Here is a 57,671-nt window from a genome sequence, read left to right on the forward strand (position 1 = left end):
GGTTGGCTTTGACAGCGGCTAGCACCGCATCTTTGTCGGCTACTTTATCCAGCAAGGGTTTACGTCCCCGTCCTGGTTTGGTTTGTAGTCCTGCGAGTCCATCGGTTTTAAAGCGTTTCAGCCAGCTATTAACACTCACATGGCACATGCCCACAATCTGGGCAACATCTTTCGATTTACGGCCAGCCGCTTTGAGTAGGATGGCTTGGCAACGCATCCGAAAGCTATGGCTATCATTGGTTTTTAATTCACGTTCTAAATCGGCACGTTGGATATCGGTTAGAACCGGAGTATTTACTCGTCCCATGAGGGCAAGTTAGAAAATAATGCAAACTATTTCTCACGGACTACTTATTTTACTAACTTACGGTCGACTGTAGACTAATAACTGACGACTAATTCTATGTACGTTGACTTCGATAAACTGCCCGATACAGCCCGCGTTTGGGTCTATCAGGCGAACCGTCCACTAACGGACGGCGATGTGAAAACTATTCAGGAGACCCTACAACCAGCACTAAGTCAATGGGCTGCGCACGGGCAGCCGTTGCTGGCATCGGCACAGGTAATTAAAAATCGATTTGTTGTAGTTGGTGTCGACGAAGGATATGCCCTACCCAGCGGTTGCTCAATTGATGCATCCGTGCGGATATTACAGGATATTGGTCGTCAGATAGGCCGAAGCGACGGACCGATTGATTTTTTCGACCGCTCAGTGGCTGTTTTGGTAACTGACGGTTCTGTACAGTCATTTGCGTTACCGATGATTAGAGAAGCGGCTACCAATGGTTCGTTAACACCCGACACCACAGTATTCAATACGTTAGTTAAAACAAAAGCTGAGTTTCTGGCAAATTGGCAAATTCGAGCGGGCGACTCCTGGGTAAAGCGGTATTTTAAGTCAATAACGGCTTAGACAGGTTCTTAATTAAAGGAAGCCGGCCCGTCACTAACTAAACTTTGGTTAGTGACGGGCCGGCTTTAACGTTGTCAAATATGGAAACGTTCCCTGCCAAATAGTCATAAAATGATGATTTTAAGCGCTTATTTGAACAAAGGATTAATTTTTGCAGTCGTTCCTTAAAACAACTCGACGAATAGGTTGCGTGTAATTATCGAATTCGTTGAGGATTGCCGACAGTAAACGGCAATTAACTCTTACTTTTATGGCGACCATACACGAAGTTATGTCAGATACGCCAACTCGCGACGAAGACCAATTGCTACCCGACGGAGAGCCCATCGAACAGCCCTCGGCCGACACACCCGCTCGTGGTTATACCGATGAGCAGAAGTATCGAATTTTTAACAAGGAGTTTATGCCACACATCGACTCCATGTACAATTTTGCTTTTCGGCTAACGACCGATGAGGACGACGCCAACGACCTTGTACAGGATACCTATTTGAAGGCATTCCGGTTTATTTCGTCCTTTGAGCAAGGAACTAACGCCAAAGCATGGCTGTTTCGGATACTGAAGAACAGCTTCATTAACGATTATCGGAAAAAAAGTAAAGAACCGGCTAAGGTAGATTATCAGGACGTTGAAACGACTTATAATTCTGAAGACGCCGAATCTGAACACACAGTTGACCTACGGGCCGAATCTGTTTCTGATTTAATTGGCGATGAAGTCGCAACGGCCTTAAACTCGTTGCCGGTGGATTTTCGGACAGTTATTATCTTGTGCGACATCGAAGGATTTACGTATGAGGAAATGGCAAAAATTCTGGATATTCCTATTGGTACTGTTCGGTCTCGATTGCACCGCGCCCGCAACCTGTTGAAAGAAAAATTGCGTGATTACGCATCTTCAATGGGATACAAAGAAGAAAATGAAGAATAAACCGAACTTTTTCTAAGTATAAATTGGTTCTGCTCATAACTTAATGGTATTATTATTCTTGGAATAAATAAAATTTTTCCAATGCAAACCTCGTTGTCATCATCATCTTCATCCGATACAAAGCCCGAGATGAAAGAACATTGCGATCACCGGGCCGATTGTTTGAAGATGATTCAGTTGATTCTGGATGGAGAAGCCACCGAACAACAACTCGCCGGAGTGAAAGCGAATCTGGAATCTTGCAAACCTTGTATTGAGATGTATCATCTTGAACAGGAAGTGAAGGAATTATTGACGAAACGGATAGAAAAAAGATGCTGCCCTGAGCAGTTAGTGGCAACGATTAAATCCCGTATTCTAACTTTCAGTTAATAGCTACTGAAGCAATTGGGGTAATTAAGGAATGCTGTGTAAGCACCCTTGATTACCCCAATTAACTTATTATCCATTCAACACCTTTTTCCTACGTGGACGGTAAACTAATTATCTTTTCAGCCCCCTCTGGTTCGGGCAAAACAACCATTGTTAAACATTTGCTGGCCGAGAACGAAAATCTCGGCTTTTCTATTTCAGCCTGCACGCGTGACCGCCGGGGCCGATCAGAAGAGAATGGCAAAGACTATTATTTTTTGACGCCCGAAGTATTCAAGGAAAAAATTGATAATAACGAGTTTGTCGAATGGGAAGAGGTTTATATCGGTGCTTTCTATGGTACCTTGAAATCAGAGATTCAACGTGTTTGGGACAGTGGCAAACATGTATTGTTTGATGTAGATGTTCAGGGGGGCTTAAAGTTGAAAGAGTATTACGGAGAGAAAGCACTGGCCGTTTTTGTGAAGGTTCCAGATGAAGAAACGCTACGTCAACGCCTGATTGGCCGTGGTTCTGAAACCGAAGAAAGTTTGTCAAAACGGTTGTTTAAAGTGCACTTTGAAATGAGCTTTCAAAACCGATTTGATGTCGCTTTGGTAAATGATGATCTTGAAACATCTCTCAAAAAAGCGCAGAAGTTGGTTGATGATTTCGTGAATGAAAATAAAGTACCTGCAAAAGGAACGGTAATATAAGTGAATCGTCGTCAGTCGATGGTAGCCACTATCGACTGATGACGATTCACCATTGATTCATTATGAAAATTGGCTTGTTTTTCGGCTCGTTCAACCCCATCCATATTGGCCACCTGATTATTGCCAATACGATGGCTACTACCACAGATTTAGAGCAGGTATGGTTTGTCGTGTCACCGCAGAATCCGTTTAAAAAGACTAAAAGCCTTTTGCATGAGTTTGATCGGATCGATATGGTCGAACGCGCTATTGCCGACAATAGCCGCCTGAAAGCTACAAATATCGAGTTTTCCATGCCTAAGCCCAGTTATACGATTGATACGTTGGCTCGGATTAGCGAAAAATATCCGCAGCATACATTTCGCCTTATTATGGGCGAAGACAATCTGGAGCAATTCGCTAACTGGAAAAATTACGATAAGATATTGGAATACTATGGGCTGTACGTATATCCACGTCCGCGTTCAGCTGAAAGCCAGCTTAAAATTCATCCCAATGTTCGACTAGTGGAAGCGCCTTTGCTCGATATTTCAGCAACTTTTATCCGGGAAAGTCTCCGTGCAAACAGGTCGATTCGCTACATGGTACCCGACGTAGTGGAGGAAATGATTGGACGAAAAAAGTTTTACGTATGACTATCACGAGTGGAAACCCGCTATATAAGTACCAACAGACTACGACTTTCTAGCCGCGTTACTCAGGGAATCCCATTTTGAAATGTAATCTCGGTGGCTAAGCCGATGGCACTCATTCGAATGGCAACCGAGCGACTCATTGATTTACCACCTGGTTGATCGCAATGAATACCTTTTTCCAGGAAATATATGTAGAATTTCTGATTCCGGTCGGCAATCTGATTGACGTCTGGTCGACCTAGCAACTCACCAATAGTGTTGGCTGTTTTCCCTTTCAGATTCTGAACTTCAGCTTTAAAACCCGGTACTAACGTAGCACGGACACCTTTGCATCCGCCCCGATCGCTCCGCCATTTTTTTAGGTCAAGCTTACCAAACTGGTCAGGTGCAGAACTACAACCCGACATACTTGCCATGAGCAACGATACCAGAAAAAGCCGTTGCATTACATCCTGTACATTACTCATTGTTCATTATAAAGCACTTGCAAAAGTGTTTGACCGACGGCCTTAAGCGTTCCCCGGTCAATATTGCTCATGTTGTCTTCCGCCGTGTGCCAGGCTGGAAAGAAACCGCCCGATCCAATGTTTGTATGAATAATGTCAATCATTGGAATCTTTGCAATCGTGTTCGGTGCCACATGGTCGTCTGTAATTTGACCACCGGGTGTATCGACAAAATATTGACTATAGCCCACTCGACTGGCTGTTTGCCAAACGTTATTGACAACCGAAGGCGCAAACTGCATTGAAAGGCCTTCCTTAGCAAACGTAGCACCTTTGGCACCAACCATATCTAGCAGAATACCATAATAAGCAGAGTATCCTGGCTTGTGCAAATGCTTAGCCCAGTAGCGCGAACCAAGACAGAAACCGATGTAATCATACTGATTACCACTTTCTTTCTCGAAATCATTCGAGGCTTTCTCGCCATTGCCCCAATCTTCGGCATCGAAGAAAATAAGGTCAATGCCGACGGTTGGTTTCTTATTACTTTGCTGAATGCTACGTGCCAGTTCGAGCAAAACACCTACACCGCTCGCTCCATCATTAGCCGCAGTGACGGCTTTGTTCTGATCGGCTTTATCTGGGTCCTGATCGGCGTGTGGACGTGAATCCCAGTGCGATGCCAGCACGACACGTTTGGCGGCTTTAGGATTAATGCTCCCAATAATATTGCGAGCATTCAGTTTCTTTCCATCCCAGGTGGTTGCCACAAATGACTGTTCCGTAACCTCACAACCAAACTGTTTTAGCTTGGCCGCGAGGTAATTGCCGGTCTGAACGTGGGCAGGGGTGTTAGGAACGCGCGGTCCAAACTTAACCTGGCGGTCAATGTATGTATAGGCCGAATCAGCATTGAAAAGCGGAGCCGATACCAAGGGCACCTGTTGTTCGGTGGTTTGCGTGGTATCACTCTGATTCTGCTTAGTTTTACAGGCACTGACGCTTAGCAGAAAAGCCAGTGCGAAAAGCATGATAGATCTAGTCATTCAAATGTGTCTGGGCCAACCCAGGGATTGACATGCAATAGTTAAATAGTCAGTCAGTTATAAATAGTAACCGACGTATTGGTGAAATTACTATTCTTCATACGCCCAGTCGATCTGGTGTTTCATGTCTTTGATTGCCAATCCCTGCGCCTTGAAATAGGAACGAATCTGATCTACCTTGTCGTATTGGCGCTGGTCCTTATACTCCCGATACAGCGTTAGTAAGCCTTCCAGAATGGGCTGGTTATCAGTGCCTTCCTCTTTCAGCCCGAGCACGTCCTGCATGAACGTAATAAACGACTCTTTGAGTAAATTGAAAACCTCTTCGCCGAGAACCGATGCCTGAAGCTGGTTCAGGTAAAGCATATTGATGTACTTCAACAGCGTGAACAATTGGGCAATGCCAACGGCCGTGTTGAGATCGTCGTTCATCGCTTCGTAAAACTGTTGAATAGCCTGCCGAATATCCTGTTGCTTCGTTTCGTCTTCATTGCCTTCACCTGCTTTATAGCTCATGCTCTTGATGACCCGTAAGCCATTAGCCAATCGGCGGTAGCCTTTCTGAGCAGCTTTAAGCGCATCGTTCGAAAAATCGAGCGTACTACGGTAATGGGACTGAAGCATAAAAAACCGCACAGTCATGGGGCTGTAAGCTTGTTCAAGCAAATAGTGCGAACCCGCAAATAATTCAGATGGCAGGAACGAATTACCCAGTGATTTCGACATTTTCTGACCGTTAACAGTCAGCATGTTCGAGTGCATCCAGTACCGGACAGGATCATGACCCGTCAACCCATCTCCCTGGGCAATTTCGCATTCGTGGTGAGGAAACTTTAAATCCATTCCACCGCCGTGAATATCGAATTGCTTACCCAAATATTTGGTACTCATGCAGGTGCACTCTAAATGCCAGCCAGGAAACCCTTCGCCCCAAGGGGAGTTCCAGCGCATAATGTGTTCCGGAGCGGCCCGTTTCCAGATGGCAAAATCAAGTGGGTTACGCTTCTCCGACTGACCGTCCAGTTCGCGGGTGTCGTTCAGCAAATCTTCCAGAATCCGTCCAGAAAGCTTTCCGTAATTTCCACCCCGCTGGTTGTACGTTTCAATATCAAAATAAACGGACCCGTTCGATTCGTAGGCGAGTTCTTTTGACAACAAAGCCTGTACCGCTTCAATCTGCTCCACCATATGGCCCGTTGCCGTTGGTTCGATGCTCGGCGGGAATGTATTGAACTGCGCCATCACAGTATGAAAATCATTCGTGAAGCGCTGAACAATCTCCATCGGCTCTACCTTTTCCAGCTTGGCCATTCGCCCGATTTTGTCTTCGCCTTCATCTCCATCGCCAACCAGGTGGCCTACATCCGTCAGGTTACGAACGTAGCGAACTTTGTAGCCGATAAATGTCAGGTAGCGATAGAGCGTATCGAAGGTTAGAAACGTACGAACATTGCCAAGGTGAACATAATTATAGACCGTTGGGCCGCAAACATACATGCCTACATAGGGCGCATTGAGCGGTTCAAACAGTTCTTTTTTGCGGGAAAGCGTATTGTATAAATGAAGCGGTTGCATTGCTTGATTGACTGTTTCGAGAATACTGATATAGGAATTAACTTGCCTGATTGGCATTTGCGAGCGAGCGTAAACGTTCTGCGACAACAGCGGGCCGCCGACGCATAAAATTCCTTTGTCAGCATAGCAGAAATGATCCTGTTCATGAGGGCGAAGTTACGGATTGTTCGGCGGAAAACGGTAGCCCGCCTACGCGGCCCGGTGGGTTTTGGTTATATTCGCGTTTTGTTTTGAGAATTGACCCACTCAAGTTCCATAATGCACGTAGTGGAAGTAGGCGCAAACGCCCGGTATCAGAAAGAATTTATTCAGTTTCCCGTACGACTCTATCGGAACGATACGTGTTGGATTCGACCATTAGATACCGACGTTGAGGAGGTGTTCGATCCGGCTCGCAACAAACGTTTCGAACATGGTGAGTGCGTTCGGTATCTGTTGTTAAACGAAAAACAGGAAACAATCGGGCGTATTGCGGTTTTCGTTGACCACGAAATTGCCAACCTCGACAATGACCAACCCACGGGTGGGTGCGGCTTTTTTGAATGCATCAACGATCAGTCGGCAGCGTTTATGTTGTTTGATGCAGCTAAAAAATGGCTCCTGAGCAAAGGTATGGAAGCGATGGACGGCCCCATTAATTTTGGCGACCGCGACCGTTGGTGGGGCTTACTGGTAGATGGATTCGACCGGGAGCCAAATTACTGTATGCCCTACACCAAGACCTATTACATTCCTTTTTTCGAGAACTACGGCTTTAAAGACTATTTCAAACAGTTTACGTTCGGTATTCCAACGACCTGGGCTAAACTGGTCGATATGTCGCAGGCAGTGAAGGAACGGGCTCAACGTATTTACCAAAACCCTGACTACAGTTTCCGGACGATTGATAAAAATCAGCTTCCGCAGGCGGCCGAACAATTTCGGCATATTTACAACGCAGCCTGGGGGGGGCATAGTGGCGTCAAGGAAATGTCGGCCGAACAGGCACAGGTTTTAATGCAGAAATTGAAGCCGGTTATTGACGAAAAAATTATCTACTTCGCTTATTATCAGGATGAACCGGTTGCCTTTTTTGTTTGCCTTCCCGAATTGAATCAGATATTTAAGCACATTAACGGGAAACTCAATCTGATCGGTAAGTTGAAATTTCTGTGGCATGTGCTTCTGAAAACAAACCATAAAGCATTTGGTGTGGTATTTGGCGTAGCACCGGAACATCAGGGAAAAGGCGTTGAGGCCGCAATTGCGCTGCGGATGCCCCACGAAGCGGATCACAATCCTAATTTTCAATATACTGAACTGGAAATGAACTGGGTTGGTGATTTCAATCCAATTATGGTACGTTTCGTCAGTCAATTAGGGTCGAAAATTGTGAAGACCCATGTAACGTATCGGTATTTATTTGACCAAACCAAACTCTTTAAACGATGCCCCGTAATTGGGCGGAGAAAGTAAGTATTTGTTTTCTGCTAGCTGATAGTAGCCGGCAGAAAACAGTAAACCGTAAACAGAAAACTTCTTACAATGAGTCTACTAACCGTTGGTTCCGTGGCGTTTGACGCGCTGGAAACCCCGTTCGGCAAAACCGACAAGATTATCGGTGGAGCTGCCACCTACATTACGCTCTCGGCATCGTATTTCACGAAAGAGAATAACTTAGTTGCCGTTGTGGGTGACGATTTTCCACAAACCATGATTGATGATCTCAATCAGCATGGTGTCAATACCGAGGGACTGCAAATTCGGGTAGGAGAGAAGACATTTTTCTGGTCGGGTAAGTACCACAACGACATGAACACCCGTGATACGGTGGAGGTGCAGTTGAACGTAATGGAAGATTTCGATCCGGTCGTTCCTGAATCGTATCAGGATTGTGATTATCTGATGCTGGGAAATACCGCTCCGTCTATTCAACAGATGGTGATTGAGCGGCTTCACAAACGCCCGAAACTCATTGTGCTCGACACCATGAACCTCTGGATCGAAATCGCTAACCCCGATTTGATGAGTTTGCTTAAACTGGTGGACGTATTGGTGGTAAATGACGAAGAAGCCCGACAATTAACCCATGAATATTCACTGGTGCGGGCCGCGGCTAAAATTCGGACAATGGGCCCTAAAACGGTCATTATCAAGAAAGGAGAGCACGGTGCTCTGCTGTTCAGCGAAGATCAAGTCTTCTTTGCCCCAGCGTTGCCGCTCGAAGAAGTATTTGATCCAACGGGTGCGGGCGATACGTTTGCGGGAGGTTTCATTGGCCATTTGGCTAAAACAGATGATATTTCATTCGAGAACATGAAACGAGCTATTATTTACGGTTCGGCAATGGCCTCGTTCTGTGTAGAAAAATTCGGCGCTGAACGGATAATGAACCTGACGGAGCAGGAAATTCAGACGCGAGTTAGCGAATTTGTGACCCTATCGGCTTTCGGACTGGAGTAAACCAATTTCAGTCAGACATATAGACCTGTTTTTGTTATCTTGGATGGCAAAAACAGGTTTTGTATTTTAGGCAGTATTAAGTCCTTTTTTATGGCGGATTTCACTAACCAGGTTGCCTTCGTTACCGGTGCTGGTTCGGGTATTGGTCGGGCAACGGCTGTTGCGTTTGCCAACGCTGGAGCGCGGGTCGTTGTCGCTGACATAAATGACGCAAGTGGGCGCGACACTGTTGAACAAATTCAGAAATCGGGTGGTGATGCCTTATTCATAGCCTGCAACGTAGCAGAATCCGCACAGATTAATGCCGCTGTTCATCAGACAGTTGCTACGTATGGACGTTTGGATATTGGTATTAATAATGCGGGCATCGGTGGCAAGTTTGGACGATTACTAGATCAAACGCCAGAAGATTTTAATCAGATGATGGCGGTGAATATTGGGGGCGTATTTTATGGAATGCAGGCCCAGATTCGCCAGATGTTAACCCAAAAAGAAAACGGTCATCAATCTGAAAATAATGTAGGCAAGGTCCGTCCTGCCGGTGGTCGTATTGTGAACGTATCCAGCATTGCGGGTGTCCGGGGAATGCCGATGGGAGCGCCCTACAGCGCGTCAAAACATGCTGTAATTGGGTTAACCAAGACTGCCGCGCTGGAATACGTTCGGCAAAATATACGTATCAATGCCGTTTGCCCGGTGTATACGCACTCCACCATGGTCGACGAACTGATCAGCACCGCACCAGGCATGGAAGAAAGGATGCGTAAGATGATCCCAATGGGTCGGTTTGGGCAGCCAGACGAAATTGCCCAGGCTATTTTATGGCTCTGTTCCGACGGAAATGCTTTTTTTACGGGCCAGGCCATTCAACTAGATGGTGGAATGACGGCGGGTTAATTACAAAAGGCTGGCCATCCACTCTTCCTCTTTTGCTCGCATTTGCGCGGCTTCTTCATCGGTTTTGTCGCCATAGCCGCAGAGATGAAGCATACCGTGGGCTAATACCCGGCGCATTTCCTGTTCAGCTGAAATGCCTAACTGTTGAGCGTTGTCGGCAACGCGGTCAACGCTGATGAAAATATCTCCTTCGAGTTTTTCTTCCTCTTCGCTCTGGTCGAACGTAATGATATCCGTATAATAATCGTGTTGCAGGTAGTCGCGGTTGACTTGCAGGACGTAGTCGTCGGAGCAGAAAATATAATTTAAGTCCCCCACCGTATAGCCTTCGGCCTCAGCCTGCTGTTTAAGCCACTGGCGAGTTGCCTGTTTTCGGGTGAGTTTATACGGTACGTCCTCGTTGAAAAACCGAATCATAATTGGTTACTTAACTTTTGGTAGTGTCTCTCCCTATTATTCAAATCAATTTCAGTACGTCAGGCCATACGTAGCGGTAACTAGGATAAAACCCGCCGTCCGGACATTTCTGCGAAACCAACTCGGCATTCGTCGCGCCTAGATTTTCGTAAAATGTTCGGGCATTGCTGTTTTGTGGTAATACCCATAAATAAAAACCTGACTTAGGATTTTTGTGGTATGTCCAGCGAGCTGCCGATTTGATTAGAAAGGTGCCAATACCTTTTCCTTTCTGCTTTGCATGAACGTGCAGATTGTCGAGTAATGTTCCCCAAATAGGATCTTTATCAACGTGGATACAGGCAAAACCATAAATTGTCCCTTCGGACTCGGCTACGATAATATACTGATTTGGTGTTGGTTGCATTAGGCGTTCCTGCCAAACGTGCTGTCTATTTTCAGGTACAGGACCATTCAGAAATTCATCTCTCCAAATACCTCTGTAGTTTTGTTGCCAGCTGAGGCTGTGCAGCCGGGCAATCTGCTCCGCATCGTTAGAAGTTGCCTCTCTGTACGTTATCATGGTTTGGCAGACGTTAGTCAGACAAATGTAAAAATCAGTCGTTTCGATACAAATTCATCACATTCGTAAAAACTCATCCATGAAAGCCATCCTTCTTACCGAAAAACACCAACCTGTTCAACTCGTTGATGCGCCAACACCCACTGCGGGACCGGGTAACGTGCTCATAAAACTCAAAGCTGCAGCCCTGAATCACCGCGATATTTTCATTCAGCAGGGTTTATATCCAGGTATAAAATTGCCAGTCATTCTGGGTTCCGACGGAGCGGGCATTGTGGCCGAAGTTGGCGAAGGCGTTGATCCGGTCTGGCGTGGGCATGAGGTTGTTATCAATCCATCTATGCACTGGGGCAGTAATCCGAGTTTCTACGGTCCTGATTACCGCATGTTGGGTATGCCTGATAACGGTACGTTTGCTGAATATGTGGTTGTTGGTCTGAATTATATTTGTCCTAAGCCCGTCCATTTGTCATTTGAACAGGCGGCTGCGCTTCCGTTAGTGGGCTTAACCGTCTGGCGGGCACTTATGACGCGTGCCGGGTTGCATCAATCGGGTACGTCTGTTCCCGAAAAAGTGCTTGTTACCGGCATCGGTGGTGGTGCCGCCTTGTTTGCCTTGCAGTTTGCTGTAGCGGCCGGGGCAGAAGTCTGGGTAACCTCTGGGTCTGAAGAAAAATTGATGAAGGCAAAAGCGTTGGGAGCAACGGGTGGGGTCAATTATCACGACCCAGATTGGCACAAAACATTGATGACACAAACGGGTGGGGGACGTAACGGCAATCCAGCCCGGGGTTACTTTGACGTTATCATCGACAGTGCAGGCGGACCAAGCTTCGCCAAGCTTATCGATGTAGCCTCACCGGGTGGGCGGATTGCCTTTTTTGGTGGCACAACGGGCAACATTACTGACATTGTTCCGGCGCGCGTATTTTTCAAACAACTGTCTATTTTCGGTTCGACAATGGGTACTGAGCGGGAGTTCGCCGACATGCTTGATTTCGTAAATGAAAAACAAATTGTGCCCATTATCGACGAAATTTTTTCTCTCGATAAAGTCGAATTAGCCTTTCAGAAAATGGAAGCCGGAAAGCAGTTTGGTAAAATTGTCCTCGAAATCAACAGGTGACTACCTATTTTTTAATGTATTTAACTATTTTGTGTAGAGACATTTCCCCGTTTTAAGTTCAAGTTCTACTTTATAGACAGTTATCCACAGAGTGATTGTGGATAACCCTATACTTACACACATTTTAACATTATCCACAGGCAATGATCAATTATCCTGCTAAGTCGTTCTATTTTTGTTCTCATGCCCATTGTTACTCGTTTAGTTGATCATCTTTTGTCAGAGCGTTTAGATACGTATCGACAGAACGGTTTACTGCGCCAACTCCGAACGTCAGACGGACTTATCGATTTTTGCTCCAACGATTACCTTGGTTTTGCGCGTTCATCGGCGCTTAAAGCCGCCATTCAACAGGCCGATGTCGAACATGCGAACGCTCGTAGTGGGGCGACTGGCTCCCGATTATTGGCTGGTCAAACAACTCTAGCCGATGAAGTTGAGAAGGAATTGGCAGCATTTTATCAAACCGATGCCGCACTCGTTTTTAATTCTGGTTATGACGCCAATCTTGGCCTACTGGCTTGTTTGCCTAAAGCGGGTGATACGTTACTGACAGACGAACTGATTCATGCCAGCATGATTGATGGGGCACGGCTTAGCTACGCTACCCGTCGACGTTTTCGGCATAATGATTTGACTGATCTGGAAACTCAACTTCAACAGGTGACCGGACAGGTTTTTGTCGCCGTTGAATCGGTCTATTCGATGGATGGTGACCTGGCTCCTTTACTCGATCTGGCTGATCTCTGCGATCGTTACGGAGCTGCTTTATTGGTCGATGAGGCCCATGCCACAGGTGTTTATGGCGAACATGGAGAAGGATTGGTGGTTGCATTGGGTTTGCAGAAACGTGTTCTGGCTAGAGTTCATACGTTCGGAAAGGGCTTGGGCGTTCACGGAGCCGTTGTTGTTGGTCCGGCTGTGCTACGTGATTATCTTATCAATTTTGCGCGCCCGTTTATCTACACGACGGCTTTACCACCCCACAGCTTTCTAGCCATTCGCTGTGCGCATCAACTGGTAACAGCGCAGTCTAAAAGCCGGCCGCAACTGCACGACCGACTAAATTATTTCCGTCAAAAAGCAGGAGAATTATTGCCTGGTGCTTCGTGGACGGACAGCCAATCGCCCATTCAATGTTTGATTACACCGGGCAATGAGCAGGCTCGGTACGTGGCTAACCAGGCACAACGAATTGGTCTGGACGTTCGGGCCATTTTAAGTCCAACTGTTCCGGCTGGGCAGGAGCGGTTGCGTTTATGCATTCATGCGTTTAACTCAACTGCCGAAATAGATCAGTTACTGGCTGTTTTGCAACAAGCCTTGTTCAATGAAATCAGTTTACGAGAATAGATGTCAAAGCCTCTTCAATTAATTGTTGCCGGAATTGGCACCGAAATCGGTAAAACAGTTGCGTCCGCTGTGTTAGTCGAAGCTCTTCAAGCCGACTATTGGAAACCGATCCAATCTGGGGCTTTAGATGATTCAGATACGAATACAGTACGTCAATTGGTGAGCAATTCGGTGTCGGTTTTCCATCCGGAAGCGTATCGGTTAACACAGCCATTGTCGCCCCACGCGGCCGCAGCGCTAGATGGCGTTACGATTGATATGAGCAAAATTATCGTACCCGATACGGATAATTCACTGATCATCGAACTGGCGGGTGGGCTGATGGTGCCTCTCAACAATCATGACCTGAATATTGATCTGGTTCAACGCTTGGGCTTACCTGTTGTCCTTGTATCCAGAAATTACCTGGGTAGTATAAACCACACCTTACTGTCGGTTGAAGCCTGTCGTAGTCGCGCTATTCCGCTTTTAGGCATCCTTTTCAACGGCCCAAACGTTCCGGCGTCAGAAGGCTTCATCTTAAAGTATACGGGTTTACCCTGTATCGGCCGGATAGGGCAGGAGGACGTAGTGACGAAAGACGTGATTAAAAAGTATGCAAGTTTATTACCAGGTCTTCACCAGTTCATTAAACTGCTCTAACAGAAATTTTGATTTCGGACCAACGTGTCCGTTGCCAATGGTTAAATCGCCAATTTGGGTGATAGGTAGTACTTTTTTGGTTGAACTTGTTGTGAATGCTTCGTCGGCGTCATAAAGTTCGGAGAGTAGAACGGGGCGTTCTTCAACCTGGAAATCGCTTTGAGCTAATTGCAGAATCGTTCGGCGTGTGATTCCGTGCAGGATATGTCGACTGGGTGTGATGAGCCGATCCCCTTTGACAATAAAGAAATTACTACGGCTCAACTCACTAATTTCTCCCCCTTTCTGGTAGAGCAAGTCCGATGCGCCAGCCGATTTAATGGCCTGCGCCATCAGGATAACACGTTTATAATCAGTGCTTTTTACTTCAGCCATCTCCCGAACATATTCGTCCAGAATTACCTTGATACCCTGTTCATATTGGATAAGGGGGGTAGGATGAATCGACTCCGCCAGAATGAGCAGATTGGGTCGTTCGATGCTGATGCTGTCGGCCGAATAACCGCCTGTCAATATAAACCGAAAGGCTACGTCCGCTCCACCGCTACGTTCGATCAAATTCATGACAACGGCATAGGTTTCATCTTTGCCAAGTGGCAGTGGCAAATGCATCCGTGAGGCCGAGTTCTGAAAACGTTCCCAGTACCAATCCCACTGAAATGGGCGGCTATTGTAGGTCAGAAAGTAATCGAACAGGCCATAGCCACGAAGTAAGCTAAGGTCTGTAATACCCACAGCAAGCTGCTCTGTAGGGGCAATGGTGCCGTTGAAATAGCCGTAATGCATAGAAATGCGGTGTTTTTCTCCGCTCAAAGATACGTCAAATGAATGTAACGTCTCGGCTGAGTTGAAGAACGGAATAGCTATTAGCCCAAGTCCTTGACAACCAGCTGCACCGTGTACCGGCTTTTCTGCTCCAGTAACAGCTTCTTATTGACCAGTACGCGGTCTATTGTACTTTGATCGTAGTAACGTATTGTAATCAGTTCCAGGCGTTCGTTATAACTGACCCGAAAATCCTGTTTAAGCTGGGCTAACAGCGCTGGTACCCGGTCTGGATTATTGTCCACTACCACCGAGAAACTGATGGCGGTATTTTGCATGAGGTTTATCTTCACACCCGCTTGTGCAAACCGCCCGAAAATCCGGCTCAAATTATCTTCTGCAATAAACGAGAAGTCGTTCGGGTGAAGTGAAATCAGCACCTGATTCACCTTGAAAATAAAGGAAGGAACCAGCAGATGCCGTTCATAATTGCCAATGGCGGTTCCGGGTGCGGCAGGTTTTAGAAATGACTTGACGTAAAGAGGTATAGCCTTGTTTTGCAGAGGTTTAATCGTTTTTGGATGTATAACGGTTGCCCCATAATAAGCCAATTCAATGGCGTCCTGATACGTTATTTTGTCTAAAAGCACGGTGTCATCAAACCATTTAGGGTCAGCGTTCAATACACCCGGTACATCTTTCCAGATAGTAACGCTTTCAGCGTTCAGACAATAAGCAAAAATAGCAGCCGTGTAATCAGACCCTTCTCTGCCAAGCGTAGTCGTTCGCTTATCAGGTGTTTGACCAATGAATCCCTGGGTTATCTTAACCCCTTTTTTCGTGACGCTCTTGTTAATACGTCGCTGGGTCTCCTGCCAGTCAACCCGGCCCTCACGGAACGTTGCATCGGTACGGATCAATTCCCGGGCATCGAGCCAGCGGGCCGGTATGCCGGTTTGTATCAAATGGGCCGTAACAACTTGTGTGGAAAGTACTTCACCCAGGGATACGAGCTGATCATAAACTTCATCGTAGGAAGCAGCGGGAGGATGAGATAGGTAAGCTTCAAGGTGAGCGAATGTCTGATGAACATCGGAAAAATTACCTTCAAGCTCATCCATTATGTCTGTATGATACGTTCGGAGAGCTTCCAACTGGCTTTGGAGTTTTTTCGCCTGCATGTAGCTTCGAACGATTTCTTCCAGGGCATTGGTTGTTTTACCCATTGCCGATATGATCACCACAACGTTCTGACCTTGTGTTCGTATGATCTCGGCCAGGTTCCGGACGCCATCAGCATCTTTTACAGACGCTCCGCCAAATTTGAAAACTTTCATAATCCTCTAAAAAACAGACAGGATTACAAGATTACTAGGATTCTGCTGTATCCTGTATAATCCTGTAATCCTGTTAAAAAACTTCCCCGTTAAACCGTTACTGCCCGACCCGTAAATAGCAATTCGCGAACAGCTGAAGCAATACCCTCTGGATCAAAACCACACTCGTGATGTAGTTCAATCTGCTCTCCGTGCTCAATAACCGCATCGGGAATACCTAAGCGTTTGACGCGGGCCATGTAGCCATGATTGGCCATGAATTCCAGAACCGCGCTGCCGAAACCACCCATTACGCAACCGTCTTCAACCGTTAAAACACGATCAAATCGGCTAAAAATCTGATGTAGTAGCTCTTCGTCCAATGGCTTCACATACCGCATATCAAAGTGAGCGGGTCGAATACCCTCTTTAATCAGCATCTGTGTAGCCTGAACAGCATAATTACCTATATGACCAATCGTCAGAATTGCCACGTTCTCACCATCCGCAATCATACGGCCTTTACCAACAATTTGTTTTTCGAGTGGCGTCCGCCAATTGGGCATTACGCCTTCTCCACGTGGATAACGTATTGTGAAGGCATTTTTCCCTTGTTGAACTTCGTCGGACTGGGCCGTGAACATCATATTCCGCAGCTCCTGTTCATTCATCGGCGCGGCTACGATCATATTCGGAATGCAGCGCATGTAGGCCAGATCATAGGCTCCGTGATGCGTTGGTCCATCAGAACCTGCAAACCCGGCCCGATCAAGGCAGAAAATAACCGGCAACTCCTGAATACATACGTCATGAATAACCTGATCGTAAGCCCGTTGCATGAACGTCGAATAGATATTACAAAAGACAACTTCGCCCTGTGTAGCCATTCCTGCCGAGAACGTGACAGCATGTTGTTCAGCAATACCTACGTCGAAAGCCCGCTTAGGCATGGCTTTCATCATAATGTTCATTGACGACCCCGATGGCATAGCAGGAGTTACACCCACAATACGGAGGTTTTGCTCGGCCAGTTCAACCAACGTATTCCCGAATACGTCCTGATATTTGGGTGGTTGGGGCGTATCATAGATTTTCTTCTGGATAACGCCCGTTACCTTGTCGAACAAACCGGGTGCATGCCACTTGGTCTGATCTTTTTCAGCAGGCCCATAGCCCTTGCCTTTTACGGTCAGGACGTGCAGTAATTTTGGACCCGGAATATTTTTAAGATCGTCGAGAACGCTTACTAAATGGTCAATATCATGGCCATCAATCGGCCCAAAATACCGTAGGTGCAGCGACTCAAATAGATTGCTTTGTTCGAGCAGTGAACTTTTAATTCCTGACTGTACCTGAGAAACCAGTTCCTGAGCGGTCTTGCCAAGTTTGTCCATCTTCCCCAACAAATTCCAGACCTCGTCCTTCACCTTATTGTAGGTTTGCGACGTAGTGATATCGGTCAGGTATTCACGCAGAGCCCCCACATTTGGGTCGATGCTCATGCAGTTGTCGTTCAACACGATGAGCAGATTGCTGTCTGTAGCACCCGCGTGGTTCATGCCTTCGAAGGCTTCACCGGCGGTCATGGCTCCGTCACCAATAACAGCAATATGATTTCGTTTTGGATGGCCTTGTAGCTGCGACGCTACAGCCATACCTAATGCTGCCGAAATAGAGGTAGACGAGTGTCCAACACCAAATGAATCGTATGGGCTCTCTTTCCGTTTCGGGAAACCTGAAAGACCTTTGTAAAAGCGATTTGTGTGAAACTGATCACGGCGCCCGGTGAGAATTTTGTGCCCATAAGCCTGATGGCCCACATCCCATACTAATTGATCGTCGGGCGTATTGAACACGTAGTGGAGAGCAACCGTTAGTTCAACTACACCGAGGCTGGCCCCGAAGTGGCCGCCATAGACCGATACGTCGTCAATAATGAACTGCCGAAGCTCATCGGCGACCTGAGGCAAGCGGGATTTATCGAGTTTACGAAGATCGTCGGGAGTATTAATTGTGGCCAAAAGGCCACCCGGGGTAATCAGCATGATGGTAGCAGATAAACGTCTGTCTTACAACAACACACGTACAAAATACAATGTTTCATTTGGCAAATCGCCCGCTGCATTGAAATGGCGAAACTACTATATTTTTTCGACAATTATAAAGAATCTAAGCCCTTAGGCGCCTGTAGATATACGTAGACGCCTAAGGGCTTAGATTTTTAGTAGAATGAAATTAATTCCGCTGACTGGCCCGGAAGAGCTTTTGCTTTTCTTCACGAGTCAGGCTTTCATAGCCAGAACGTGAAATTTTATCCAGAATCATATCAACTTCATCCTGATCGGGAGTTGAAATGGTTGATGATGGACTACCTGATGTTGCATAAGCGCTGGTTTGAGCGCTTGTGCTGCTACGTTGGCGATAGGACACTTTCACCGCTGGTTTAGGGCGAAATAAATTATTCCAGCCATCGGCTAACCAATAAATAGGACGGCCTAAATCAGTGCCGTTCTGCAATAACTTAACATACGTGAAGCCCATCAAAGCACCACCCAAATGAGCTAAATTTCCTCCTGCATTAGCACCCGCCGACTGTGCAATTGATAGGACAATGAAAAAGAAAACGATGTATTTTATACGAACAGGGCCGAAAAAGAGCAAATGGAACGTGTAATTCGGTAATAAAGTGGCGGCACCCACGGCTACTGAAAAGGCAGCCGCCGACGCGCCTAGCATGGGTACTGTATCTCGGTTCTGAAAATAGGGCACCAGATTATACATGGCCAGAAAAACTAACCCACCTGCGATCCCACCCATAATGTACAAACCGATCAAGCGACGATTGCCTAAATATTCATCAATCAGTTTGCCGAACCAGTACAGAAACAGCATGTTGTAGAGAATATGTAAAATATCGTTGTGCGTAAAAAAGTACGTAATTAATGTCCAGGGCTTATGCAGGAATGCATTTACCTCACCGGGCATCATTAGTTGCTCTTCCATGATAATATATACGCCCGACCGCTCTGCCATGGTCAGGCTTACCTTTGCTATCAACAGCACCAGAAAGACAACAGTGTTGATTAATATCAACTGCACCAACGTATTGTTGGGCTTATTGAATTCGCTCCGAAAATCCTCAAACAACCCGCTCATCGTCAATAAAACGTTTTTCGCTGTGAATCCCAGTATTTTATTAGTATAAATGCAAATAGCATTCCGCCTATGTGGGCGAAATGAGCTACGTTATCCGTCTGCGTCCGATATACACCCGAATAAAGCTCAAAGGCCCCGTAAGCTATAACGAGATATTTTGCTTTAATCGGTATAGGTAGAAACAATAAAAACAGTTCAGTGTTCGGAAACAATAAGCCGAAGCCCATTATAACTCCAAAAACGGCTCCAGAGGCACCTACCATTGGTTCATCAACCTGATTAGTGAAAATCTGATTGGCAATGGCAAGGCTATCCTGAATATTTTTACTGTCGTTCGGATAACTTTTAAACTTTTCAATAAACGGCACCAATCGCTCGTAATACGAAACCGCATGTTGGTCAACAAAGGCCGAAAAATTGTCGAAACCTGGGTTTAACCGATAGTCCTGAATGGATTCATATACGTCGTGTATCTCAAAATAGTTTACTCCGGAAAACAACAAAGCTGACCCTAGACCGCAAAAAAAGTAAAAGAATGTAAATCGACGTGGTCCCCAAGCTTGCTCTAACATGGGCCCGAAAACCAGCAAGCCGATCATATTGCTGAAAATGTGATTGCCATTTGCATGCAAAAACATGTGCGTCAATAACTGAATCGGATTGAACTTGTCAGACAAAAATGAATGCAAGCCAAATTGCTCAATAATAATTCCATTCGCAAATAGGTAATTCGTGATTAGGAATACTATTACATTTATTATCAAAAGTACACGGACTACCGGCGTCAGATTGAACATTCTTATTTCAACTAATTTATGCTAATAAACTCAATTATTGGTGAAAAAGTCCTGCAATTTTATCCAACGTCAAAACAATTGTTATCCGTTCACCAGCAGGTGTATAACTAGGATTGGCCGAGATAAACAATTGGTCTACTAAGGCTCTTCGCTCAGTCGTACTCAACCGTGCCACATGGCGCATCGCCGACCGGCGGGCCAGTGAGCGCGCCATCGACTCACTTTTGTCTAATTTCAGTCGGCCTGTGTCGGCCCGCAACTGAGCCAGTAGATTCGCGAACAGCTCTTCTTCATTTTCGCCCATCGTTAATGTTGGAATTCCCCGGATGACAAAGGTGTTTGCCCCTAATTCATCGAACTCAAAACCGAGATTCATCAGGTCATCGCGCAAATCGAGCGCTAACTGAAAATCTACGGGCATTAACGTAATTGTTTTTGGAAATAACAGTTGCTGCGAGGCACCATTCCGTTTGGTTAGTGCAGCATAGAACTGATCATATAAAATTCGTTCGTAGGCCCGACGCTGATCAATCAACATCATTCCAGACTTGATTGGCGCTAAAAGGTAACGATTCTGGATCTGTACGATGTTATCGTCATCAACGAGCACGGGTACGGATTCCTCGCCAGACTCTACATTTATCTGTAACTGATTAGCCCGGCTTCCCAATGTAATAGGTTCACTCTCTGTTGGGTGCGACTCCTGTCTGGCCGCACCCAGCCAGTCCCCTCCCTCTTCGGTGTTACTGGGTAGTTGAACGGGATTATCGGCGCCTGCAACGCCTTCGTATAACGTTTGCCAGTTATTAACAGACGGCTTGGCTTTTGGCATGTCGAAGCTGCTTCCAGCCGCTTTATCCAGCGAATCGTTACGTAGCGAGCTACGCTCATTAACAGGTGTGGCCGATGCCCAGGATGGCGTAATGGGTCGAGCGGTATTCCGTTCAGGAACGTCTGATTTAACCGCTAATCCATCACTACGTTCCGATTTCGTATCGATAGCCGTCGACTTCCCTGAAGCTGGTCGACCACCCATCAGAAAATTGACATCCGAATCAAAATCGAGTGAAGGCGATAGGTTATATACGCCTACAGCTTTTCGAACGGCCGCCATCATAATGGCATATACAGATCGCTCGTCGTCGAACTTAATTTCCGTTTTAGTCGGATGTATGTTGATGTCAATATGGGATGGGTCGATTTCAATGAACAGTACGTAGAAGGGATGACTCCCTTCGGGTAATGTACCCTCGTAAGCACCCACTACCGCGTGGTGGAGGTAATTATGTTTAATATACCGGTTATTGACAAAGAAAAACTGCTCATTACGTGCTTTCTTGGCAGACTCTGGCTTACCGATATAGCCATGAACCGTTACGTAGGGCGTTTTTTCCTCACAGTGATTTAACTGTTCGCGGTAGCTCTTTCCGAACATATCAACGATTCGGCGGCTGAGTTTACCAGCGGGAAGATTATAAATTTCCTGATCGTTATGAAACAGAGAAAAGGCAACTTCAGGATTGGCCAGGGATACCCGCTGAAATTCATCAAGGATATGCCGCATCTCCACTGAATTTGACTTCAGGAAGTTGCGTCGGGCGGGTACGTTGAAGAACAGGTTTTTGATGAGCAGGTTCGTTCCCGGCAGGCACGAAATGGATTCCTGCGTTTTAATGTCAGATCCCTCAATCCGAATCAGCGTGCCCAATTCCTCTTCTGCCCGGCGGGTACGCATTTCAATTTGAGCTACGGCAGCAATGGAGGCTAGTGCTTCGCCCCGAAACCCCATGGTACGAATGCGGAACAAATCATCGGATGAACGAATTTTGGACGTAGCGTGGCGTTCAAAACTCATGCGTGCATCGGTTTCAGTCATGCCGACACCGTCGTCTACAATCTGAATCAGATTTCGGCCCGCTTCGCGAATGATAACCTGCACCGATTTAGCTTTGGCATCTACCGAGTTCTCAAGCAATTCTTTTACTACCGACGCTGGCCGCTGCACAACCTCACCAGCCGCAATCTGGTTGGCAATCGAGTCGGGCAGTAGCTGAATGACGTTTAACATAACGTATAAAATCTCACAGGGTGGCCTTCGCCGTGACATACAATATACAAAAATAACAGGTAGTCTTTACGTATAATTCAACGGAATGGCCGGGAAATTGCTTTATATGAAAAATGCCACAAGTTCGAAACGGCTGACGTCTCGCACTTGCGGCATTCTAAGCCTTTAGCTTCGACTCGTTAGACTTTGATTTCTACGTCAACGCCACTCGGTAACTCGAGTTTCATAAGCGCATCAACTGTTTTCGCACTGCTACTGTAGATGTCCACTAAGCGCTTGTAGGTGCAAAGTTGGAACTGCTCCCGTGCCTTTTTGTTGACGTGGGGCGACCGCAGTACGGTATAGATTTCTTTGTTCGTTGGCAATGGGATGGGACCGCTTACGATAGCACCCGTCGATTTAACCGCTTTCACGATTTTCTCGGCCGACTTGTCAACCAGCATGTGGTCAAACGATTTCAGCTTAATGCGAATTTTTTGGCTCATTGTGTTTTGGTTCGTTATGTGAAAGTGCTGTCGAAAGAACCATTTACTCCGACGACACAAAAAATGGGCAGTCGGTCGGTTGACCCACTGCCCAATATCGAATGAGGCTTACGCCTTCACAGTACCTTTTTCTTTTGCTACGACAGCCTCAGAGATGTTGTTTGGAACAACTTCGTAGTGCGAGAATGTCAGGTTAGCCGTAGCACGCCCCGATGACATTGTCCGCAGATCCGTTACGTAGCCAAACAATTCTGACAGAGGAACATCAGCCTTGATCACTTGTGATCCAGCTTTCGTATCCATACCCTTCATCACACCACGACGGCGGTTCAAATCACCCGTGATCGGACCCGTGTACTCTTCTGGCGTCAGCACTTCAACAGCCATGATCGGTTCGAGCAATTTCGGACCAGCCTGACGAGCTGCCTCACGGAAGCCTAAACGAGCGGCCATTTCAAATGACAATGCGTCGGAGTCAACATCGTGGTACGAGCCATGGAATATCCGAACCTTCATGCTCTCAAGCGGGAAGCCAGCTAAAGGACCGTTTTTCAACGACTCTTTGAAGCCTTTTTCGATGGCAGGGATAAATTCGCGAGGAATCACACCACCTACAATAGCATTTACGAACTCTAGTCCTGATGGCACAATACCGGTTTCGTCTTCGCCACGTGGTCCAAGTTCAAATACGACATCGGCAAACTTACCACGACCACCCGTTTGTTTCTTATAGACCTCCCGGTGTTCAACGTTTTTAGTAAGCTTCTCTTTGTACGCTACCTGAGGAGCACCCTGGTTGACTTCTACTTTGAATTCACGACGCATTCGGTCGATGATGATTTCAAGGTGAAGCTCGCCCATACCCCGGATAATCGTTTGGCCAGTTTCTTCGTTCGACTCAACCTTCAGAGTTGGGTCTTCTTCGATCAACTTACCAATGGCTTTCGAGAAGTTATCCTGATCGGCCGATTTCTTAGGCTCGATAGCATATCCAATAACGGGTTCCGGGAATACCATCGATTCCAGAATGATCGGGAATTTCTCGTCTGATAACGTATCGCCAGTCTTAATATCTTTGAAACCAACAACGGCCCCAATGTCACCCGCTTCCAGACGATCGATCTGGTTTTGCTTGTTCGCGTGCATCTGGAAAATCCGTGAAATACGCTCTTTACTGCCCGAACGGTTGTTCAGAACATAAGAACCTGATTCCAGGACACCCGAGTAAGAACGCACAAAGCATAGACGGCCTACGTAGGGGTCGGTCGCGATTTTAAACGCCAGCGCTGCAAATGGCTCCGTTGACGAAGGTTTGCGAGAGATTTCTGCTCCCGTATTAGGATCAGTACCGAAGATGCTCTCCTTGTCCATTGGCGATGGCAACAAGGCCATCACGTAGTCAAGCATGGTTTGAACACCCTTGTTCTTGAACGACGAACCGCAAAGCATCGGAACAATTTTCATCGCGATGGTTGCTTTACGCAAAGCCGCCAGAATTTCGTCCTCAGAGATTGATTCCGGATCTTCGAAATACTTCTCCATCAGGCTATCGTCGAACTCGGCAACCGCTTCAAGAAGTTTTTCACGCCATTCGGTAGCTTCATCCAGCATGTCGGCAGGGATGGGGACAACGTCAAACGTCATACCTTTATCTGTCTCATTCCAGACGATACCCCGGAAGTTAACGAGGTCAACAACACCTTTAAAGTTATCTTCTTCGCCAATAGGCAACTGAAGAGGGACGGCGTAGCTGCCCAGCATTTCCTTCACCTGCTTGCACACGTTCAGGAAGTCGGCACCAGACCGGTCCATTTTATTTACGAAGCCTAGACGTGCTACGTTATAATTGTTAGCCAAACGCCAGTTCGTTTCCGACTGAGGTTCAACGCCGTCAACCGCACTGAACAGGAATACAAGTCCATCAAGTACACGCAATGAGCGGTTTACCTCAACCGTAAAGTCAACGTGGCCTGGGGTATCAATAATGTTAATATGGTATTTTTGGTCCCGGTAAGTCCAGTCGACAGTTGTAGCAGCCGAGGTGATCGTGATTCCACGTTCCTGTTCCTGCTCCATCCAGTCCATCGTGGCGGCTCCATCATGAACCTCACCAATTTTGTGACTTACTCCGGCGTAATAGAGAATACGTTCGGTAGTAGTTGTCTTACCCGCATCAATGTGGGCAGCGATACCGATGTTTCTCGTGAGTAATAAATCGCGAGCCATTAGCTTGTTATACTGAAAGTTATGTGTTTCTAAAATCAGAAAGAAGAGTGGGGTGCCTTATGAACACGGCTCTCCTTGCAAATCAGGTCGCAAAATTACTGAATTTCAATCAGAAATCAAAGGCGAAAATAAAGAATATACTTAGAAATCAATCGCTTGTCGTCTTATTATGGGTTGGTATATTCTTTGACGACGATGATATAAGCGAAGTTTGCCGCATAGCCCGTTTCGACGACGTAGTGAAACAACTGCCGAATGGTCTGGAAACCAATATTTAGGAAAAAGGCGTGAATTTATCGGTTGGTCAGCGACAGCAGTTGGCTCTGGCGAGAGAAGTGTTAGCCGCCCGCACGAGCGACATTGTACTGTTAGACGAACTAACGAGCAGTGTAGATCCCAAAACCGAGCTGGCTATTTACCGCGAATTGCTACGTGAGTTTGCGGATGAAGCGCTGTTTCGACCCTGCATAGATTACATCTGTTACCCTTTTCGATTACATTTATATTATGCGAGACGGTAAAATCGAGGATGAGGGCAGCTTTTCAACCCTCCGCCAGTACAGTCCTGTTTGCCAGGAAATGTGGGCGCACCGAAAAGAAGTGGTAGAGCAGCCGGAAGAGATAGTATAGATGAAAAAATGAACAGATAAATGGTCGGTTCATTTCGTTGAACCGACCATTTATTTGAGATATGAATGCATTCTTATTCCACTGGAGCCTCTACGATCGACACGATCTTCCATAAGCCCCGAATGTCCTGCAAAGGAACTGTTACGTTGCCACCATTCGGGTTATCGGAGTGAAGCGTTAAATATTTCCGGGTCAGAAGCTCGTTGTCACGGATGCGCTTGACAACAAAGTAATCCCGATACATAACCGCATAAACGCCCCCCGACTGGTATTCCCAGTTATTTTCACTAACAGGCACCGCCAGCACTTTAGCACCATGTGCCAACTGCGGACTCATGCTGTTTCCCGAAATCTCCAGCACCACAGCCTGCTTATGACCCTTCAATACCGGCTTGCGCACCCGAAATGTTTCAGCATCTGTGGTATTGCCGCCTTCCGAATAACTCTCCACGAACGTAGCGTAGAACCGGACAGGTACAAATGGGACCTCAATGGTGTCGTCATCAGAAGCCATCATCTTGGCATTTGCCTCAGGCGAGTTCAACACGGGCAAAATACCACGAATTAGATAGTCTGCACTGATTTGGGGATAGCAGGCCAGCAAACTCATGATCGTATCGTAGGATGGCTTGGCCCGGCCATTCAGAATATTGTAGAACTTGGATGGATTTTCGCCTAACTCCTTGGCTATCTGGTATATAGTTATGCCAAGGGAGTCGAAAACCTGCTTTAAGCGATCTTGAATTGTCACAGTATCATCAAGTTTATTTGAACATTTTTCTACCACAACATGGTATAGTATTAGTATATATAATACAAGTAAAATATATTGCGCTTGTATTACAACAAACATACTACAAATACAGACGAATGATAGCATTAAAAGACACTTTCTTACTGTAAAATTGATGAATCGGAATCGACTTTCGGATAATACGCTGCCTACGGTGCTGTTTGTCGATATGAACAGCTTTTTTGCTTCCTGCGAACAACAGGACAATTACTGGTTGCGCGGGCGGCCCGTAGGCGTATGTGTCTATACGGGTCGGCAAGGCTGCATTATTGCACCGTCGATAGAGGCCAAATTGCGGGGTATAAAAACAGGTATGCGGTTAGACGAGGCTATGCGTCTGTGCCCTGATCTGGTGCCAGTCCAGACGCACCCCGGCCGCTACCGCGAATATCATGTCAAGATTATTGAGGTGCTCAAGACGATTTCAGACGACGTAGTACCGAAAAGTATTGACGAGGCTGTCGTGGATTTGACAAACTATCAACTGGTTTACAAAGACATGAGCCAGGTGGCGCTATGTATCAAGCAGGCAATCTGGCGGGACGTAGGTGACTGGTTGCGTTGTTCGATTGGCATTGCGCCAAATGTATTTCTGGCCAAGCTAGCGTCCGATATTCAGAAACCCGATGGCCTGACAATTATCACCCCCGATACAATTGACGACGTATTACGCTCACTAAAGCTAACCGATTTGCCGGGTATCGGCCGTCGTATGGCCGATCGACTCGAAGCAGGCGGTGTTTATACGCCTTTAGAATTACGGTATGCCTCCCCACACCACCTGCGCGCTGTCTGCCAGAGCATTATTGGCTGGCACTGGCATTTGCGGTTGAATTTTGGGGGTGAGGTGGATCTGGATACGAACACTAATAACAAGAGTATGTCGGCGATGCGCACAATTGCCGCCGATCAGCGGAATCCTGAAAGTCTGGATGAATTGCTGCAATCACTTTGCCTGACGCTCGAACGGCGCATGGTGCAACAAGGCGTATTTTGCCAGGATATGTCGTTTTCCTGCCGCTACCATACCGGTAAAACTTATAATTATGAAGCCCATTTCCCAAACCCTAAACAGGACGGTATTGAACTGTACGGAATTATTCGGGAGCGGTTGGTCAGGTTTCAGGAAGCGCATAAGTGCGAACCGGTACTTAACGAACACCTGCGTAGTATGTGCGTAGCTGTTTTTCGATTTATCCCAAGTGAAGTCGTGCCGCTAAGCTTATTCGAGAACAATACGCGCGAGGGGAAATTCCGCCAGACATTATATGATCTGAAGGCAAAGTTTGGTGCTGACAAACTTATTCGAGCTACCGAACTGCGTGACAATCCTGTCTATAAGGATGTAATTGGGTTCGGCAACATCAAGGATTTGGAAAAGTAAGTCCGTACGTATTTGTCTGAAAACGCACAGACTTACCTACTTAATTTAGGACACCCATTTTCCCGGCCTGGAAATCTTCAAAAGCAGCCAGAATCTCCTCGCGGGTGTTCATGACAAATGGCCCGTAAACAGCTAATGGCTCACGGATTGGTTCGCCTGCCAGCATGAGCAGTTTCGCATCCGACGTAGTTGAAAGCGTTACAAAGTCACCATCTGGATTGGTCAGCGCGATTTGACCACGTACTAACTGTTCGTTATTAATCGTTGCCGACCCACGCAGCACGTAAACCATCAATGAGTAATCTGAAGGAACGGCAAGCGTTTCAGATTGGCCCTGGGTCAACGTCAAATCGGCGACGATAATTGGGCTGAACGTACTGGCAGGCCCTTTCGAACCACCTAGCTCGCCCGCAATAACGCGCAATTTTCCACCACCCGGCAATGTCGTTGTCGGAATCAGTGACGAAGCAATATCTTGATAACGAGGTGCGTTCATCTTGTCTTTTGCTGCCAGATTGACCCATAACTGCACAAAATCAAGTTGACCACCCTGACGGGAAAAGGCCCGTTCATGTTTTTCTTCGTGGATAATACCCGAAGCAGCTGTCATCCACTGCACATCGCCAGCAAAAAGTTTGCCGTGGTTGCCTGCCGAATCACGATGTTCCAGAGCGCCTTCATAAACGATAGTTACCGTTTCGAAACCCCGATGCGGATGCTCATCCACACCTTTCGGTTGTTCGGATGGCTGCACTTTCATGGGACCATGGTGATCTAACAGCAGGAATGGATTGAATGGCCGCGACCCTTGCGGATGAAAGGCATTCAATCCGATGAAACCATCACCAACGTTATTGGGTGTGGCTGTACGTATATCTGATAGTGTGCGTTGTGTTTTCATAATTCATGTAGATACATGTAATGTCGAAACCAACTTAGTTGCACGCTAGTTCATTAATAGACTTCTTAAGCGGGTAGCCCATGTACTTATGGGAGCACCTGATCTTTTGGGCAGAAGAAGGTAGTGCGTCCACCCACGACCGAGCGTTCAATGCGGGTTTTACAATGCGGACAATATTTGTGCGCTTCGAGATCATCATAAGGAGAATCGTCCCACTCGCGAACGTGAATCAGGAAGTCAACCGGGAAATCCCGGTACGTAGCTTCGTAACGGATGGCCGTTTCGAGGACGAGCAGAATGGCATCATGAAGATGACTCATCTGAGCGTCGGAGAGTGAATCTGCCCGCTGCTCGGGATGGATATGCGCCTGAAACAGCACTTCGTCGACAATCCAGTTTCCTAAGCCGGCCACAATACTCTGGTCGAGCAATACGGGTTTTATTAAAGCTTTCTTGCGCCGGATACGCTCGGTCAATTCGGGTAATGAAATCGCCAGACCGTCGGGGCCGATTTTCTTTTGTTTCAAAAAAGCCTCTATATCATCTACTAAACCAACACGTTCGAATTTACGCGGACAGAGGAAACCAAGGTTAAACCCACTGGTAAACTCAAATACAATTCGGGCAAAGCGCGGCCGATCGAGCGAAGCGTGGTAGTATTCCAGATCACCCGTCATGCCAAAATGCATATGAACAATCACATTGGCTACGTCGGTTAAAACGAATAGATTTTTGCCAATACGGCGCGTACCCGTAAACTGCCTTCCGTCCAGCGTACTCGCTAATGTGGCGTAATCAGTTGTCAGTAATTTTTTATCCTCGACCTCAATATGGCTAATGGGCTGGTATAGTGAAGACGTTTCGAGGTATTGGCGTCTGATCTCAACTTCGGGAAGTTCGGGCATTGTTAACGAATATTTAGATCATAACCGACGTAGTAATTAGGTTGTTATCAGCTAGTCATTTAATAGGCTACTAGCTGGGTAGTCTAAGTGAAGTAGAAACTTCTATTTATTGTATGGCTTATCTTGTTGATAATCAATTATCTTTGTGCGGCCTGTTAATACGGCATTAATAACATTTTTAAGCAGCAATTCGTTATAGTCGACAATAGAATCATGAAAACTAACGTTTCGATAACATTGCTTACCTATTAAAATCAGATTTTCTGGGTGAGTAAAGTTTCTTAACCATCACTAGACTCCTAATGTAACAACCTCTACACAACCGCTTAGGCGGCTTTTTGAAAATTTGTGCATGTTAAATCGTTAAACTAACTGAAAATTCTTATGGAAAGTAATTCGCAGAAACCCAAGACAAGCGGTGCTCTACTGGCTGCCCTGATTATTATGACGGGTCTGGCAGGTGTATCGAGTTATTTGTATTTCGATCAGAAGAAAGTATCTGAAAACCAGGAAGTAACCATCTCCGAGCGTGTTGAAGAATTGTCAACGACCCGAGTTAAACTGGATTCGATCTCGACAGCACTTGATGCCAAGATTGCCGAAGTACAAAAACTGGGTGGCGATGTTTCTGAGTTGCAGAAAATGAAGGTGCAACTGGAAGGCGATAAAGCAGCATTAAAGAGAGGTAATCGTATTTCAATTTCTAAGTACGAGACTAAAATCAAGCAGTATGAAGCCTATCTGGTTGAAAAAGATACGCTTATCGCCAACCTACAGCGCGAAAACGTAACGCTCGCCAGCAATGTTAAAGTGCTGGACGAAGAAAACAACGGTCTGAAAGTGAAAGGTCAACAATTCCGTGATTCGGTAACGACGGTTGTAAGCCAGGTTCAATCGCAGAATCAGGAGTTAAGCACAAAAGTTACTCGCGCAGCGGCTCTGAAAGCACAGAATGTTAAAGTGTTCGGCGTTAATGCAAAGGGTAAAGTGAAAGATGACGACGCCTACAAAGCGAAGCGCCTGGACAAAATCAAACTGGTTTATACCTTGTTAGACAATCCGCTGACGAAAGAAGAACCCAAAGATGTGTTTGTTCGCGTACTTGACCCTTCGGGAGCTGTTGTATCAGATATGGCCAATGGTTCAGGTACGTTTACGGTAGACGGTGCTGAAACGGTTTATACGACCAAGCAAACAGTCAATTACACCAGCAATGGACAAAACGTCGAATTGCTATATAGCCGTGGTATTCCTTACAAACCAGGTAAATACACGGTAGAGCTTTATTCGGAAGGTTTCCGGATTGGTTCGGGTGAGTTTGCTGTTCGCTAGTAGACTACCATCAAAACATCAAAAAAAGCGCGATTCCTTAGGGAGTCGCGCTTTTTGTTGCTACAGCAAGGCTAGTTTGTTTATTTAGATCCTGAGAAATTAAGGATGTTTTGCGGGTCATTCTGGATTGCAAGCCGAAGTAGCTTGCCCTGTTTCTCCATTCCGTTATTTGTAAAAACCCGGTCGGTTTGTAACGTACCGATACTCGAATCGGCCAAACGAAGCTGAACACCATTTGTCTGGCGACTCAATGCTACGTGCGGGAGAGATAAACTGGCTTTTTCCGGATACAGTTTGGTATAGACTAACGTAACAGTACTGTCTGACTCTGCTTTCAACTCGGCATACGGCATTTGACTGGCCGACAGTGCCACATACGACGGATCGAGATACGAATTCGTACGATACGTACCGACTAGTTCAGCCGCAAGTGTTGTGGAAGTCGGTTGAATATCAGCCTCATGTTGGCAGGCCGTCAGCGTTCCCACAAAAGCACAGAAAAGCAGTTGTTTAGTCATGTCAGTGGTTGATTTGATTCGTAGACCCGGCTGAAGTTGAAAGAGTTGGAGCTTCTTCTGCTTTTTTTTCGCTTTCCTCCACATCATTCTGCGCTGAATCTACCCAAACTTGCATATCATTAAGATTCATTGGGCCAAACTGGGTCGTAAACGCTACATCCGCTGCGTCGCGGCCATAGGCAACCGTAATCCGATTCCCCCGCGGTTGCTCCTGTGTGGCGTCAAACGTGAACCAGCGGCCGTCTACATAAGCCTCAAACCAGGCATGAAGATCCATCGGATCGAGCTGGTATAAATAACCAACGACCATTCGGGCCGGAATATTCAAGGCGCGACAAAGTGAAATACCTAGATGCGTAAAATCACGACAGACACCGATACGTTTGTCGGCAGTATCGATAGCCGACGTACTGGCATCACTTGTACCGTATTGATAGGTGATGTTTTCGTGAATCCATTTGCGAATGGCTTCAACCTGGTCGTAACCTGGCTCAGTATCTTTTGTAATTTGAGTGGCTAAATCACCCAACTGATCGGATTGGCAATAACGGCTGGGAAGTGTATAATGCAATACATCATCGGGTAATTCTTCAACAGGCGTATAAGGGGCACCGGGCGCTACGTCGATTAAATCGGCCGTTTGAACGGTAGCCGAAAAGAAAATGGAAAAAGGACCTACGGGCGCTACAACCCGCTGGCAAAGATTACCATACATATCGGTGAACTCCGTAACAATAACGGCAGGTGTAATCTGGTATTCTTCCCGAATAATCCATTGGCCCGCGCCTGAGCGAGGACGTAGCATGAGTACTAAAGGAGTTGGACTTAGCGCTTCAAAAGAAAGTTTGCAGCCAGCGTTGAGTTGCATATCGTGTTGCTAAATGAGAGTAGACGTGTATTCGTCAATACGTTAACACCAATACTATCGTATGGTTGACGTATTTAAACTTTTTTTTACAACTCAATAGGTGATTCTCAGAAACGTCATTTTTTCACGATCACAAACTCAACCCGGCGGTTTTTCTGACGGCCTTCGTCGGTATCATTCGTAGCAACGGGTTTGGTCTCACCAAAACCTTTGCTGGCAATACGGTCGGGTTCAATGCCTTTACTGATGAAGTATTCACGTACTGCATCGGCCCTATCCTGTGAGAGTTTGTTATTTATCTCATTGGAACCGGTATTATCGGTATGTCCCCGCATTTCAATCGTCATTTTGGGGAATTCATTTAGTGTTATTACCAGACGGTCTAACTCGGGAGCCGATTCCGGGCGAAGTTCCGATTTCCCCGTATCGAAGAAAATATTGTTTAGCGGTACTACGTGTCCCGGCTCAATCGACGCCAGTTTCAGGTCTTTGCCTTTAATTTCCTGATACCCCTGCATTTTGGTCAAATCAATATTGTCACCTTCGGCAATGAAATCTTTGGCAACCGCCCGCATGGTGTATTTCTGTCCGTAAGGCAGCACAATTTTATATTCGCCCGTAAGGGGGTCAGACGTAGCTTCACCCGCTTCGGCACCGTCGGGAAGCGTCTGATAAATAATTCGGGCTTCAACCGGTTTTCCCGTGATTTGGTCAATCACTTTACCGCTAATGAGCGCAACGGGGTCGGGTCGGGTTGCATCGGCACCGGTTTTGCCTGCAATATCATCGCCACTACCTACTTTGCTCGGTTGGTCGGTTGATGAGCCATCGGAGAGTTTAACTCGCACAATGTCGCCTTTGCCCAGCGTGTTTTTAAAGGTCGTTAAATAAGCATAATCGCCCGAAGCCGCCAGGGTATAATAGGCATCGTAGCCGTCTGTGTTGACTTTGGGGCCAAGGTTAATCGGCTTCGACCAGTGTTTCCAGGTTTTGTCGACTCGTTTGCAGACGTAAATGTCATTGCTGCCTAAGCTACCCTCCCGATCACTCGAAAAATACAGCGTTGCCCCATCGGGAGCCAAAAAAGGTGTCGTCTCGGTAAACTTGGTATTGACTTCTGGCCCGAGGTTCATTGGTTTTGTCCATGACCCATCTTTCTGCCGGAAAATCACATATAGGTCATCTTCTTTACTATTTTTCTTCTCGCTAAACGCCATCAGCAAAACTTTACCATCAGCCGACATAAACCCGCAGTCGAACTGGCCTTTGCTCATATTAACGTACCCAGGAATGTCTATTTTCTGGGGAGCTGCCCAACCTGCAGCGGTACGTTTGCTGATTGAAAATCCGCGCGTTTCGTAATTGCCTTTGTCGTACTGACCCTTAATAAGCATCGTATTGCCGTCGGGTGTGATGCTATAAGCGCAGTTGTACTCGTCTTTATTCAGCGGCTGACCCATTCGCTGGGCAGGTCCCCATTTATTTGTCAGCGTATCGAGTTTGGCATACCAGATATCCTGACTGCCTTTAGTACCGTGTGTATTGTTGGGGTGACTGATTCGAGCGAAATACAACGTTTTTCCATCGGGCGAGATCATCGGATTGATTTCGTTGTATTCTGAATTTACCAGATTGCCAAGGTTTTCAACCGTTGGGGACGGCTCTGGTGATGGGGCACGATTCGCTGCCGGGAGATTATGACTGGCCGATGTGGTTGAGTCTTTGCCCGGTTGCCCGTGTGTCGACACAGAAATAGACAGAAAAAGCAGGCTGGCGACAACAGCACCGTTAGCATTCATGAGGTGACACGTGATAGTGGATATGGTATAGAGAAAACGATCGTAAGTGCCGCTTTTGTATAAAAGCCGTCGGGATGCCGAACCATCAGGCTATGGGCATCCCGTTCACTCAACTCCTATAACCAGACAAAATTCAGCCGTTTTTAGAAGAACGACAAGCGGAGCACAAACGGACTGCTATATATCAAGCTGGCTACGGCGTTGTTCGAATAGTTCAGGTTATATAAAGCCGTTAAATTAACGCCAAATCGGCGGCTTATCGGCTGCGAGTACGTTAATCCGAGCAAAGGGGAGGTTAGGGCGAATGCCGCCGTCCGACCCGTCTGGTTCTCCGTCTGCTGAATGGTTGTGCTCTCAATCTCGCCATGCAGGTACAGGTTGGGCAGAATCGACGGAATAAACTCGTACATCACAAAACCGCGTCCGCCATACTGGTTGTACGTCAGGTATGGAACCGTCGATCCGGTGTTCGTATAGGCTTTGTAACGTGTGTAAGTATAGCTTCCGCCAATACCAACAATCATGTGCTCGGTCGCCTGATAAGCAACCACCGGCGATATACCCAAACTAAACGGGTTGCCAAAGCGAAACCCATTGATGCCGCCCCCAAACCGCAACCGCTGTCCGAATGGCAACGGGCGCCCTTCGGGGGTTTGGGTTCTAAGAGGATCACGGCCCTGATCCCGGCGCTCATCGGGGTCTTCGGTGAGTTGCCCGAATGCTACGCTGCTACTTAATAAAACTGTGATAAAGAGTAACTTCTGGATATGATTCATGGTGGTCTTATGCAGGATAAAAACTCATAGTATGTAACGAAATCAGAATGTGAATTCTTTTACGTCGGGGTCATTCAACAAACGTTTAATACACTTTTCATGATTTTGCGCCGAGCCGTCGACACGCCAGCGTCCAATAATTTCTGTACCAATACGTTGTTGCTGACTTCGTGTTGGTGATAATCCGTACTCTTCAAAGAGTTTTTCGTATTGATTCAGCGTTCTGTTATGAAAGACCGTTACGATTTTATAGTCACGCGTTTGATTCAGTTTCTGAATCCGAGACGTAAAGCCAACCAAGAGCAGCAGTGAGCCCAGAATAAATACAAAACCAATGATTGCCAGATCGTAATCACCCGCCCCCAGACACATCCCTAACGCGGATACGGCCCAAACGGTTGCAGCTGTCGTTAGTCCTTTAACTCGATTATCATTCCGGAAAATAATACCCGCACCCAGGAAGCCGATGCCATTAACGATGTTGGCCGCAATGCGGCCGTCATCCCCATTGATACGTCCCGAAACCAGCGTGAACAAAGCCGATCCAACGCAGATCATAATCATGGTGCGGAAACCGGCATCCTTGCCGTGGTATTCACGCTCGGCTCCAATTAATCCACCCATGACCAGCGCCACGCTCAATCGGATAAGGTCTTCCAGTTCAAAATTCATTTCATTAGCCAGTACGGTACTTCATAGAATCTTGTTGCAAAACCTGCGGGGTTTGTGAAACCTTATCGGTTTGAGAGAAACCATATCCTGAAATAAACCGTTAAAACTTAGATAGAGTTTACCCTCATTAACTTAGAATGACTCATACCACGGAAACCGAGCCACTACGTTCTGTTGACCATCTCAGCCCCAAACAGTTTATTATTATTAAAGGGGCGAAAGTACATAATCTTAAAGGAATTGACGTTGCTATTCCGCGCAACAAATTGGTTGTTCTGACTGGCTTATCGGGTTCGGGCAAATCGTCGCTGGCGTTTGATACGTTATTTGCCGAAGGCCAGCGGATGTATGTCGAAAGCCTTAGCAGCTACGCCAGGCAGTTTCTGGGCCGTATGGAAAAGCCTGAAGTCGAGTACATTAAAGGGGTTTCGCCTGCTATTGCCATTGAGCAGAAAGTCTCGACTCGAAACCCTCGTTCAACGGTTGGTACGTCTACTGAAATTTACGATTATCTGAAATTGCTCTTCGCACGGGCAGGCACTACGTATTCGCCCGTATCAGGACATGAGGTACGTAAGGATACCGTTACGGACGTTGTCAATTTTATGTACGGCTACGAGGCCGGGCAACGCGTCATGATCATGGCGCCGTTGCGGGTTCGCGAGGATCGCACGCTGGCTTACGAGTTGAATATCCTTCTTCAGAAAGGCTATACCCGTATCGTGGCCGATGGCGGTCCGACGGGTCGGGAGGTGTTACAGATAGAAGATGTGTTGGAGAATAGTGCACAGGCCGATGAACTTGGGCTCAATGCCTCAACGCCTAACTACCTCGAAATCCTGGTTGACCGGGGCACGGTGTTGTATGACACTGACGGCAAACCCGACGAAGACAACCAGTATCGCTTTTCGGATTCCGTGCAGACAGCTTTCAGTGAAGGCGACGGTACGTGTCGGGTCGACATTGTGGATAAGGAGTCCCGAATTTTCTCCGATAAATTCGAATTAGACGGGATTGTATTTGAGGAGCCGAGCGTAAATCTGTTTACGTTCAATAACCCATACGGAGCCTGTCGGCGGTGCGATGGATTTGGCAAAGTGCTGGGCATCGACCCCGATTTGGTCATTCCAGACAAAAACCTGTCGGTTTTCGAGGGGGCCATCGCGCCCTGGCGGAGTGAGAAAATGAGCGAGGAGTTTCTGAAGCCACTGCTCAAAAATGGTATTCGCTTCGATTTCCCGATTCATCGTCCCTACAAAGACCTGACACCCGCCGAGCAAGAGTTGCTATGGACGGGTAATACGTATTTTGATGGACTTAACGCTTTTTTCAACTACGTTGAAAGTCAGACATTTAAGGTCCAGTATCGGGTTATGCTGTCCCGCTACCGAGGCAAAACGACCTGCCCGGAATGTCGTGGCTCCCGGTTGCGGAAAGATGCTGGCTACGTAAAAGTGGGTGGGAAATCGATCACAGATCTGGTTCTAATGCCTTTGGATAAAGTGACTACGTTCTTCCACGAACTCGAACTTCCCGAACACCAGCAGCAGATTGCTACCCGAATATTGATCGAAATTCGGAATCGGCTCGATTATATGGAACGGGTCGGCCTGGGTTATCTGACACTCAATCGCTTAACAAATACACTCTCCGGCGGTGAGTACCAGCGTATTAAGCTGGCTACGTCGCTTGGGTCGGCACTCGTTGGCTCAATGTATATTCTGGATGAACCCAGCATTGGCCTGCATCCCCGCGACACAAAACGATTGGTTAGCGTGCTGGAATCCCTGCGCGATATGGGAAATACGGTTATTGTTGTTGAACACGAAGAAGAAGTTATGCGGGCCGCCGATCAGCTCATTGACATTGGCCCCGACGCTGGCACCCTGGGCGGACATCTGGTTTTTCAGGGAACGTGGGAAGAAATAGCAGAGGGCAGAGGGCAGCGGGCGGAGGAAGTTAACGGCCAAGCCCCCATGCCCTCCCATACGCTTGACTTTCTGACAGGCCGTGAGACCGTTCCAGTGCCCACCTTTCGCCGGAAATCGACGAACTTTATTGAGCTGAAAGGCGCCAGGGAAAATAACCTTAAGGATGTTGATGTCCGGTTTCCGCTCAATACGTTAACGGTCGTCACGGGTGTGTCTGGTTCAGGAAAAAGCACGTTGATTCGGAAAGTGCTCTATCCGGCTCTGATGCGTCAAAAGGGTGATGCCGCTGAAGAATCGGGTAAATACGACAGCCTTGGCGGTTCGATCGATCGAATTGCGGCCGTCGAAATGATTGATCAGAATCCAATCGGGAAATCGAGCCGGTCAAACCCGGTGACGTATATCAAAGCGTACGATTACCTCCGTCAGATAATGGCTGATCAACCGGTGTCAAAAGCGCGCGGCTACAAACCAAGTCACTTCTCATTTAACGTAGACGGTGGCCGCTGCGAAGTTTGCCAGGGAGAGGGCGAAGTAAAAATCGAAATGCAGTTTATGGCCGACATTTACCTCAAGTGCGAGGGCTGTGGCGGCAAACGCTTCAAACAGGAAGTGCTGGAAGTGACGCTGCACGACAAAAACGTCGCAGATATTCTGGACATGACCGTAGACGAAGCCATTGACTTCTTTCGCGCATTCGATGCGAAAATGGCGGATAAACTCCAGCCCTTGCGGGATGTTGGTTTAGGCTATATTGGCATGGGTCAATCGGCAAACACGCTTTCGGGCGGTGAGGCTCAGCGAGTAAAGCTGGCGTCGTTCCTGGGGAAAGGGAATCCCAACAAGGGCGGTACGTTATTCATTTTCGATGAACCGACCACGGGTCTGCACTTTCACGATATCCGCAAGTTACTGTCGGCTATCAACGCACTCGTCGATCAGGGTGACTCAGTTATTATCATCGAGCATAACATGGAAGTGATTAAAAACGCTGATCACATTATCGACCTTGGGCCCGAAGGTGGCGACACCGGTGGCTACGTTACGTTCACAGGCACACCCGAAGAAATGGTAAAGCTAACTGACGGGAACCACACGGCTGAGTATCTGAAAGGGAAAGTGTGAGTCTAAACGTTAATTTTCTATCATCCTTATTCTTAATAGGGATGATAGAAAATTGATGGAATTTTGTTTAATATGCTGAAAGGCAAGATATTACTTGTTTGGTGATCTAACAGTATATCGTCAGTTGTAAACTTTCCCGTATTTTCGTGGTGGCGTAACTCTATCCACTGCTCATGCCCAAGGTTTTTATATGGGTTGTGCTGCTAATCGGCTTGCCTTTTCTTGCCGTTGCACAACTACAGATTTCCCATCCAATGTCCCGTTTGGTTGTGCAACGTGGGACCGATGGTAATGGGCGAATTTACGTATCGGGCCGGCTCACAGGCACGGTAGATCGGGTGGAGGCCCAATTGACAGCTATTTCGGCGGGTCAGGGTGTCGATACGGGCTGGCAAACGGTACAAACCAACCCCACTAATAATCTTTTCCTGGGGTATGTTACGGGGGCGGGCGGCTGGTACGTCCTGACGGTCCGTACAATCGTTGGAGTAACCGTAACGGCGCAGGCAACCGTGCAACCGGTTGGTATTGGTGAAGTGTTTATTACGGCGGGCCAATCGAACGCCCGTGGCCTCGGTATTGGCGACAATGATCTCGGCTCTAATACAGATCGTGTCAATGCCATTGATTCCATCAATCACTCGTACCCGCCTGGTGCACAGGCGCTTGTTTCCTCGGGAGATCCGTCGCCAGTAGCTGTATTTAAACCCCTGACTGCGACCCGGAATGTTTTTCCAATGGCCGAGAGTTCGTGGGCATGGGGTGAATTGGGCGATTACGTCGTGAATCGCTATAACGTACCGGTGGCTTTTTACGTAGTGGGCTGGGATGGGTCAACAGTCGAAAACTGGATCAACAGCGCCAACGGTATTCCTACTTGTAATCGATATTACTGCGTGGAGAACTGGCCGAACCTGCAACCTTACACCAACCTGAAGAACGTTTTAACGTATTATGCGTCCATGGCGGGTGTCCGGGCTATACTTTGGCATCAGGGTGAAGCTGAGTATGGGGACGCTACGTCCGGAAGCATTCCTGATTATGTCAATCGGTTGACAGCACTCATTCAGAAATCACGGCAGGATTTTGGCGGAAAAAATATTCCGTGGTTAGTAGCGCGAACTTCTTTCGACGGGACCGTAACGCGTCCAGATGTAATTGCGTCCCAGCAACAGGTCATTAATACGCCTGGCCTGAATGTATTTCAGGGGCCACTCAGCGATACGATCCAAGGCCGCAACGCGGGCAATCAGGATGTGCATTTTCGTAATGCATCGCGGCCATCTCCTCATCCAAACTATTTTCTGAATCCAGCAACAATTCCACAGGAAATGGGCCTGTCGCGTTTCGCCCGAAACTGGAATAACAGTATGGATAATACATTTTTCCAGAATGCCCAACCCGTCACTCCCGTGCAGTTTGCTGTGACGGGTAATCTGGCCGACAACGTAACGCCCGGTGCTACGCTGAATGTGTCATTTACTACACTCGGAACGTTCGATCCCAGCACGCAGTGGCAGGTACAGCTACTGGATTCGCTGGGTCATTATCTGGCCGTTTTGGGGAGTGGTTCCACAAGTCCCATACAGGCGACGCTGCCGGGTTCCTATCAGAGTGGTCGTTATCAGGTACGGGTGGTGTCTACTTCAGCGGCTATGGCGGCCGTACCGTCAAACTTGTTTCGGATTACACAGTATGTACCGGCGGCCGATTTAAGCTTGGAGATGAGTACTAATCAGCGCATACCGAATCTGAATGATCCGGTTACAATCACGCTGAATATACGAAACGACGGTCCAAATCAGGCGACGAACGTAGCCGTTCGAAATCGGCTTCCTGATAACCTGGCTTTTATTTCCGGATCGGGCATGACTGCTGATGGCAACGTAATAACTGGTACAATTTCCAGCCTTGACGCCGGAACATGGACAACGCTCAGTTTCGTGGCGCAGCCAACGGCAGCCGGTACATATCGAAACGCAGCCGAGATTACGCAGTCTACGCCTAATGATCCTGACAGTCAGGTAGATTCCGGCACGGGTGACGGGCAGGATGATGCCGCTCAAGTGGACTTCCGTACCCGCGATAGTGGCGGTGCTGAATTTACATCGCCGAATCCTAATCAGGTGCCATTACCCACTGTGATCAGTAACCAGCCCACACCTGACCCCGCCAAAGCTGACGTAAGCTTAAGTTTATCTGTCAGTTCTCTCGCTCCGGCGGTAGGGGACGTTATTTTCTACAACCTGACGATCGCAAATGAGGGCGGTTTAGCGGCAACGGGTCTGAGTGTAGCGGCCTATCTTCCCGATAATCAAACCTTTGTGCCGGGTGATGACCTGACACTTTCGGGTGGAAGCCTGATGGGTGATATCAGCAGTTTAGCCGCTGGCAGTCGTATTACGTTACATTTCCGGGCTACGGCAGTGGCTGTGGGGCAGGGTATTTGCACCGCTCAGATAACGGCCGCCGGAGTGTCTGATCCTGATTCCGTTCCGGGGAATGGAACCACCAATGGCGAAGACGATACTACCCAGGTCGACGTTCGTGTGCGCTAACGTAGTCAATACGTAGCGGTAGTTGATTTGTCTGTTACTAGCACATATGTGCCCTGAACGGTTTAGCCCAATTCTTCGTTAAAATTAAACTTATCCGTGACTTTTATAGTACAAAAGGCGGTTCTCGTGCTTTCAATAGTAGGTATTGTTTGGCTATACCGGATATATGAAAACTCAGTGGATTCTTATAGGTGCAGGCGGGATCGCGGTGGCGTTGACGCTCTCGTCGTTTCTTGGCATTTTTGAGAGTCGGGTAGACTATAATACCCAAATTAAGCCCCTGCTCAACAAAAACTGCATTGTTTGCCACGGTGGGGTCAAAAAAGCGTCAGGCTTTTCACTTCTATTTCGGCACGAAGCCGTAGCTCCGGCCAAATCGGGGAAACCGGCAATCATTCCCGGCGATGCCGACGCCAGCGAGATGGTTCGACGCTTAACGTTAAGCGATCCTGACGAGCGAATGCCGCTCGACCATCCTGCGCTAAAACCTGACGAAATCGACCTGCTACGCAAGTGGATTGATCAGGGCGCCGAGTGGGGTGATCACTGGGCCTATAAAACTGTCGAAAAGCCAGATGTACCAGAAATTGGTACGTTCTGGAGTCGGTTGGGGATTGCTGAAAGTGACGAAGCCAACTGGGCTAAGAATGAAATTGATCATTTTGTCCTCGATAAATTAAAACAGGACGGTTTGACTCCATCTCCCGAAGCCGACCGTGTTACGTTAATTCGTCGGGTATCGCTTGATTTGACGGGTCTTCCACCGACCGAAAAAGAGGTCACCGATTTCGTAAATGACAAATCGATTGAAGCCTACGGGTATGTGGTTGATCGGCTGCTCAAGTCGCCTGCTTATGGCGAGCGGTGGACGGGTATGTGGCTCGATTTAGCGCGATATGCCGATACCAAAGGCTACGAGCGAGATCCTGGACGGAAAATCTGGCGGTATCGCGACTGGCTCATCAAAGCATTCAATGCGGACAAACCCTTCGACCAGTTTACCATTGAGCAGTTGGCGGGCGATCTTTTACCAAATAATGGCGTCGATGACGCTAATTTAATTGCCACGGGTTTTCATCGGAACACAATGACCAACGATGAGGGCGGCACGCAGGATGAGGAATTCCGAACGGCGGCTGTTCTTGACCGGGTCAACACCACCTGGGATGTCTGGCAGGGCACTACGTTTGCCTGCATTCAGTGCCACAGCCACCCTTATGACCCCTTTGTTCACGAAGAATACTACAAATACCTCGCGTTTTTCAACAATACCCGCGACGAAGACGTAACGAGCGACACGCCTACGCTACGTTTCTACAAACCGGCTGATTCGCTCAAAATCCTAAATCTCCAGAAATACATTGCGTCTGCCGTTCCTGATTCGAAGCAGGCAAAAGATGATGTAAATCGGGTTACGTCCCTTGTTCGGACGATAGAGCCAAAAATTAACTCGCACGATTTCGACCAGCTTGTCAACGCATCATTACTGGATGCTAAATACTTCGGTGTTCAGGACAAAGGTTCGGCACGTATCAAGGATGTAACGCTCACAGGACGTCCCCGCATGCTGATTGCCTGGGGTACAAAAGCGCCTGATGCAACCGTTACGTTCCGACAGGATAAACCAGATGGACCGGTTGTTGCGGTCGTCCCTGTTCCGAAAACGGGCAGTCAATGGAACGATACGATTCAGATGATTCCCTTGCCGCAAATTCAGGGTAAGCATAGTCTATATCTGTCGCTGAATAGTTCAAAACAGCCAAAGGATTGGGTGATGATCAAGTGGGTTGCGTTCCAGCCCATTCTGCCCGGTCAACCAGTAGACGCGCTTGGTGAACAGGATAAGCAATTGCTGGAAATTCTGAATGCGGACGCCGAACAAACGCCTATTCTCCTCGATGGGTCGGGTGACCTGGCGCGCGAAACGCATGTTTTTGAGCGGGGCAACTGGATGGTGAAAGGCAAGCGTGTAACGCCCGACGTACCGAAATCTTTCCCGGCAATGGACCCTAAATTGCCCAAGAATCGGCTGGGACTGGCCCGCTGGATGGTGAGTCGGGAACATCCGCTAACGGCTCGCGTAGCTGTCAACAGGTTCTGGGAGCAGCTATTCGGCACGGGTATTGTCGAAACGGTCGAGGATATGGGTACGCAGGGAATACCGCCCACCCACCGCGAACTGCTGGATTATCTGGCCGTTGAGTTCATGGTGACGGATCACTGGAGCATTAAGAAGCTTCTGAAAAAGATAGTTATGGCGGCTACGTATCGGCAGCAATCGCATGTGTCGCCGGAGTTGCTGGCTAAAGATCCATTCAACAAATTACTGGCTCGTGGCCCACGCGTTCGCTTATCGGCCGAAGCTGTACATGATCAGGCGCTGGCAGTCAGTGGATTACTGAGCCACAAACTGTATGGGCCAAGCGTCATGCCGATACAGCCCAACGGTATCTGGCAGTCGCCCTACGACGGAGAAACCTGGAAACAGAGTACGGGTGAGGATTTACACCGGCGGGCCTTATATACGTACTGGAAACGGACGGCACCTTACCCGTCAATGGTGACGTTCGATAGTCCAAGTCGTGAGTTCTGCCAGTCGCGTCGTATCCGGACTAACACGCCATTGCAGGCTTTAGTTACGCTCAATGATCCGGTTTACGTAGAAGCGGCTCAGCATCTGGCCGACTATATGCGTGATCATGGCAGAACGCCCGAGGCTCAGCTTCAGGCCGGATTCCGGTGTATCATGATGCATGATTTGCCGCCGAAAAAGCTGGCTGTTCTGACACGGCTTTATCGAACAACGGAAGCGTATTATCGCCAGAAACCGGGCGAGGCAGAATCATTGCTAGATCGAACTGGCATCGATTGTGCAACGCTCACACCCCAACAGGCAGCACTGACCGTAACGGCCAACACAATGCTGAATCTGGATGAAGTGATTACGAAAGAGTAGATTACCCCACCCCAACCCCTCCCCTTGAACTAAGGGGAGGGGCTAAAAAAAGTAAAATGGGCGAATTAATACATAATAGAAAGGCAATGGAAGAGTTTCGTCGGGAACTGAGGAAATTTCCGACGCGATTTGAAACATTGCTCTGGGAGCGATTAAGAAGTAGCCAATTGGAAGGGCGAAAATTTCGGCGACAACACAGTGTTGGTATCTATATTCTTGATTTTTATTGTCCTGCCGAAAAGCTGTGTATTGAGATTGATGGATACGTTCATTGTAATACTGATGCCATTATTCACGATACAGAACGGGACCATGCATTATCCCAATTGATGATTAAGACCTTACGTTTCGCAAATGCCGAAATCGAGACAGACATTGAAGAGGTATTACGAAGGATAAGAGAACAATTTAAGGACTAAAGACCGAGCATTTCCCCCCTCCCCTTAGTTCAAGGGGAGGGGCCGGGGGTGGGGTAGTACTACGACATGAACAAACTCCTGCAGGAACTCCAGCAAGCAGCAGCCGAACGCGAAACCCGGCGGCATTTTTTGCATACCTGTTCAACAGGCTTGGGCGCAATGGCGCTTAGCGCCACCCTGGGAAGTTGCGGATTTTTTGGGAAAAGCGATCCCCCGACGAATGACGTTGGCGCGCCTACGCTATCGGGTGGGCTCACTACGTCTCCGCAACCGTCGCAGTACGTACCGAAGGCCCAACGTATCATTTATATCCACATGGCCGGGTCGCCAAGTCAGTTGGAGCTGTTCGATTATAAACCTGAACTGGCGAAGTATAACGGTAAGGACTGCCCGCAGGAACTGCTCGAAGGCAAGAAGTTTGCCTTTATTCGGGGTGTGCCCAAAATGCTTGGTCCACAGGGAAAGTTCGCGCAACGAGGTCAGTCGGGTGCGTGGGTGTCTGATTATTTGCCTCATTTGCAGGGCGTTGTTGACGACGTTACGTTCCTGAAAGCCATGCACACTGACCAGTTCAACCATGCACCTGCTCAGTTACTCATGCATACGGGAAGCGCTCGTCTGGGACGCCCAAGCATGGGATCATGGGTGACGTATGGGCTTGGTACTGAAAACGATAACCTACCCGGCTACATCGTGCTGGCATCGGGTGGAAAACAACCCGATGCCGGAAAATCCGTATGGGGAAGTGGGTTTCTGCCAACAGTTTACCAGGGCGTGCAGTGCCGTACCGATGGCGACCCTGTACTTTACGCTTCTGATCCGGCGGGTATCAGCCGCGACGTTCGCAAGCAGACGATTGATGCGATCAGCCAGATTAACCAGCAACAGTACGAAGACGTTAATGACCCCGAAATCCTGACCCGCATTGCGCAATATGAACTGGCGTTTCGGATGCAGATGTCAGTGCCCGACGCAATGGATATCAAAAGCGAGCCCCAGTACATTTTGGACAGCTACGGTGCCGACCCGAATAAAGGGTCGTTTGCCCGCAATTGTTTGCTGGCCAGACGGTTGGTCGAGCGGGGTGTCCGGTTTGTTCAGTTGTTTGACTGGGGATGGGATACGCATGGTACAAGTGCCGATGGTTCCATTGATGTTGGGCTGAAAACAAAATGTAAAGAGTCTGATCAGGCCGTAGCTGCCCTACTGAACGATTTAAAACAACGCGGGTTGCTGGACGATACGTTGGTCGTTTGGGGCGGAGAGTTCGGACGGACACCGATGCAGGAAAACCGCGATGGTCAGGTGTTGCCGTTCATGGGCCGAGACCATCACCTGGAAGCCTTCACGGTCTGGATGGCCGGTGGTGGCGTCAAGAAGGGCTTTTCTTATGGTGAAACCGACGACATCGGTTACTACGGCGTTAAAGACAAAGTGCATATTCATGACCTGCAGGCCACCATTCTGCACTTACTCGGCTTCGATCATACCAAACTAACGTACCAGTTTCAAGGCCGGCCATTCCGGCTAACCGACGTAGCGGGAAAGGTTGTGAAGCCAATTCTGGCGTAGGTGCCAAACGGACAAATTAAACAAGGCACAGGAGTTTTCCTCATAGCGAACGTGTCGTCCCGGTTGAAACGTGATAGAAAACGGACAATAATTAACAGATTAGTAGACAGTTGAGCAATAGTTTAGTTATTACCTGAAATGGCAACAATTTCTTAATCAAGATCTACCCTTGGTTAGTTACATTCGTTTCACTTTCGTCAGGTAATCGCTGTGATCAAGCCAACAATGCTGTCCTGGTTGTATCTGATTGGGGCTGCCGCCTGTCAAACAGCCTGGATGTACTCGCTTAAATACATTAGCCTGGATGGCCTGAAGACACTACGCTGGACTACGTTTTATCGACTTGATGGCGGTCTGCCCGCTCTGCTCCCGTGGCTGGCCTACGTTGTCTTCGGCATTGTCAATACCGTACTGCTGGCCAGCGCCATGCGCACCATTCCAACCACAACAGCCTTTGCTGTCTGGATGGCTTCAACGCTGGTATTTCTCAAGGCTGCTGATGTGCTCTGGCTGAAAATGAACTGGTCATGGACCGAATTCTTTTTCATTGTGCTCATCACCATAGGCATCGTTGGCTTGAAACTAGCTGGCCCTACTGAGTAGCTAAAACGGGTAAACCACCCTATTCCAAAACCTTGGGGACTTCAAAAAATTTATTGTCATGCTGGGGCGCATTGGCCAGCGCCTGCTCACGCGGAAGGTGATTACCAACTACATCATCGCGCAGTACGTTGGTTTCGTCGGAGATATGCGTCAACGGCTCAACGCCGGTTGTATCCACTTCGTTGAGTTGCTCCATCCACGTCAAAACGCCATTCAGGCTATTGAGCAACTCGGCTTCTTCTTCGGGTTTTACCTCCAGACGGGCCAGATGAGCAATTTTATGTAAGGTATCGTGATCTACTTTCATAATCAATGAGTGAATGAGTGAATGAGTGAATGAGTGATTAGGCCACAACATTCAGTGTTCTCATTAACTCAGTATCAATAATTCTATATGTTTCCTGCTTTAACCGTTCGACATCGTCCTGGGTCATTCCCGTGGTTTCGATGGGCGGATGAACTACCGCCCGCAATGGATGCCAGTGGAATCGTACGGGACTTTTATCGGGCAAAATCTGGTAATTGTTCAATAACGTAATCGGTACAATGGGCACCTGCTGCTGAATCGCCATGGTGAAGGCGCCATCTTTGAACGGCACCATCTGGGGAATTTCTGTTGCCCGAATACCGCCCTCCGGGAAGATCATAATACTACGTCCCGATGCCAGCGTCCGAATGGATTTTGCCAGTGAATAGGCCCGGCTGTTAGGCTGATTCCGATCGACCTGAACATGCAGTTTCGCAAACATATACCCTATCAGCGGAATGTTTTTCACATCACTTTTACCAACGAATGCGTAGTAGTTTCTGACAATCAACCCCATAGCGGCAATGTCCAGATAAGAAAAATGGTTCGCACAAAACACGTACGTCTGATTAGGATCGGGCCTAAACCGACGCTCAACCCGAACCGGAATGCCTATTCCAATAAAAAACAGCTTTCCCCAGATGTAATTGATTTTGTGCGCCAGTGGCTTCCAGTCGTCGCGCTGCAAAAACACAAACTGGATCGGAAACAGCACGATGTACAACGCTACTAAATAAACAGCGCACCAGATTGTGTAAAGCATAATTGTCTAACCAGGATTTATATGATTTTTCTGACCGACTATGATTTTGCTTTCCATGAAAGCTATTTTTAAGAATCATAGTCGGTCAGAAAAATCATATAAATCCCGGTTCTTATTAGTGTTTAAAATGTCTCACGCCCGTCGTGACCATAGCCAGGCCATGCTCGTTGCAATAATTAATCGAATCCTGATCCCGGATGGAGCCACCAGGTTGCACAACGGCTGTAATACCCGCCAGACCAGCGATCTCAACGCAGTCGGGGAATGGGAAGAATGCATCCGACGCCATAACCGATCCCGCCAGATCAAAGCCGAACGAATGAGCTTTTTCGATGGCATGACGTAGCGCATCAACGCGTGACGTTTGCCCTACACCACTGGCTAACAGCTGGCCTTCCTTTGCGAGTACAATCGTATTTGACTTCGTATGCTTGCAAACTTTTAGCGCAAACTCCAACGCCCGAACTTCGCTATCGGTAGGCGCTTTTTCCGTAACCGTCTTGAACTGCTCGGCGGTTTCGGTCTGGTTGTCTTTATCCTGCTCCAGTACGCCGTTCAAAATGGTCTTGAACATGACCGTCGGCAAGGCCACGGCGTTACGCTTCAACAGAATCCGGTTCTTTTTCGACTTGAGCAGGCTCAACGCTTCGGTTGAATAGTCAGGCGCAATCAGAATTTCCATGAACAGTTTAGTCAGCTCTTCGGCAGTTTCCAGATCGACCGCTACGTTCGTGATGACGACACCGCCAAAGGCCGACACGGGATCGCAGGACAGCGCGTTTAGATAGGCTTCTTTGGGTGTCGGAGCCGTAGCTATACCGCAGGCATTGGTATGCTTGATGATGGCGAAAGCCGCCGATCCGTCAGTAGCCGGGAATTCATCAATCAGACTCACGCACGCATCAACGTCCACTAAATTGTTGTAGGACAGTTCTTTGCCGTGAAGCTTATCGAACATGGCATCCAGATTACCGTAGAAGCTTGCCTGCTGATGCGGATTTTCGCCGTACCGAAGGTGATTGGGAGGCAGCGTTTTGAAATCGTAGATGTGCTGGCTATCCGTTTCTTCGGCTGTGTTCCCCGCAAAATAAGCCTGAATGGCGGTATCATAGTGGGACGTAACGGCGAACGCTTCACCCGCGTAGCGACGACGGTCGCTGAGATCCGTCTTCCCCTTTTTCTCGGTCAGCAGATCGACGATGCCGCCGTACTGACTCCGCGAGGAGACAATCACTACGTCGTTGTAATTTTTGGCAGCCGCCCGAATCAATGAAATCCCACCGATGTCAATTTTTTCGATAATGTCCTCATCCGACGCGCCCGAGGCAACAGTTTCCTCGAATGGATAAAGATCCACAACGACCAGATCAATAGGCGGAATCCGGTGACGTTCGGCCTGCGCCAGGTCTTCGGGAAGTTCGCGCCGATACAAAATACCGCCCATGACGGCCGGATGCAGCGTTTTAACCCGTCCACCGAAAATAGATGGATAACCCGTAAGGTCTTCAACAGCCGTAACCGGAATACCCAGTTGTTCGATGAACGCCTGGGTTCCACCCGTTGAATACAATTTGACGTTTTGATTGTGCAGCAGCCGTACTAACGGTTCGAGTCCGTCTTTGTAGAAAACGGAAATCAGCGCGGAGGAGATTTTGAGGGACATGAGGTCAGTTGATAATAGACCGGCGGTGGCCAGTGCCAGACTATTTCTAAAAGAATGACAAGTTACGCGAAATGGCCAAAAAGCTGTTTCAGTAAGACAAGGGGCAAAGATAATCAAAGGTCTTAACTTTGTCAGCCCGTGATACGTACTACGCGATGCAAAGTGCGGCACACGTAGCGTTAGAACACGTAGTACGAATCGAGTAGGGATTTCTTTTGCTATAATGAGTCAATTCAAAAAATTAGCCAGCGACACGGCGCTTTATGGTGTCAGCACCATTCTGGCCCGTTCTATTAACTTTGCGCTGGCTCCTATACAAACATATGCCTTTCAACGACCGTCCGAATTGTCGTCGAACGTAACACTTTACGCCTGGATTGGGGTGTTATTGACGGTGTATACATTGGGTCTGGAGACGGCTTTTTTTCGGTTCGCAGCTCGCGCTAAAAGCAACGAAAATGCGGAAGAACGTCTTCAGGTTTTCAATCGGACTACCAGCCTTGTGCTGTTGGCAAGCCTGTTGCCTACACTAGTGCTTATTGGATTTGCTTCGGAAATTGCCCAGTGGCTTAATTATCCGGGGCAGGGGTTGATGGTTATCTGGGCTGCTTTGCTGCTCGCTATCGACAGTGTTGTGGCCATTCCGTTTGCCCGGTTGCGGGCCGAAAACAAAGCCCGGCAGTTTGTAATGGCCAAAGTCATCAACATACTCCTGAACGTAGCGCTCAACGTCTTCTTTATCGTGATCTGTAAAGACGTCGCTGAGGGGGATTATCTGCCTGCATTCCAACCAGTAGCGTCGTGGATTTATCGCCCGGAAATTGGGCCCGGCTACATTCTGCTGGCTAACTTAATCGCCAATGCCCTTTATTTCGTAATCCTGCGAAATGCCTTTACCGGTTTCCGTTTTACGTTTAAGTGGCCAGTGGCAAAATCACTGCTTCTTTACTCGCTTCCTATTATGCTTACGGGCTTGTCGGGCGTACTCAATGCCCTGACTGACCGGCTCCTGCTCCGGCGATTCCTGCCGGAAGGATTCTACCCCGATCTCACGTCGGAAGATGCATTGGGCATTTACGGCAACTGCCTGAAATTATCTATTTTCATGGCGCTGGCCATCAATTCCTTCAAGTTTGCCGCCGATCCGTTTTTCTTTGGCCAGGCCGAAGATAAAAATTCACCTAAACTGCTCGCCGTCGTAACCAAGTGGTTTCTTATCGTTTGCGTACTAATCTGGGTAGGTGTCAGTCTGAATCTCGACGTAGTAGGCTTAGTCGTCGCTCCGCTCTACCGGCGTGGTCTGGACGTAGTGCCGCTGTTGTTACTCGCCAATTTATTTCTGGGTGTCTACTACAACATCTCATTCTGGTTTAAGCTGAGTGACAAAACTAAATTTGGTACACTTATTACAGCGGTCGGAGCCGCCGTTACAATCATTGGCAATATTGTGCTGATTCCATTGATGGGTTATATGGGATGCGCCGTTGCCTTTCTGATATCCAGTTTCGTCATGATGGCGATGTGTTATTTTCTGGGCGAAAAGCATTATCCGGTCCCCTACGACGTTCGATCGGCAGCGGGCTACGTTGTTGGCGCGGGGCTACTGATTTACGTATCCTGGCAGTTTCCCATCGCTAATTTGTGGATTGCCGTACCTGTGCATCTGGCACTTTGCCTACTTTTTGTCGCGACAGTGCTGTTAATTGAGCGGGATACCATCCAGCCGATGGTCGCCCGATTCCGAAAACGAAAGAATCCGATGCCTCTCAAGTGATCTTTCTGCAAGACTAACAACCTTGAGGTCGTTTCTCAAACGTAGCGTAGCCAATCCCACTCGTATACCTCAAAGAAGGAGACCTTCGTTACAAAAAAGCTACCGCTCTGTCGGTACGGTGTTTTTTATAGATAAATTTGGAGATAATCTGTTACTACTGCCACCGTAAATGGCTCCTTTCAATTCATGAAATCAACTCTGCGAAACAGCGTATGGCTTTTGCCTGTCGCGTTTCTGTTTTTATTCACGGCCTGTCGGGAAAAACCGCTGTTTGACCGGCTCGATTCATCAGAAACGGGCATTACGTTTAACAATATCATTACAGATAGTGATACGCTCAACATTCTGAATTATCAGTACATCTACAATGGTGGCGGTGTTGGCGTCGGCGATTTCAACGGCGACAAGAAACCCGATGTATTTTTTGCGGGCAATCAGGTGTCGAATAAGCTGTACATCAATGAGACAGAGTCTGCTGGCGATAAGCTTCATTTCAAAGACATCACACAGTTGGCGGGTGTTGGGGGAGGAGGACGCTGGTGTTCGGGCGTGTCGGTAGTTGATGTTAATGCGGATGGAAAATTAGACGTATACGTATCAACTACACTTCACAAAAAAGCCAACCAACGGGCTAATTTGTTGTACGTTAACCAGGGAAATGACGCCGACGGTGCGCCAAAATTCCGCGAAATGGCTGCTGACTACGGCATTGCCGATACAACCTATACAACCCACTCCACTTTTTTCGACTACGACAACGACGGCGATCTGGACCTGTTTGTGCTGGTTGATCAAATTGACGATCCCCGCAATCCAACGAACCTGCGCGCTCGGGTGAATGACGGTACGTCGCCCAACACCGACCGACTGTACCGCAATGATTTCGACGCCAAGCGCGGCCATGCGTACTTCACCGACGTAACACAACAGGCTGGTACGTTGGCCGAAGGGTTTGGCCTGGGGGTGAATATCTGCGACATCAACCGCGACGGCTGGAAGGACATTTTCGTAACCAATGACTTTGCCACAAACGACGTATTGTACATCAACAACCACGACGGGACGTTCACAAACCGCGCTCACGATTCGTTTAAGCACACCAGCTCGTCGGCGATGGGCAATGACGTAGCGGATATAAACGGCGACGGTCTGGCCGACATTATTGTCATGGACATGCTGCCCGAAGACAACCTGCGCAAGAAAAGTCTGATGGGTCCCAGCAGCTATTTCGCCTATCAGGAGTGGGACCGCATGGGCTATGAGCACCAGTACGCCCGTAATACGTTGCAACTGAATCAGGGGGTACGGCCATCCGGGGTACGGCCATCCGATACGTCAGCGGCTAATATGCCGGTTTTCAGTGAGATAAGCATGCTGGCGGGTGTTGCCGAAACCGAATGGAGCTGGTCGGCGCTTCTGGCCGATTTTGACCATGACGGGAATCGCGATCTGATGATTACGAATGGATTCCCGCGCGACGTGACCGACCGCGATTTCACTACATATTACAGCTCGGTTGACTCTTATTTAAGCGACGAACTACGCAAAGGCCTGACCGAAAAAATGCCTCAGGTGAAGGTCAGTAATTATGCGTATCGAAATAAGGGCGATGCTCGGTCCGACGCTCCTGTGTTCGAAAACGTAACAGACAAATGGGGAATGACCGACCCGAGTTTTTCGAATGGCGCAGCCTACGCGGATTTTGATGGCGATGGCGATCTGGATTACGTTGTCAACAACATCAACGACGAGGCCTTTGTCTATCAGAATAACCTGACCGATCAGCAGTCAGATACGCATTACCTCCGTATCCAGTTTCAGGGTGATGGGGCTAACCTGATGGGGCTTGGCGCAACGGTTGAGTATGAGCTGCCAAATGGCCATAAAGAATTTTATGAACACACGCCCTACCGAGGCTTTTTGTCCAGCGTGGAGCCGGTGGCGCATCTGGGTTTGGGCAAGGTTAACGTAGTGAAAAACGTGAAAGTGACCTGGCCGGGTGGACGGGTGCAAATCCTGCCCAGCGTTAATGCCGATCAGACGATCACAGTCAAAGCAACTGACGCCCGGCCAACCGCACTGACTATTGCTCAAACGCCTAAATTTCTCTTGCAGGACGTAACGGCCTCGCTGGGTATCACGTATAAGCACGAAGAAACCGACATCATTGACTTCAATCTACAGAAAACGCTCCTGCATAAACTTACTGAATATGGCCCGGCGCTGGCCGTGGGCGACGTAAACGGCGATGGTCTGGCTGACATGGTTGTGGGGGGAAGCGCCGGACATTCGGCAGCTGTGCTTTTACAGGACAAATCGGACCATTTTGCGGTGAAAGCTTTACCAACCAAACTCTCCGAAGATGCTGGGTTGCTGTTGTTCGATGCTGACGCCGATGGTGATCTGGACCTTTATGCGGCCAGTGGCAGCCCCGAATTTAACCCGGATCAGTTGGCGGAAGCCATGCGCCACCGGCTTTATGTGAACGATGGCAAAGGCAATTTTTCGCTGGATGTCAATGCATTACCCAATTTTCAGGTAAATGGTTCGTGTGTGAAAGCCGCCGATTTCGACCGAGACGGCGATCTGGATCTGTTCGTTGGGGGGCGCGTTGAACCTAATAAATACCCAATGTCAGTACCGAGCTATTTGCTACGTAATGAAAGCGTAAAAGGTAAACCGAAATTCACGGATGCAACAGCTCAGGTTGCGCCCGTTCTTGCTAAAGGTGGACTAACCTGCGACGCTCTCTGGACGGATTACGATAACGATGGCTACATTGACTTGATGCTAGCCAGTGAGTGGGCACCCCTTACGATGCTTCACAATGAAAAAGGCCAGTTAAAACCACTCGATAACAGCGGTTTGGCCGATAAAACAGGTTTCTGGAATTCGCTGACCGCTGGTGACTTCGATAACGATGGCGACATGGATTATCTGGCCGGAAACCTGGGGCAGAACAACCTGCTTCGGCCCGGTACTGACCGCCCCGTACGTATCTACGCCGGAGACTTCGATAACAACGGGTTTTACGATGCCTTTCCGTCTGTTTATTTCAGGAATGCCAAAGGCCAGTACGAAGAATATCCCTACTTCGGCTGGGACGACATGGTGAAGCAAATGATCGGGATTAAGCGTCGGTATATTAAATACGGAGCGTTTGGCGAGGCCACCATGAACCAGATTCTGACGGAAGATGAACGAAATCAGGCACTGAAACTATCGGCAAACTACGTACCGAGCAGCTACATCGAGAATAAAGGCAACGGCAAATTCGAGGTTCGACCTTTGCCGGTAATGGCCCAGACTGCTCCGGTATTTGGGATGCTGTCGCAGGACGTAGACGGTGATGGAAATCTGGACGCTGTGCTGGTTGGCAATGATCACGGTAGCGACATGGTGGCGGGTCGAATGGACGCTTTTAACGGACTTGTTCTCAAAGGCGACGGTAAAGGCGGCTTTAAGCCATTAACGCTGGGCCAATCAGGATTTTATGTTCCCGGTAATGCCAAAGCACTCGTTAGCTGGCCCGATGCGCAGGGCCATTGTCGGCTGGCCGTTACCGAAAACCGGGGACCACTACGTGTGTTTGCCGTTCAGCAACCGCAGACGTTTACACCTGTAGATGCCCGCACTACCGTTGTTGATATTCGTCTTAAAAATGGACGTACCAGACGCCAGGAGATTCCCTTCGGAACGTCGTTTTATTCGCAATCCGCGCGGGGAGTCTGGTTGCTGCCGGGGGAAGTCATTGTGAAGAAATAGGCGGTCAAATTTTTGTCATTCCGACTCAGGAGAATCTTAAAACCTCCTATTGATCAAGGTTGAGATTCCTCCTGCGTCGGAATGATAGAAAGCTAATCCGGCCGCACTCGAATATTGGCGTCGGTTACTGCGGCCGTACGGGTGCGAATTGCCGAGGCAATAAAGAAACCCGTTGCTTTTCGTCCGTTAGGGTTAGTATTCAGAATGTTTGTTGGAACATTGGTTGGGGGCGTTGCGAATAAGCCACCATTGGTGATCTGAGTGCGCAGTTGCTGCCAGAACGTCAACGCTTCGGCGGGTAACGACCCAAGCTCAACCCTTACCACATCATTCGGTACGTATAAACTATCGGGATTTATGGATCGACGAATGGGTGCAATAAACACCAACCCATCCGTAACGCCGTTGTTACTGCCACCAAATCCGCCATCCTGCGTCGTAATAATGTTTCGGGGTTTATTCTGAAACTCGCCGTTTCGGAAAAACTTAACCCGGTAATTATCTACCTCATTTGGAATATCGATAGCATAAAACTCTGCCCGATACCCTTCGTTTTTTGACAGTGGATTAAGCTTTCGTTTTACAAAAATAATCGAGTCAATGGGTGGCACTTTATTCATCTTCGAACTGGCCTTGTAGGTCTCTCCCTGATACGTAATGTTGAGTTGATACGTCCGGCCAATACGTCCCAGTGTATCTTTTGCTGTCGGTTGCCAGACGTAGTAGCCATCATTGTCTGGATCAGAAAACGAGTATGTTTTTCCCATGTTATCCGAGACAGTAACGGTTGCGCTGGTGGCGGCAGAGGGTTGACTGTTATCAAAATAAGCCGCTGTTTGGGTCAATCGAATCGTTTGCGAACCGGGTTGATCCGTGATCGTTCCGTCTACCGAAAGTTCAGTTGGCCCCGTGTCGAGTTTGGCGTCGATAACGGTCGTGCAACTGTTCAGACCGAGAACGGATACTATGAGAAATGAAAAAATAAGTAATGCTTTCATAGTGTAGAACCGGCCCAGAGAGCCAGTTTTCAATCTGTATATCGGCCTTTGGGCCGGAACTACTAGAATTTGAAATTATAGGTCACTGATGGAATCAGCGTAGCAAAAACGGAGTAACGAATGGCTTCCGTCACACGCGGATTGTCGGTATTAGGCTGAAAATAAACCGAAAACGCGTTCTTTCGAGCATATACGTTGTAGACCGAAAATACCCAGTTGTCATCTTTCCGTTTGCCTGCCCGCTTCCGGCCCTGTAAGGTTGCTGCCAGGTCGAGTCGATGATAGGCCGGAATTCGGTAGTTATTGCGGGCTTCGTAGATTGGTGTTACGTGTCCATCATACTCAAAGCGGCCTGTCGGAAACGTACCGGGCGTGCCACTGGCATACGTGAACGTAGCCGAAAAATTCCAGCGTTTGGCATTTGGGGGATCGAACAGAAGTACCGTGGTTAGCACATGCCGTTTGTCGAAGCGCGTTGGATACCAGTTACTGTTATTGATACCATCCACCTGCCGTTCGGTTTTGGCAAGCGTATAACTAACCCAGCCATTCACAACACCCGTATTCCGTTTTACGAAAAACTCGGCTCCATAAGCGCGGCCTTTGCCACTTAATAGATCGCCTTCCAGGTATTTGTTCAGGATCAGGCTGGCCCCATCAATGTAATCGATCTGGTTTTGAAGCCATTTGTAGTAAACCTCCACCGAGGCTTCGAACTCGCTGCCCGTTCCATTGGAGCGCCCAAAGTTCTTGAAATAACCTCCGGCAATCTGGTCTGCAATTTGTGGTTTGATGTTGTTGGTCGACGTCGTCCAGACATCCAACGGTGTCGACGCGGTTGTGTTGGAAATCAGGTGAATATATTGGGCCAGTCGATTATAACTTAATTTCAGTGAGCTGTTGGGACTCAAATCATACTTGGCTGAAAAACGGGGCTCCCAGTTACCGTAGGTTTTTATGACATCACTTCCCCGATACGCTACGGTTGTTACAACCTCGCGCCGTGTTCCAAACGGCACGTCTGTCTGAAACGTATAGGCTTCGCCTGGCCCTCTATAATTGAATAATGAATAGCGCAGGCCATACTGGAGTTGAAGTTTGGGCGTGAATTGCTGTTCATTACCTATATATAAAGCACTTTCCAGCGCGTGTTTGTTGGCTACGCCGAAACTTCTGACAGCGCCCGAGCTGGCTGCGGTAGCCGTTCCCGGTTGAAAATCATGGATAATAGCCTGACCGCCGAACGTAATGGTATTCTTGCCCAGAAAAAGCGAAAAGTCAGGTTTGACGCTGTAGTTGACAATGCGGGAGTCGGTCCGGAAAAAGTCATCCGGACTTTTCTGTTTCAGGTCGGTATTCAGCGAATAATCGTAATTGCTATAATAAGCCGTAGTATTTAGAAACAACCGGTCGCTGAATACGTGATTCCAGCGGGCCGAAATCGTCGCATTTCCCCAGTTGAACCCAAAATCCGACCCAAATACGTCGCGACCGAGATAGCCTGAGAGAAACACCGTGTTTTTGTCGTTGATGCGGTAATTGCCTTTTGCCGTCAGATCGTAGAAATAGAATTTCGCGCCTTTCAAATCTTTATTCAAAAAAGGCTGGGCTAGTACATCAGCATAGGAACGACGAGCGGCTACAATAAAAGAACCCTTCCCTTTGAAAAGCGGTCGTTCGTAAGAAAGCCTGCTGAAAATAAGGCCAATACCACCGTTTAGTTCAGCTTTCTTAGCGTTACCTTCTTTCAGCCGAACGTCCAGAATCGAGGAAATACGCCCTCCGTAGTTC

General features: G+C 48.0%; 51 protein-coding genes (1 of these 51 running past the window's edge). 24 read left to right on the forward strand and 27 right to left on the reverse strand.

Translation table 11 applies throughout. The annotated features are described in order from the left end of the window. Positions 1 to 307: helix-turn-helix domain-containing protein (locus tag BM202_RS21015; RefSeq protein ID WP_093829784.1), on the reverse strand; the 307-nt coding region annotated here is incomplete at its 3' end. 96 nt (positions 308 to 403) lie between these two features. Here BM202_RS21015 and BM202_RS21020 point away from each other — a divergent pair. The 5 genes from BM202_RS21020 to nadD all read left to right on the forward strand — a co-directional run bounded on the left by BM202_RS21020 (position 404) and on the right by nadD (position 3,549). Next, positions 404 to 916 carry a hypothetical protein gene (locus tag BM202_RS21020; RefSeq protein ID WP_093829786.1) on the forward strand — a complete coding sequence of 171 codons (513 nt, stop codon included), beginning with the start codon at positions 404 to 406 and terminating at the stop codon, positions 914 to 916. A 250-nt stretch (positions 917 to 1,166) separates the two neighbouring features. Beyond that, on the forward strand, positions 1,167 to 1,847 hold the full coding sequence (locus tag BM202_RS21025) for a sigma-70 family RNA polymerase sigma factor (protein ID WP_245776734.1): 681 nt from the start codon (positions 1,167 to 1,169) through the stop codon (positions 1,845 to 1,847). A 129-nt stretch (positions 1,848 to 1,976) separates the two neighbouring features. Continuing rightward, positions 1,977 to 2,219 (forward strand): hypothetical protein, encoded by a 243-nt coding sequence (locus BM202_RS21030; protein ID WP_093829788.1) that lies wholly within the window; start codon positions 1,977 to 1,979, stop codon positions 2,217 to 2,219. A 95-nt stretch (positions 2,220 to 2,314) separates the two neighbouring features. Then, positions 2,315 to 2,914 (forward strand): guanylate kinase, encoded by a 600-nt coding sequence (gene gmk / locus BM202_RS21035; protein ID WP_093829790.1) that lies wholly within the window; start codon positions 2,315 to 2,317, stop codon positions 2,912 to 2,914. Between the two features lie 62 nt (positions 2,915 to 2,976). Beyond that, positions 2,977 to 3,549, forward strand: a complete 573-nt coding sequence (nadD, locus tag BM202_RS21040; protein WP_093829792.1) for a nicotinate (nicotinamide) nucleotide adenylyltransferase — start codon at positions 2,977 to 2,979, stop codon at positions 3,547 to 3,549. Between the two features lie 62 nt (positions 3,550 to 3,611). On the opposite strand, the gene BM202_RS21045 is transcribed toward nadD, so the two are convergent. The 3 genes from BM202_RS21045 to cysS form a co-directional block, all read right to left on the reverse strand. Beyond that, a complete protein-coding gene (locus tag BM202_RS21045) occupies positions 3,612 to 4,016 on the reverse strand; it encodes a hypothetical protein (RefSeq protein ID WP_245776736.1) in 405 nt (134 codons plus the stop codon). Beyond that, positions 4,013 to 5,041, reverse strand: coding sequence for a M28 family peptidase (locus BM202_RS21050; protein WP_093829794.1), 1,029 nt, complete (start codon positions 5,039 to 5,041; stop codon positions 4,013 to 4,015). Before BM202_RS21050 ends, BM202_RS21045 begins: the two co-directional genes overlap by 4 nt. A gap of 90 nt (positions 5,042 to 5,131) precedes the next feature. Continuing rightward, the gene (cysS, locus tag BM202_RS21055) at positions 5,132 to 6,616 is read right to left on the reverse strand and encodes a cysteine--tRNA ligase (protein WP_093830157.1); all 1,485 of its coding nucleotides are present in this window, start codon (positions 6,614 to 6,616) and stop codon (positions 5,132 to 5,134) included. 258 nt (positions 6,617 to 6,874) lie between these two features. Here cysS and BM202_RS21060 point away from each other — a divergent pair, with 258 nt between their 5' ends. The 3 genes from BM202_RS21060 (at position 6,875) to BM202_RS21070 (ending at position 9,955) form a co-directional block, all read left to right on the forward strand. Then, positions 6,875 to 8,071, forward strand: coding sequence for a hypothetical protein (locus tag BM202_RS21060; protein ID WP_093829796.1), 1,197 nt, complete (start codon positions 6,875 to 6,877; stop codon positions 8,069 to 8,071). A 69-nt stretch (positions 8,072 to 8,140) separates the two neighbouring features. Further along, complete coding sequence (locus BM202_RS21065) at positions 8,141 to 9,058, forward strand: PfkB family carbohydrate kinase (protein WP_093829798.1); 918 nt, start codon at positions 8,141 to 8,143, stop codon at positions 9,056 to 9,058. 90 nt (positions 9,059 to 9,148) lie between these two features. Beyond that, the gene (locus tag BM202_RS21070; RefSeq protein WP_093829800.1) at positions 9,149 to 9,955 is read left to right on the forward strand and encodes an SDR family NAD(P)-dependent oxidoreductase; all 807 of its coding nucleotides are present in this window, start codon (positions 9,149 to 9,151) and stop codon (positions 9,953 to 9,955) included. Here the strand turns inward: BM202_RS21070 and ybeY are convergent, their stop codons facing one another. Both ybeY and BM202_RS21080 read right to left on the reverse strand, forming a co-directional pair. Then, the gene (gene ybeY, locus BM202_RS21075; RefSeq protein ID WP_093829802.1) at positions 9,956 to 10,372 is read right to left on the reverse strand and encodes an rRNA maturation RNase YbeY; all 417 of its coding nucleotides are present in this window, start codon (positions 10,370 to 10,372) and stop codon (positions 9,956 to 9,958) included. Positions 10,373 to 10,412: 40 nt separating this feature from the next. Next, positions 10,413 to 10,934 carry a GNAT family N-acetyltransferase gene (locus BM202_RS21080; RefSeq protein WP_093829804.1) on the reverse strand — a complete coding sequence of 174 codons (522 nt, stop codon included), beginning with the start codon at positions 10,932 to 10,934 and terminating at the stop codon, positions 10,413 to 10,415. A 79-nt stretch (positions 10,935 to 11,013) separates the two neighbouring features. Here BM202_RS21080 and BM202_RS21085 point away from each other — a divergent pair, with 79 nt between their 5' ends. The 3 genes from BM202_RS21085 (at position 11,014) to bioD (ending at position 14,055) form a co-directional block, all read left to right on the forward strand. After that, positions 11,014 to 12,060 carry a zinc-binding dehydrogenase gene (locus tag BM202_RS21085; RefSeq protein WP_093829806.1) on the forward strand — a complete coding sequence of 349 codons (1,047 nt, stop codon included), beginning with the start codon at positions 11,014 to 11,016 and terminating at the stop codon, positions 12,058 to 12,060. Positions 12,061 to 12,243: 183 nt separating this feature from the next. Then, on the forward strand, positions 12,244 to 13,413 hold the full coding sequence (locus tag BM202_RS21090; protein ID WP_093829808.1) for an aminotransferase class I/II-fold pyridoxal phosphate-dependent enzyme: 1,170 nt from the start codon (positions 12,244 to 12,246) through the stop codon (positions 13,411 to 13,413). After that, positions 13,414 to 14,055 carry a dethiobiotin synthase gene (bioD, locus tag BM202_RS21095; protein WP_093829810.1) on the forward strand — a complete coding sequence of 214 codons (642 nt, stop codon included), beginning with the start codon at positions 13,414 to 13,416 and terminating at the stop codon, positions 14,053 to 14,055. On the opposite strand, the gene BM202_RS21100 is transcribed toward bioD, so the two are convergent. From BM202_RS21100 to fusA, 8 genes are all read right to left on the reverse strand, one after another. Beyond that, positions 14,020 to 14,841 carry an aminotransferase class IV gene (locus BM202_RS21100; protein WP_093829812.1) on the reverse strand — a complete coding sequence of 274 codons (822 nt, stop codon included), beginning with the start codon at positions 14,839 to 14,841 and terminating at the stop codon, positions 14,020 to 14,022. The two genes, bioD and BM202_RS21100, sit on opposite strands and share 36 nt — an antisense overlap. 80 nt (positions 14,842 to 14,921) lie before the next feature. Then, the gene (locus BM202_RS21105; protein WP_093829814.1) at positions 14,922 to 16,157 is read right to left on the reverse strand and encodes an aspartate kinase; all 1,236 of its coding nucleotides are present in this window, start codon (positions 16,155 to 16,157) and stop codon (positions 14,922 to 14,924) included. An 89-nt stretch (positions 16,158 to 16,246) separates the two neighbouring features. Further along, positions 16,247 to 18,181, reverse strand: a complete 1,935-nt coding sequence (gene dxs, locus BM202_RS21110) for a 1-deoxy-D-xylulose-5-phosphate synthase (protein WP_093829816.1) — start codon at positions 18,179 to 18,181, stop codon at positions 16,247 to 16,249. 190 nt (positions 18,182 to 18,371) lie between these two features. Continuing rightward, complete coding sequence (locus tag BM202_RS21115; RefSeq protein WP_093829818.1) at positions 18,372 to 19,292, reverse strand: rhomboid family intramembrane serine protease; 921 nt, start codon at positions 19,290 to 19,292, stop codon at positions 18,372 to 18,374. Between the two features lie 2 nt (positions 19,293 to 19,294). Continuing rightward, positions 19,295 to 20,089: a rhomboid family intramembrane serine protease gene (locus BM202_RS21120; RefSeq protein ID WP_093829820.1), complete on the reverse strand. Its 795-nt coding sequence runs from the start codon at positions 20,087 to 20,089 to the stop codon at positions 19,295 to 19,297. A 34-nt stretch (positions 20,090 to 20,123) separates the two neighbouring features. Next, positions 20,124 to 22,157, reverse strand: coding sequence for a DNA mismatch repair endonuclease MutL (mutL, locus tag BM202_RS21125; RefSeq protein ID WP_093829822.1), 2,034 nt, complete (start codon positions 22,155 to 22,157; stop codon positions 20,124 to 20,126). Between the two features lie 179 nt (positions 22,158 to 22,336). Continuing rightward, entirely contained in the window at positions 22,337 to 22,642 is a 306-nt protein-coding gene (gene rpsJ / locus BM202_RS21130; protein ID WP_012930032.1) for a 30S ribosomal protein S10, read from the reverse strand. A 108-nt stretch (positions 22,643 to 22,750) separates the two neighbouring features. After that, positions 22,751 to 24,868 (reverse strand): elongation factor G, encoded by a 2,118-nt coding sequence (fusA, locus tag BM202_RS21135; protein ID WP_093829824.1) that lies wholly within the window; start codon positions 24,866 to 24,868, stop codon positions 22,751 to 22,753. A 59-nt stretch (positions 24,869 to 24,927) separates the two neighbouring features. Between fusA and BM202_RS38915 the strand changes: the two genes are divergently transcribed. Genes BM202_RS38915 through BM202_RS38925 form a run of 3 tightly spaced genes read left to right on the forward strand, consistent with a single transcriptional unit; the run spans position 24,928 to position 25,498 of the window. Then, complete coding sequence (locus BM202_RS38915) at positions 24,928 to 25,146, forward strand: hypothetical protein (protein ID WP_317039704.1); 219 nt, start codon at positions 24,928 to 24,930, stop codon at positions 25,144 to 25,146. A gap of 9 nt (positions 25,147 to 25,155) precedes the next feature. Beyond that, complete coding sequence (locus tag BM202_RS38920) at positions 25,156 to 25,389, forward strand: P-loop NTPase family protein (protein WP_317039705.1); 234 nt, start codon at positions 25,156 to 25,158, stop codon at positions 25,387 to 25,389. Next, positions 25,376 to 25,498: a hypothetical protein gene (locus BM202_RS38925; RefSeq protein WP_317039706.1), complete on the forward strand. Its 123-nt coding sequence runs from the start codon at positions 25,376 to 25,378 to the stop codon at positions 25,496 to 25,498. The genes BM202_RS38920 and BM202_RS38925 overlap by 14 nt, the downstream gene beginning before the upstream one ends. A 73-nt stretch (positions 25,499 to 25,571) precedes the next feature. Here the strand turns inward: BM202_RS38925 and BM202_RS21145 are convergent, their stop codons facing one another. Further along, the gene (locus BM202_RS21145; protein ID WP_245776737.1) at positions 25,572 to 26,249 is read right to left on the reverse strand and encodes a LexA family transcriptional regulator; all 678 of its coding nucleotides are present in this window, start codon (positions 26,247 to 26,249) and stop codon (positions 25,572 to 25,574) included. Between the two features lie 157 nt (positions 26,250 to 26,406). Between BM202_RS21145 and BM202_RS21150 the strand changes: the two genes are divergently transcribed. Then, entirely contained in the window at positions 26,407 to 27,675 is a 1,269-nt protein-coding gene (locus BM202_RS21150) for a DNA polymerase Y family protein (RefSeq protein ID WP_093829828.1), read from the forward strand. Positions 27,676 to 27,715: 40 nt separating this feature from the next. On the opposite strand, the gene BM202_RS21155 is transcribed toward BM202_RS21150, so the two are convergent. Both BM202_RS21155 and BM202_RS21160 read right to left on the reverse strand, forming a co-directional pair. Beyond that, positions 27,716 to 28,576: a pirin family protein gene (locus tag BM202_RS21155; RefSeq protein WP_093829830.1), complete on the reverse strand. Its 861-nt coding sequence runs from the start codon at positions 28,574 to 28,576 to the stop codon at positions 27,716 to 27,718. An 86-nt stretch (positions 28,577 to 28,662) separates the two neighbouring features. Continuing rightward, positions 28,663 to 29,481, reverse strand: a complete 819-nt coding sequence (locus tag BM202_RS21160) for an Fpg/Nei family DNA glycosylase (RefSeq protein WP_093829832.1) — start codon at positions 29,479 to 29,481, stop codon at positions 28,663 to 28,665. 384 nt (positions 29,482 to 29,865) lie between these two features. Here BM202_RS21160 and BM202_RS21165 point away from each other — a divergent pair, with 384 nt between their 5' ends. Then, positions 29,866 to 30,813: a hypothetical protein gene (locus BM202_RS21165; RefSeq protein WP_093829834.1), complete on the forward strand. Its 948-nt coding sequence runs from the start codon at positions 29,866 to 29,868 to the stop codon at positions 30,811 to 30,813. 80 nt (positions 30,814 to 30,893) lie between these two features. On the opposite strand, the gene BM202_RS21170 is transcribed toward BM202_RS21165, so the two are convergent. The 5 genes from BM202_RS21170 to BM202_RS21190 form a co-directional block, all read right to left on the reverse strand. Next, a complete protein-coding gene (locus BM202_RS21170; protein ID WP_093829835.1) occupies positions 30,894 to 31,331 on the reverse strand; it encodes a hypothetical protein in 438 nt (145 codons plus the stop codon). A gap of 1 nt (position 31,332) precedes the next feature. Continuing rightward, positions 31,333 to 32,199: a transglutaminase domain-containing protein gene (locus tag BM202_RS21175; RefSeq protein ID WP_093829837.1), complete on the reverse strand. Its 867-nt coding sequence runs from the start codon at positions 32,197 to 32,199 to the stop codon at positions 31,333 to 31,335. Positions 32,200 to 32,315: 116 nt separating this feature from the next. Then, the gene (locus BM202_RS21180) at positions 32,316 to 33,998 is read right to left on the reverse strand and encodes an OmpA family protein (protein WP_093829839.1); all 1,683 of its coding nucleotides are present in this window, start codon (positions 33,996 to 33,998) and stop codon (positions 32,316 to 32,318) included. 143 nt (positions 33,999 to 34,141) lie between these two features. After that, on the reverse strand, positions 34,142 to 34,774 hold the full coding sequence (locus BM202_RS21185) for a hypothetical protein (RefSeq protein WP_093829841.1): 633 nt from the start codon (positions 34,772 to 34,774) through the stop codon (positions 34,142 to 34,144). Between the two features lie 42 nt (positions 34,775 to 34,816). Then, positions 34,817 to 35,446 (reverse strand): MgtC/SapB family protein, encoded by a 630-nt coding sequence (locus BM202_RS21190; RefSeq protein WP_093829843.1) that lies wholly within the window; start codon positions 35,444 to 35,446, stop codon positions 34,817 to 34,819. A gap of 137 nt (positions 35,447 to 35,583) precedes the next feature. Here BM202_RS21190 and uvrA point away from each other — a divergent pair, with 137 nt between their 5' ends. From uvrA to BM202_RS21220, 6 genes are all read left to right on the forward strand, one after another. After that, positions 35,584 to 38,502, forward strand: a complete 2,919-nt coding sequence (uvrA, locus tag BM202_RS21195; protein WP_093829845.1) for an excinuclease ABC subunit UvrA — start codon at positions 35,584 to 35,586, stop codon at positions 38,500 to 38,502. A gap of 173 nt (positions 38,503 to 38,675) precedes the next feature. Further along, the gene (locus tag BM202_RS21200) at positions 38,676 to 41,060 is read left to right on the forward strand and encodes a sialate O-acetylesterase (RefSeq protein ID WP_093829847.1); all 2,385 of its coding nucleotides are present in this window, start codon (positions 38,676 to 38,678) and stop codon (positions 41,058 to 41,060) included. 166 nt (positions 41,061 to 41,226) lie between these two features. Further along, the gene (locus tag BM202_RS21205; protein WP_093829849.1) at positions 41,227 to 44,016 is read left to right on the forward strand and encodes a DUF1553 domain-containing protein; all 2,790 of its coding nucleotides are present in this window, start codon (positions 41,227 to 41,229) and stop codon (positions 44,014 to 44,016) included. An 86-nt stretch (positions 44,017 to 44,102) separates the two neighbouring features. Beyond that, a complete protein-coding gene (locus tag BM202_RS21210; protein ID WP_093830159.1) occupies positions 44,103 to 44,435 on the forward strand; it encodes an endonuclease domain-containing protein in 333 nt (110 codons plus the stop codon). A gap of 66 nt (positions 44,436 to 44,501) precedes the next feature. Beyond that, positions 44,502 to 46,007, forward strand: coding sequence for a DUF1501 domain-containing protein (locus BM202_RS21215; protein ID WP_093829851.1), 1,506 nt, complete (start codon positions 44,502 to 44,504; stop codon positions 46,005 to 46,007). A gap of 210 nt (positions 46,008 to 46,217) precedes the next feature. Then, positions 46,218 to 46,610 carry a DMT family transporter gene (locus BM202_RS21220; protein ID WP_093829853.1) on the forward strand — a complete coding sequence of 131 codons (393 nt, stop codon included), beginning with the start codon at positions 46,218 to 46,220 and terminating at the stop codon, positions 46,608 to 46,610. Positions 46,611 to 46,629: 19 nt separating this feature from the next. On the opposite strand, the gene gatC is transcribed toward BM202_RS21220, so the two are convergent. From gatC to purH, 3 genes are all read right to left on the reverse strand, one after another. Beyond that, on the reverse strand, positions 46,630 to 46,917 hold the full coding sequence (gene gatC, locus BM202_RS21225) for an Asp-tRNA(Asn)/Glu-tRNA(Gln) amidotransferase subunit GatC (RefSeq protein ID WP_093829855.1): 288 nt from the start codon (positions 46,915 to 46,917) through the stop codon (positions 46,630 to 46,632). A 37-nt stretch (positions 46,918 to 46,954) separates the two neighbouring features. Continuing rightward, positions 46,955 to 47,680 (reverse strand): lysophospholipid acyltransferase family protein, encoded by a 726-nt coding sequence (locus BM202_RS21230; protein WP_093829857.1) that lies wholly within the window; start codon positions 47,678 to 47,680, stop codon positions 46,955 to 46,957. Between the two features lie 115 nt (positions 47,681 to 47,795). Next, positions 47,796 to 49,343: a bifunctional phosphoribosylaminoimidazolecarboxamide formyltransferase/IMP cyclohydrolase gene (gene purH, locus BM202_RS21235; protein WP_093829859.1), complete on the reverse strand. Its 1,548-nt coding sequence runs from the start codon at positions 49,341 to 49,343 to the stop codon at positions 47,796 to 47,798. 223 nt (positions 49,344 to 49,566) lie between these two features. Here purH and BM202_RS21240 point away from each other — a divergent pair, with 223 nt between their 5' ends. After that, entirely contained in the window at positions 49,567 to 51,117 is a 1,551-nt protein-coding gene (locus tag BM202_RS21240; RefSeq protein ID WP_093829861.1) for a polysaccharide biosynthesis C-terminal domain-containing protein, read from the forward strand. 186 nt (positions 51,118 to 51,303) lie between these two features. Further along, entirely contained in the window at positions 51,304 to 54,882 is a 3,579-nt protein-coding gene (locus BM202_RS21245; RefSeq protein WP_093829863.1) for a CRTAC1 family protein, read from the forward strand. A gap of 92 nt (positions 54,883 to 54,974) precedes the next feature. On the opposite strand, the gene BM202_RS21250 is transcribed toward BM202_RS21245, so the two are convergent. Then, positions 54,975 to 55,880 (reverse strand): DUF4249 domain-containing protein, encoded by a 906-nt coding sequence (locus tag BM202_RS21250; protein WP_093829865.1) that lies wholly within the window; start codon positions 55,878 to 55,880, stop codon positions 54,975 to 54,977. A gap of 62 nt (positions 55,881 to 55,942) precedes the next feature. Further along, a protein-coding gene (locus BM202_RS21255) for a TonB-dependent receptor (protein WP_093829867.1) crosses the window boundary here: on the reverse strand, positions 55,943 to 57,671 show its 3' portion. The gene runs 701 nt beyond the window's last position; the window shows 1,729 of its 2,430 coding nt (coding positions 702-2,430); its start codon lies off the right edge, out of view — the gene reads right to left on this strand; the stop codon is at positions 55,943 to 55,945.

Source organism: Spirosoma endophyticum (assembly GCF_900112365.1).
GTDB classification, from domain to species: domain Bacteria; phylum Bacteroidota; class Bacteroidia; order Cytophagales; family Spirosomataceae; genus Spirosoma; species Spirosoma endophyticum.

Coding starts and splice junctions, on each gene's coding strand:
- BM202_RS21065 (WP_093829798.1), top strand. CDS start 8,141: ATGAGTCTACTAACCGTTGGTTCCGTGGCGTTTGACGCGCTGGAAACC.
- BM202_RS21215 (WP_093829851.1), top strand. CDS start 44,502: ATGAACAAACTCCTGCAGGAACTCCAGCAAGCAGCAGCCGAACGCGAA.
- BM202_RS21100 (WP_093829812.1), bottom strand. CDS start 14,841: ATGCATTACGGCTATTTCAACGGCACCATTGCCCCTACAGAGCAGCTT.
- BM202_RS21115 (WP_093829818.1), bottom strand. CDS start 19,292: ATGAGCGGGTTGTTTGAGGATTTTCGGAGCGAATTCAATAAGCCCAAC.
- BM202_RS21050 (WP_093829794.1), bottom strand. CDS start 5,041: ATGACTAGATCTATCATGCTTTTCGCACTGGCTTTTCTGCTAAGCGTC.
- BM202_RS21120 (WP_093829820.1), bottom strand. CDS start 20,089: ATGTTCAATCTGACGCCGGTAGTCCGTGTACTTTTGATAATAAATGTA.
- ybeY (WP_093829802.1), bottom strand. CDS start 10,372: ATGATTCGGTTTTTCAACGAGGACGTACCGTATAAACTCACCCGAAAA.
- BM202_RS21070 (WP_093829800.1), top strand. CDS start 9,149: ATGGCGGATTTCACTAACCAGGTTGCCTTCGTTACCGGTGCTGGTTCG.
- mutL (WP_093829822.1), bottom strand. CDS start 22,157: ATGTTAAACGTCATTCAGCTACTGCCCGACTCGATTGCCAACCAGATT.
- purH (WP_093829859.1), bottom strand. CDS start 49,343: ATGTCCCTCAAAATCTCCTCCGCGCTGATTTCCGTTTTCTACAAAGAC.
- BM202_RS21230 (WP_093829857.1), bottom strand. CDS start 47,680: ATGCTTTACACAATCTGGTGCGCTGTTTATTTAGTAGCGTTGTACATC.
- BM202_RS21185 (WP_093829841.1), bottom strand. CDS start 34,774: ATGAATCATATCCAGAAGTTACTCTTTATCACAGTTTTATTAAGTAGC.
- BM202_RS21045 (WP_245776736.1), bottom strand. CDS start 4,016: ATGAGTAATGTACAGGATGTAATGCAACGGCTTTTTCTGGTATCGTTG.
- BM202_RS21175 (WP_093829837.1), bottom strand. CDS start 32,199: ATGCAACTCAACGCTGGCTGCAAACTTTCTTTTGAAGCGCTAAGTCCA.
- rpsJ (WP_012930032.1), bottom strand. CDS start 22,642: ATGAGCCAAAAAATTCGCATTAAGCTGAAATCGTTTGACCACATGCTG.
- dxs (WP_093829816.1), bottom strand. CDS start 18,181: ATGCTGATTACCCCGGGTGGCCTTTTGGCCACAATTAATACTCCCGAC.
- BM202_RS21025 (WP_245776734.1), top strand. CDS start 1,167: ATGGCGACCATACACGAAGTTATGTCAGATACGCCAACTCGCGACGAA.
- BM202_RS21165 (WP_093829834.1), top strand. CDS start 29,866: ATGGAAAGTAATTCGCAGAAACCCAAGACAAGCGGTGCTCTACTGGCT.
- BM202_RS21240 (WP_093829861.1), top strand. CDS start 49,567: ATGAGTCAATTCAAAAAATTAGCCAGCGACACGGCGCTTTATGGTGTC.
- BM202_RS21250 (WP_093829865.1), bottom strand. CDS start 55,880: ATGAAAGCATTACTTATTTTTTCATTTCTCATAGTATCCGTTCTCGGT.
- BM202_RS21060 (WP_093829796.1), top strand. CDS start 6,875: ATGCACGTAGTGGAAGTAGGCGCAAACGCCCGGTATCAGAAAGAATTT.
- BM202_RS21190 (WP_093829843.1), bottom strand. CDS start 35,446: ATGAATTTTGAACTGGAAGACCTTATCCGATTGAGCGTGGCGCTGGTC.
- BM202_RS21080 (WP_093829804.1), bottom strand. CDS start 10,934: ATGATAACGTACAGAGAGGCAACTTCTAACGATGCGGAGCAGATTGCC.
- BM202_RS21205 (WP_093829849.1), top strand. CDS start 41,227: ATGAAAACTCAGTGGATTCTTATAGGTGCAGGCGGGATCGCGGTGGCG.
- BM202_RS21030 (WP_093829788.1), top strand. CDS start 1,977: ATGAAAGAACATTGCGATCACCGGGCCGATTGTTTGAAGATGATTCAG.
- BM202_RS21160 (WP_093829832.1), bottom strand. CDS start 29,481: ATGCCCGAACTTCCCGAAGTTGAGATCAGACGCCAATACCTCGAAACG.
- BM202_RS38915 (WP_317039704.1), top strand. CDS start 24,928: ATGAACACGGCTCTCCTTGCAAATCAGGTCGCAAAATTACTGAATTTC.
- bioD (WP_093829810.1), top strand. CDS start 13,414: ATGTCAAAGCCTCTTCAATTAATTGTTGCCGGAATTGGCACCGAAATC.
- fusA (WP_093829824.1), bottom strand. CDS start 24,868: ATGGCTCGCGATTTATTACTCACGAGAAACATCGGTATCGCTGCCCAC.
- nadD (WP_093829792.1), top strand. CDS start 2,977: ATGAAAATTGGCTTGTTTTTCGGCTCGTTCAACCCCATCCATATTGGC.
- BM202_RS21170 (WP_093829835.1), bottom strand. CDS start 31,331: ATGACTAAACAACTGCTTTTCTGTGCTTTTGTGGGAACGCTGACGGCC.
- BM202_RS21105 (WP_093829814.1), bottom strand. CDS start 16,157: ATGAAAGTTTTCAAATTTGGCGGAGCGTCTGTAAAAGATGCTGATGGC.
- BM202_RS21155 (WP_093829830.1), bottom strand. CDS start 28,576: ATGAAAACACAACGCACACTATCAGATATACGTACAGCCACACCCAAT.
- BM202_RS21085 (WP_093829806.1), top strand. CDS start 11,014: ATGAAAGCCATCCTTCTTACCGAAAAACACCAACCTGTTCAACTCGTT.
- uvrA (WP_093829845.1), top strand. CDS start 35,584: ATGACTCATACCACGGAAACCGAGCCACTACGTTCTGTTGACCATCTC.
- BM202_RS21210 (WP_093830159.1), top strand. CDS start 44,103: ATGGAAGAGTTTCGTCGGGAACTGAGGAAATTTCCGACGCGATTTGAA.
- BM202_RS21150 (WP_093829828.1), top strand. CDS start 26,407: ATGAATCGGAATCGACTTTCGGATAATACGCTGCCTACGGTGCTGTTT.
- BM202_RS21020 (WP_093829786.1), top strand. CDS start 404: ATGTACGTTGACTTCGATAAACTGCCCGATACAGCCCGCGTTTGGGTC.
- BM202_RS38925 (WP_317039706.1), top strand. CDS start 25,376: ATGCGAGACGGTAAAATCGAGGATGAGGGCAGCTTTTCAACCCTCCGC.
- BM202_RS21090 (WP_093829808.1), top strand. CDS start 12,244: ATGCCCATTGTTACTCGTTTAGTTGATCATCTTTTGTCAGAGCGTTTA.
- BM202_RS21245 (WP_093829863.1), top strand. CDS start 51,304: ATGAAATCAACTCTGCGAAACAGCGTATGGCTTTTGCCTGTCGCGTTT.
- cysS (WP_093830157.1), bottom strand. CDS start 6,616: ATGCAACCGCTTCATTTATACAATACGCTTTCCCGCAAAAAAGAACTG.
- BM202_RS21200 (WP_093829847.1), top strand. CDS start 38,676: ATGCCCAAGGTTTTTATATGGGTTGTGCTGCTAATCGGCTTGCCTTTT.
- BM202_RS21180 (WP_093829839.1), bottom strand. CDS start 33,998: ATGAATGCTAACGGTGCTGTTGTCGCCAGCCTGCTTTTTCTGTCTATT.
- gatC (WP_093829855.1), bottom strand. CDS start 46,917: ATGAAAGTAGATCACGATACCTTACATAAAATTGCTCATCTGGCCCGT.